Raw genomic sequence first — 56,255 nt, 5'->3', positions numbered from 1 at the left:
GGCCGGACTTCCAGGCGCGGGCCTCGACGGCGCGCGCCCGACGGCGCTGCAGAGTACGCAGCTTGCCGTGCTGGCGACGGTGGGTCACCGCGCCGCGGAAGAGGTAACAGGTGCAGCCGCGCCCGGCGAAGCGGCACTCATGGCCGGCGTGCCACCGTGTGGACTTCGCGAGCATGCGCGTCACGGGAACCTCCTTGGTTCGGGAAGCGGCGGGACGCCCGCCGGATCGGCGGGCGCCACTGCACTGTGCCCACCGGGCCGGATCGGTCTCCCGGCGAGGCCCAGGGGCGGGTCAGTCGGACAGAACGCCGGTGAGGGTGGGCAGTCCCTGCACGGTGGTGGTCGAGGCGGAGGAGGAGAGGGCCTTGAAGGCGTGCTTCCAGCCCCGGTCCACGAGCGTGAGCAGTTCGCCCGTGGGCAGCGCCAGCGACAGTCTGCTGGAGCTGGTGTAGCCGAGCCGTTCGTAGAACCGGGTCAACTCGCGCTCGTGGCGCAGCGTCAGCGCCGTGTATCCGGCGTCGTGGAAGGTCTTTTCGGCCTGCTGAAGGAGCGCTCGGCCGATTCCCCGCCCTCGGTGGTCGGGCCGCACGGCCAGCGCGTGGACGGTCGAGAGACGGTGCACGAGGCGACGCCGTACCAGGCCGGGGGCGCGACCCGGTTTGGCGATCCAGTTCGGTGGTCCGCAGACGATGGCTCCCACCGGGCGGCCCTCGCGGTCCTCGGCGATCAGGAAGTGATTCTCCCGGTGGGACAGCGGGCCGTTGTCGGTCGTGGTCAGAGCGAACCGCATCGGTGCGAGGGCGGCAGGCACCGCCTCGGAAGGCACGTGAAGATCAACCAGCGAGGCCAGCTCGACGATGGTGTCGCCGTCGGCGGACGTCGCGGTGCGGATCCGGATGTCGGTATCGGCGACGGGAGAGGACAAGACGTGCACGGTGGGTCCTTTGCGCATCATGGCCGGACGAGCGTGGGAATCCGGCCGGTGGAGAAGACGGAGGGAGAGGGAGAGAGGGGGAGCGGCGCGCGGGCTAGTCGGCGGCCCGGACGCTCCAGCCGAAGAAGAGCCAGCTCGGCTCAGGGGCGTCGGCCAGCAGCAGCGCTCCGGAGGTGCCGGGGCGGACGCACGGCGCGTCGTCCTCGATGAGGCGGTCGGCCAGCCACTCGGCGTCGTCCTCGCTCAGCGGCGCGCCGTCGGTACCGGCGGCCGGGTCGTAGGAGGCGTTGAAGTAGCCCACATCGATGGCGCGCAGCGGGGCCCGGTCGCCGACGACGGCGACGGTCGTGACCTTCGTCAGGTCGGCGCGGGGAGCGAACGGGTCGGTGGGCTGCTCGCTGTCCTTCGCGGCGTAGGCGGCGAAGGCCCTTTGAGGCGTGGGGCCGCTCGCGGTGAAGCGGAACAGCATCGGGTACGGGTGCATGGCAGTCCTCGGAAGCTGCGGCCGCCGAAGTGGCGGCCGGTGACCGGATGTTTGAGCTGTGGCCACAGCGAAAGAAGGGGGAGAAGCGCCGTACTGCCCGGCGCGATACAGCTACAATACATAGTGAAATTAAAATTTGCAACGCATGGGCTGGAGTGACCCCAGCCGTGACGGAGAAGGGAATCTGTGTCCCGACGCCGGGCTGACGCCCCCGCAGGTCACAATGGAGGCGGTCTCAACGGCGACCGGCTACTGGGGGAGTGCTCTTTGTCCATCGACCGTCTGCAGCCCGTCCTCGCCCCCGCAGCGGCCGCCCGCACGCCCGGACAAGCAGCGATCCCGCCCTCCCGCTCAGCCGAGCCCACCCACGGGACGCCGTTGGGTGCGATGAGCACCGACGCCTTCCGCCGCGTCCTGCAACGGGCTATCTCCGGCGCCTTCTCGCCCGCCGATGCAGTGGCAGCCGAGGCCGGCCGCCGACTCGCGCGCGGCCGACTGGACGTTCCCGACCTGCGGATGTTGCTGCTGGATACCTCCGACACGGACCCCTGGTCCGCACTGCGCCGGTCGGCGCTGTCGGCCGTGGCCGCCAGCCCGGCCCTGGCCCCCAGCATCATCTCCATGCACGCCCAGGTGCTGCGGCAACCCTCGGCGACGGTCCGCGAAGACCACGACACCGGGCATCCGCTCAACTTCCTCGCCCAGGCCACGCTCACCATCGACCAGAAGACCGTCACCGGCAGCGCTCAGCGCTCCCGCAACCGCAAGGCCGCGCGGCAGCAGGCCATGACAACGCTCATCGCCGCGCTCGCCGAGCTGCCCGACCCGCTCACCGAGACCGCCGCACCGTGGCCGGAAGGCCCCGGCCCCGAGGCGCTGCCCCAGGCCCCGGCGCCCGTCGTGGAGCCCGCGCAGGGCCGGAGCCCCCTCTCGGTCATCAACGAGTTCGCCCAGGCCGGGCACTGCACGAAGCCGGTGTTCCGCGTCAGGGGGGCTGACTCCTCCTTCGCCGCAACGGTCACCGCACTCCACCGCGGGCAACCGCTCGAGGCGACAGGGGAAGGAACGAGCAAGCAAGGCGCGCGGACGACCGCCGCCGAACGACTCCTTGAGCTTCTGCAGCAAGCGCTCGCCGCCGACCTCGCTCCGCCCCCCGCACCCCGCGCCCCCGAATTCCCAGCGACTCCAACCCTGTCCGAGGCGAGCATCCCGGCGACCGGACTGCCCCGAACGAAGGAGGCGCCACCCGCCCCACCCGCAACGGCGGGCGAGCTGTTCCGCGCCCAAGCGGTCCTGCGGCGCCTCCTCGCCGAGGGCGCGGCCCTGACCCTGCTCCCCTCCCGCCATCCCGCCCGCACCGCCTGGCTCTTCTACCGCCCCGACGGCGCCCCCCTCGCCGAGGCCGAGAAGCCGGTCCCGCCCCTTCAGGCCCTCACCCGCGACCTCGTCCTGGCCGAGCCCGGCGGCATCATGCCGCGCCGCGCCACAACGACCGGCCTCGCGGCCCCGCTCGGCCTCACCCTGCCGGTCCTGCTCGCCCCCCACGATGGTGAACACACCTCGGTGACCAGCTGGCGCCACGCGCTGCGCCTCGCCTTGCACTGCGTGGCGCAGCAACGCGTCCACCCCGCTCTGACCGCCGCCGGCGAGGACTGCTGGCGCGTCGGCCCCGTCACCGAAACGCTGCGCGACACCGTCACCGCGGCCGCCGCCCAGCTGGCCCCCGAAGGCCACTGCCTCCTCGCCGGCACCACACCGGTGCGCGTCGGCGCCCCTGAGACAGCCGTGTGGGATCTGCTCGATGCCGTTGCGGACACCATGCTCCGCACTCCCGGCGCCGCCACCGTTGTCGGCCCCGGCCCCTACAGCGGACCCGCCCACCCGGACTCGCGCCCGCAGCTATGGAAGTGGGCGGACGCGATCGAGGACTCCATCGACCCGCACCCCACACCCCGCCTGATCCTGCGCATCAAACAGCCCGACACCGGCACCGGCGCCCCCCACGCACCGGCCACCCTGCACCTGGCCACCGACCCCGACAACTCCGAGGGCAGCGTCTCCGCGATCAGCGTCTGGAACGGCCAGTCCCTTCACTCCGGCCTCACCCCCGCGCTCCTGCCCGGCGTACGCCGGGCGCTGCGCCGCGCCGCCCGTGTCTGTCCGTCACTCGAAGCCCTCGCCACGCAGGACCACCCCAACGGCATCAACTTGAGCGCGGAGGACCTGGCCGAACTCCACCGCGGTGCCGCGGCCCCGCTCGAAGAACTCGGCATCACCCTGTCCTGGCCGGCCCACCTCACCGGCGCACTGTCCGCCACCGCCGTCCTCGGATCCCACGATGAACTGGACGCGCCGCAGCCCGGCAGCGGTCTTCTCGCCCTTGAGCGGCTGGTGGACTGCCGCTGGCACATCAACCTCGACGGCGACCCGCTCACCGACGACGAGATGACCACCCTCGCCGAGGCCGCCTGGCCCCTTATCCAGCTCCGCGGCCGCTGGCTACTGATCGACCCCGACACCCAACGGCGCGCCCGCGCCCGGGCCCTGCCGCCTCTGCCGTCCCTCGACGCACTCACAGCCGCCCTGTCCGGCAGCCTGACCCTCAACGGCGAAGCCCTCGACGCCCGGCCCGCCGGAGCCCTCGCCGCACTCGTCGACGCACTCCGCCAGGCCCCGGAAACTCCCCAGCCAGTCGCTCCTCCTGCCAGCCTGATGGCGACGCTGCGCCACTACCAGGAACGCGCCCTGTCCTGGCTGACACACACCCTCGGCCTCGGCTTCGGCGCGCTCCTGGCCGACGACATGGGCCTCGGCAAGACATTGACGACCATCGCCTTGCACCTGCACCGCGCTGAGACCACCGCACCCGGACCGACCCTCGTCGTGTGCCCGGCGTCCCTGGTGACCAACTGGCACAGGGAGATCACCCGCTTCGCCCCCGACACGACTGTCGTGCGCTACCACGGAGCCGACCGCGCGCTCGCCACCGACCGCCTCGACCACCACACCATCGTCATCACCACCTACGGCACGGCCCGCCGCGACACCCCCACGCTGGCCGCCGTCACATGGGGCCTGGTCGTCGCCGACGAAGCCCAGCACATCAAGAACCCGGCCGCCGCCACCGCCAAGGCCCTGCGCGAACTGCCAGCCCACGCCCGGCTGGCGGTCACCGGAACACCCGCGGAGAACAACCTCACCGAACTGTGGGCGATCCTCGACTGGACCAACCCCCACCTCTTCGGTACCCGCACCGCTTTCCGCGCGCGCTACGCCGCCGTGGAGAAAGACCCCGCCTCACCGGCTGCCGCACGGCTGACCCGGCTCATCGGGCCGTTCATGCTGCGCCGGCGCAAGTCCGACCCGGGCATCGCCCCCGAGCTGCCCGGCAAGGTGCACCACCACCGCATCGTCGCCCTCACCGACGAGCAGACCGGACTGTACGAGGCAACCGTCCGCGCCACCCTGGACGAGATCTCCGTCAGCACGGGAATCGAGCGTCGCGGACTGGTCCTGAAACTTCTGCAGTCCCTGCGCCAGATCTGCAACACCCCCACCCTCTACCTCAAGGAGCCTCTCGACGGCGCCGATCCGGGCGACCTAGCCCTTCGCTCGGGCAAGCTGTCCGCCCTGGACGAGCTCCTCCCCACGCTGTCCGACCGCGGCGAGGCAGCCCTGATCTTCACCGGGTACGTACAGATGGGCCGCATCCTCGAGCACCACCTGAACGCCCGCGGGCGCTCCACCTACTTCCTCCACGGCGGCACCCCTCCCGCCCGGCGCCAGGACCTCGTCGACGCCTTCCAGAACGACCCCGACCCCGCCCCCTTGTTCATCCTGTCCGTCAAGGCCGCCGGCACCGGTCTCAACCTGACCCGAGCCGAGCACGTCGTCCACTACGATCGTCCCTGGAACCCGGCCGTCGAGGACCAGGCCACCGACCGCGCCCACCGGATCGGCCAGCGCCGCACCGTCCAGGTCCACCACCTGATCACCGAAGGCACCGTGGAAGACCACATCGCCGAACTCCTGGCCCGCAAACGCGCGTTGACCGACGCCGTCCTCACCGGCGGTGAAGGCGCCCTGGCCGACCTCGATGACACCGAGCTCGCCGCTCTCGTCACCCTGGGGACCCGATGACCTCCGCAAGTTCCCGCAGCATGGCACCCCTCGTCGCCGCCTGGAAACAGCACTTCCACCTGGCCACAGACGGATCCAGCTCCTACAACAAGGGGCTCAACCTTCACCGCCAAGGCGCGGTCGGCCAGATCTACGCCGCCCCCGGCCAACTCGCCGCCCCCGTTGCAGCGAAGAAGGCCACCCACAAGACCGCGCTGCTGCTGCCCGAACTCACCGCAACACAGTGGGACACCCTGGTCAGCAGGCTCACACAGATCCCTCAGGCCGTCGCCGATCTCCTCGCCAACCGCATCCCCGCCGCCGTCGCCGACCCCGGACTCGCCGGCGACATGGCCATCGTCCCGCGCCCCGAGGAGATCACCTTCTCCTGCTCCTGCCCCGTCGGCCACACCGGCCGGGTCTGCGACCACAGCGCCGCCCTCGGTCATGCCGTGGCCGAGCGCCTCGCGAACGCCGCGTCGCTGCTGCTCACCGCCCGCGGCATGACCGCCCGAGAACTCGCCGCTCTCGTGCGCGACAGCCTGGACGGCACCGGACCAGGCCCACTCCCCCCAAGCACGGACGGAACCGTCCGCGCCGATCAGCTCTTCGCCCTGGCAGCCCACCGCCCCCCTTTCCCACCGGCTCCCGACGCCGAGCTGGACGCCACCGCCCCGCTCACCGCCACCCTGGACGACCCACCCGCACCCTGTCCCTCAGCAGACGACCTGACACGGATGACAAAGGACGCCGCCGACCGAGCCCGCGCCCTGCTCACCGGCACCGTGGAACAGCCCCACGACGCACTGGCTGACACCGTACGCATTCTGGCCACCCCCGACGGCGTCAGGCGACTGCCCCACGTCGCGCAGACGACCGGACACACCGAGGCCACCCTGCGGACGATGATGATCGGATACCGTCACGGTGGCCCGGCCGGCGCCCACGCCGCCCTCGCCGCGGCCCCCGTCGCCGCCGATGACCTCGAGCGGGCACGCGCGACCGTCCTCGCCTCCCGCGCCGTCGGCCTGGGAACGATCGACATCGACAGCGGCACACTCACCGACACGACCGCCGGAGTCCAGATCCGGCCCGGCCCCGACGGCCGGTGGCACCCCTTCACACACTGGCGCACCGGCGAGTGGCGTCCCGCTCCCGGAGCCTGCGACGATCCCGCCGAGGCATACCGCGCAGCACGGCGCGCCCGCGCCGCACGCCCGCTCAGGCGATAGCCCGGCAGACAGCCAAATCGTTCCGATCCGAAAGACCCCCGCATGCCCCTGGACCTACAAATCGGCGTACGCGTCTACCAGTTCATCGTGGACCGTCTTGAGGAGCGGAGGCGCGAGCAGTATCCGCACGGCCGCGAGACATACGCGGACGATTGGACCGCCGCCCACGACCTGGAGAAGGACTTCGCCACAGCCGTACATGCTCACGACAACAGCACAGCCGAGCGGCTTCTCCACGAGCTGTGGGACATGGCTGCTCAGTGGCGAGACCATCCTCAGCACCCCGCCGACACCGACGACGGGCACACGGTTCCGGAGACCCGGCCATGAGGCGGCAATGGATCCTTCCCATCGGCACGATCGCCGTCATGGTGGTACTCACACCCACCGTGCTCCGCACCAGCAGCACGTCCTGGATCATCGGATGGTCTGCCATCCTCGTCGGGGCCATCGCCGTGCTGGTGCTGCTCGTCCTTGCAGAACGCCTCTCCCCGCCGGCAGATCGAGCGACCATCCCGAGCCCTACGACACCCTCAAAGCCTGAATAGCGCGTGCCGCGCGGAAGCCGACCGGCAGGCCGCCGGGAATGCGAATGGTGCGCTTGGGCGACTGCGGTTGCGGGAATCCATCGCAACACAACATCGTTGGTTCAGAGAGCTGTTGGAGTCCATGGGGGAGGGGACGACAGTTGTCCAGCGGACGCGTACGGCTCAGTGGCGGATCGTCTTGGCAGACCGATTTCCGGCGCCGTACGACAGGGCGTCCGGTGCTGTCCGCCATGGAGATCGCCACGATCCGGCGCGACTTGAACCACACCCTGACGGAGCTGGGGCGGGCGATCGACAAGCTCGCCGTGGCCCGGGCAGCCGACCTCTACGCCCTGGCCTGGCAGCAGGCCGCACAGGCGCCGCCGAGCGAGACTCGACAACAGCGCGCTCAGCTGGCGGAGTACAAGGAGATCCTCGCCTCTCGTCGCTGGCAGGAAGCAGAGCGCCGGCAGGCCGCGGATCGGCCGTCTCAGCCGGTGCCGGAGCAGGAGCCGCGTACGGTGCGCCGACCACGCCCGGCGGCCGAGCCGGCGCCGGTGCGCCCGGCGGTGGTGTGGTCTTCGGACAAGACGCCCGAGCAGTCCACGCCGTCGAGTCCCGGTCCGCGACGGCGCACAGCGCCGCGGACCGGTCCCGCGCCCGTCGTCTCCCGGCGCCCGGCATCCGGGCCGGAGCCGGCCCTGCTGGAATCCGGGGCGCTGTGGGAGATCGCCACTCAGCTGCGGTCGCATCTGGAGCAGGTCGCGCACGCCGGCGCCACGACGACCTGGCCCACGATTCGACGGCGTCTTCCGGGACTTCCCCGTCTCCATCGCGACGACGAGAGCGTCGTTCTCTGGCTGGTCGACGAAGAGCGCCGCGACAGCGAGCCGCTGCTCGCCGCCCTCGTCACCGTCGGGGACCGGCAGATGCATCCCCGATTCCCGGCGATCGCTGAGCAGCTCGGCCTGTCCACCGGGCGTACCCCGGCGCAGCAGCGGGCCGCGTGGGGCTACGAGGTCTTGAGGGCGCATCAGCACTGGCGTCACCGTCGCTGACGAGCCGCGACGCGCCGACGGAATCGCCCAGGCAGCCCGGGCCCACATGCGGCACGTCCAGCCGTGACCTGTCGCCCGACCTGCCGTTGAACACGCGAGTCGCCTGTCTCGTCATTCCGCCTGCAAGTGAAGTGGAGCTGTCCGTGCCGGTTCTCACGGTCCCGTCCGCCACCACCGTGCCGTCCGGGCCCGTGCTTTCTGGAGATCGCCGCCCTGTCGAGCTGGCCGTCGTGGACGACGCGCTCCGCGCGGAGGACCCGGAAGTCCTGGTGCGAGCCGACGTCCCCCAGCCCGACGGCTCGGTGCGCCTGTACTCGGCCTGGACCGACGGCGGCGGGCCTCTGGCCGACCACATCGACCGCGTCGCGCTCGCGCGCGGGCTGGACGCCTGGTCCTGGGTGGAGATCCTCACGCACTCGGCCCGCACCACCCACCGCGGCCGGATCGAGGTGCGTACCCACCCGCTGCGGCAGATCCTCGCCGACGTCGAACGCGGACACCGGGGCAACGAGGAGTACCGGGCCAGCCTTGCCCGGCTGCTGGCCGACGATGCCCTGCGGGCCGGCCGCCCACCGCTGTCCGCGCCCGGCATCCCCGCCTGGGTGGGCGTCGGCCCCCTACTGTGGCACCGCTATCTAGGAGGCGACCCGGTCGTCGAGCGGCACTGGCTCGGCCGCTGAAGAGAGGACCGCACAGTGCCCGCGACGTTCAGCACCATGACGCCCGGCAACCCGGCGAACGAGGCGTACGCCCGCCTCATGCACGGCGCCGCCCTTGCCGATGCCACCCGGCTCACGCGCGAGGAAGAGCAGCGCTGCCAGGAGGAGTTCTCCCGGATCTGGGAGCAGCTGTTGTGCAACGCCGAGGTGACCAAGTGGCTGGCCCCTGGGCAGGACCTGAGCTGGCGCGGCGGGACACCGCGCCGGTCGCTGCGCGCCAAGGGCGGGCGCACCACGGACCTGGTCCGGCTCATCCCCTGGGTTCTGCGGGAGAAGCTGTCCGGCGACGTGTTCTACGAGGACACCGCCCGGCGCGAGGAACAGGTCACCAGCGGGCACGGACTGGAGCCGGGCGACGCCGCCAGCATCCGCTTCAGGAGCACGAACCCGGCCACCGCCGACGGCCAGCCGCTGCCGCCCGGTCGGGAGTCCGAGGTCGAGCGGTTCCTCGACCTGCAGGCGATGCTCGCGGCCTACACCGCCACGCCGCACTTCGTCCCTGCCTCCGAAGCATTCGACGCCGCCACGGGTCTGCCGCCGGAGCCCGAAGCACAGCTGCGGCTGACGGCCGAGGCCGTCATGGTCTTCCACGACGGCGTCCCGCTCCCGACAGTCATCGCCGACGACGAGGCTCTCCACGCCCACGCCGCCGCTCGCTTCGACACCGTCCACGACACGCTCTTCGACGGCAGCCCGCTCGTGATGGGCGGAGTCGTCCTGGCCCTCCCGGATGACGGCACTGACCAGGCGCTGCTGTTCAACCCGCTCGTCGGGTGGCTGATCATCGCCAACCGTCTGCACGATGGCCGGTACGCGTGGGCGCTGCACCCGGTCCACCGGCTCGACACCAACCCGGGGCCCGCCGCCCGCGTGTTGCGCAACTACGCCGGCTTGAACGCGCTGGAGAGGTGGGACACACCGCCACGGATCCCCGGCCAGGCCCGGACCACGGGCAAGAGCAAGAAAAACCAGATGTCGGCGGCGGAGCGCCGTCGGCAGCAGCTCGAGCAGGCCGCCCGCACCCAACAGGCCCGGGCGGGCGCGCTCCTCGGCGTGAGGGTGCTCTCCTTCACCGCTCCGCCCCACGATGTCGCCGAGACCACCCCCACCCCGCCGAGCGAGTCGACCCGGGCGCCCGCTCAGTACCGCGACTGGAGGCGTGCTCACTGGACCCGCAACACCCGCGTCCACTTGCTCGACGAGCACGGCCGGCCCTCCGGACCGGTCTACGGGCCGGACGCCATCGAAGGCGTCACCTTCACCCGGCGCCGTACCCGGGTCCGCGGAACCTGGATCAACGAACACCTCCCCGACCGCCCCGGCCAGAGACCGGTGTATGCGGTCGATGCGCGCCTGACCCGTACGCCTGCTGACGGCACCTGACCACGCCGACGAGCGGAAACGCATGATGATCACCGGCACCCGGGCCCTGAAGTCGCCTATGCCGGACAAGAGTTACTCCTCGCGGTTCGCCAACCATGCGATCCACGCACCGTCAGGGGCCCGACCAAGGTGAAGTGCCGGCACGTGACCAGCGGCGCGTGCACAGATCCGGCCATAGGCACCGTGCCGGTCAGAACATAGCCGGGCCAGTTCACCGGGAGACAGCGCCGTCAAGTCGTCCGGCAACTCCTGGCCCATCGCGGTCGCGCGCGCCTGCGCCCCGCGACGTCGTTCGACGGCGTCGACGCGCTCGGCGACCAGGCGCGCCCAGCGCAGATCGGTGTCATCACCGGCGGGGGTGTACAAGCATTGCTGCTCACCGTGCTCCTCGAACTCATCGAGGAGCTTCATCCCGATCGACTCCAGCAGCCGCCTCGATGCGGCGTTCGCCGCCTGAGTGACCGCAACCAGAGGGCCATCGGCGGGCACTGCCTCCGTCCACCAACTGACGGCCGCCGCCACCGCTTCCCGCCCCAGCCCCCTGCCCCAGGCATCCGGGAGCATCTGGTACGAGACCTCGGCAGCACCGTCGCACCTGTGGTCGGGGCCGATGACGACCAGGCCGACCGCCAGGCCGTCGGTCACCCGGACAACGGTCCAGGATCCTGCTGTCGCCGGGTACGAGGCCTGCCGCGCGGCGACGCGCTCCTCCGAGGCCGGGCCGCCGAGAAATGCGCGGACCCTGGTGTCGGTCAGCAGCTCGCGTACGAGGGAGGCGTCCTCGACGGTGACCGGTCGCAGGTGGAGACGGTCGGTGCGTAGCTCGGTCGGCCACACGAGTCCCAAGGCGACGTCGACGGAAGTCATGGGGCCAGCCTGCCAGCCGCCGACCCGGCGGCGGGCCCGTGCAGCAGAACACCGTCCGACCGAGGGTTCCTGTCGTCTTCCCGATGCGCGCCCTGTCCAGGGAGGGCTGTTCGCACCCCCCCCGGGGTACATGAGTCAGGGCTTCGCGGGCGGATCGACGTACTCAATCCCGTGGGCTGCTCCGACTCTCATGGCCAGGGACCGGGGCGCTGCCTGGGGGTGTGCGGCGATCCAGGCGCACACGGCCGGCTCAAGTCCTTCGGGGTTTCCTGGGAGCGTCGAGTGGCAGACGGTCCAGCCCTCGTCGTACGTGCCATCCGGACGGAGGCCAAGCAGCTCGCGGCGGCGTTCGCTGCTCAGGCAGGTTCCGGGGCGGCCGATGCACGTGGTGCATTTCCCGCTCATCACACGGATCTTGCCCGTCTCCGGATTGAGAACAGACGGGGCTGGCGGCTCGAGCCCGGCAGCCGGCTGGTCCTGCACCGTGGCTGGTGTGGCTCGCGGTTCCCGATTCGTGGGGTCCTCGAAGTACGCACGCAGGCTGACGAAGCCGCCGTCGTGTGCGGAGCGAGCACTCAGCTCTGTGTCTGCGCGCTCGGCTGCTGCCCCGCCGGAGCCTGCTTCTGAGCCATTACGGCCCAGGACTCCAGTGATGGGGGAGAACGTCGGTGAGGAATCTGCGAATCGGTCCACCGCTTCATCTTGCCCCGAGCCCGCCGTCGTCGGGGAGGCATTTCGAGTCCCGCTGATGCTCGGGCTCACGAACGATAGAGGGAGGGGCGCCACCCCCGGCAGTCCTCGGCACGCGCGCCCTCTCCCGCCCCTTTGGGCTGACGCGGGAAGCAGGCGATTCTCCGTTTTTGCCCCACGGGGAAGCCAAACAGTGAACGATGGTGATCATGATGCACGGGGACATCGGAAACAGACCGCCGCTCGACCGCACGGACGCCTTCACGGCCTTGGAGGCTGCCCTCCAGCGGTGGGGAGCCGATGTGCCAGAGGACCCAGGAGCGGGTGAACTGGCACAGCTACTGGACGAGATCGTGGAACGTCTGCATGGGGATCGCAGCAACGAGCAGTCGCAGTCGGCCGCCGAGCTCCTGGCCCAGGCGGCCGAGGCACTGCGGGCAGTGGCCCGGCTCGGCAGCCTCCTGCCGGCAATCTCGTTGTGGCACCTGAGGACCGCGCTGCGGCAAGAAGCTGTCGCCCGCGGCCAGCTCGCCGAGCAGAGCGATCCCCGGTCGGCCGTGTCCCCGCTCTAGCCCGCGTCTCGAGTCGACGACCGCACGCATTTCGCAGCACGGCGGCAGGAGAGGCGGGCGCCGGCGAGCCTGGCGGAACTGCAGGTGCGTGGCGGCCCGTGCTCGGCTCACTTGGAGCGCGACTGCGTGTAGCCGGTGATCCGGTCGACGTCGTGGTGCATGAGACCGGACAGGCTCTGGCCCGCCCACAGGGCGAAGCTCAGCGCGACTTCGCGGGCGTCTTCCAGTTGGGAGTCCGGGCGGAGATAGGCGAGATACGGCGAGGCAAGCCGGGCTGCGTGCTCTGCGGCCGCGGTACTCGGGCTGCGCGTGGCGACGACGGACATGATCTCCACGCAGGTGGGACCAGCAGGATGCGCATGCCGCTGCGCCAGACTGACCTGATCGCCGAATTCGCGCAGCCACGCATCGAAGGCGTCTTGATTTTGCACGAGTTGCTGGAGGCGGTAGGCGCACCACTCGGTCGCCAGCCACTCGACGAGCAGCATCGAGTCCACGCGGAGGGTGCCGGCGGCGTGCCACGTTTCCAAGGCCGCGGTCAGCGCGGGGTACAGCTCGTCGGGCGGAGGGGGACTTCCGTCCGTCCGGTCGTGATGAGCGGCCTCATCGCGGGCGGTCATCTCGATCAAGGCGAAGGCGGTGTCGCGCGGATCGGGGCGCGTGATGGCGTCCGGCATAGCGGCTCCGATGGGGTGTGGGGGTGTGCTGCCGAGCGCCCGCACTGGCTTTGTGAGTAGACGAGTTGGGCCGATCGGCGGTCCGGTTCAGGACGGGATGAGGTAGTAGCCGGTCTTTCGCCGCGTGCCCTGTTGCGTCTGGACCGTCTCGTGGAAGTAGCTGACGGGTATGTCATATTGCAGGCCGGGTTGATGCGCATTGTGTACCCGCACGGACCTGCTTCCCGGCTCGTACTCGTCGACGACGACCGTCTCCGGGTAGACGGATGTCGCCCCGCCTCGGCATGTGGTGTAGGTCTGCTTGCTCTCGACGCGATGCACGACGCCCCTCTCGACGAGCGCACCCTATCGGGGCGCCGGGCTGCTGCATGGCCGGCCGTTCCGTGGTGCTGGCTGGGTGTGTGGCAGGCGGTCCCGCAGCGTCTGCAGGAGGTCACGGGCCGCCAGCGCGTCGCCGAGAGCGCGGTGCTTGCCGCCGAGCCGGAGGCGGGTGGTGGTGTTCAGCCACATCGAGCGGCGCTTCATCAGACACTGCCATGCCTGTGCCGAACGCAGACGACCTGCGTCGGCGCCGACGGACCGGGCATGGCCGACGATCATCCGCTGGTCGAAGGCGCTGTTGTACGCGAGCACGGTCCGGTCACCGACCGCGGCCAGGACCTCAGGAAGCACCGCGCTCCAGGGGCGGGCGTCGGCGACCTCCGCGTTGGTGATGCCGTGCACCCGGCTGGCCGCGAGGGGAATGGACATGCCCGGCCCTGGGTGGACGAGGGTATCGACCAGGACTGAGCCGTCGTACGCGTCGACAGCGGCGACTTCGACGACGCGGTCGTCAGCGTTCAAGCCGGTGGTCTCGACGTCCAGGACACAGGCGACGCCGGGCTGGAGCATCTGGTGGGCCCAGTGCATCGTCCGTCCCACCGGGCCGAGCAGCACCAGCCGCTGCGCGTCGACCGCGCGAACGAGCCGGCGCGGCAGCAACGTCTTGACCGACTCCAGGTCTGGGCCGCCGCCGCGCAACGGTGCCCAGTCGAGCGTCCACCGGTCCACCGTGCTGCTGTACCGGGCCCAGGCGTCCACCCCCTGGTTCCTCAGTCTCGCGGTGACCACGTCTACCAGTCGGTCCCGCTCGGCCATGGGTCCGGCGAGCTCCCGCCAGGGCGAGGGCCGGCGGGCGTCAGTACGACGCGCCGCCTCCCAGTCGAGCGGCAGGCCGAGGACGGTGTCGAGCGCCGCGGCACCGAACTGAAGCGCCCCGGCCGTGCTGCGCCCCGCGGCCGACAGGTGACCGGCCTCCACGAGATAGTCGAGCTCCCGCCGTCGTAGTCCCAGGTACCGGGCGGCTTGTTCGGGTCCGAGAGCCCGATCGTCATCGACTCCCGCAGGTGCCGGCACTGGGATGCCGACCGTGACCGGGAGGTTCGCCTGCTGCAGCATCGTCCCTCGTGCCCCTACGGGTGTGCCTGGTTGCCGTCGGCCGCGTCCGGCGCCCCGGAGACCTGGAGGACGCCCTCTGTTCCGAACACGGTGCGGAACAGCACCCGGCCGCCTGTCGGGTCCGTTCCAGGGGCTGCGAAGTCGAACCACCTGCTGCCGCGCAGGACTTGAGCGATGCAGTCGCTCATGGAGTTGCCGACCGGCGCGATCGCCGAGTCGGTCAGCTCCATGTCCATCACGTCGTCCATGTCCAGTCCGTGACGCTCCAGGTGTTGGAGGAGGAGGTGGGCCAGAACCCGTGACGGGTCGCTCGTGTGCCGCTGATCGTCCTCCGGATCGAACTTGCCTGGAAACACGACGGTCCGGGTGAAGAAGTCGGTGAGGACTCCGAAGAGCTCTGGATCCGGATGATGCTGCCGATCGTCGAGAGCCTTCGCTCCGCGGTCCAGGATCACGTTCACGTGAGTACGGCGGGCGAGTTCTTCCGTGTTCACGCCGTCGGACCGGCCGGCACGGTCCCCCGTCCTGTGCGCTGTATCCGGGCCGGGGACTCCGTGTCCGCTCGCGGATTGCGGCGTGGCCTCCGGCTGCACGCCGTCCATCTGGTCCTGCCAGCGGGAGAATCCGGCGGCCTCCTCCTCGTCGCGCTGATAGGCCGCGTCGTACTTGTCGTCCCCGTGCAGGCGTGCGGTCTCGGCCCCGCTCTCGATCAGCGCGGCGTGTTCCCAGCGGTCCTCGGACGCGGGGAGCTGGTTCCTGCGCCCGTCCATCAGCGCCGGCAGCAGCGCGGTGATCGCCTCCGGTGCTGCGAGCGCCGGCACCGGCAAGGCCAGGGCCTTCTCATCGCCGCGCCCCTGGTAGGACCAGCCTGTCGCCGAGCTCCACACCAGGTCCAATCCGGATGGCCACTCGTCACGAGTCAGTTCCGTGGCGCCGCTGTGCCATGACCAGCAGGCGCGGGCCGCGCCGCGTGTGTCCTCACGATGGACCGAGAACTCCGTGTCGCCGTAACCCGCCTGCATCAGGGCGCCTTCCATGGCGCGCGGGTACCTCTTCCAGAGCCTGAACTGGTCCACGGTGCTGGCCTTTCGTGCTGGTCCGGGGCGTTTTCTGACTGTCCGGCCAGACTGCCAGTCGGCACTGACAACGCGGCGGCCACGCTCGAACGCAAACCGAAACCCTGGTCGTGCGTGCGAGTCCGGTCAATGCCGCAGGAGGTCCGGGTCGTACGTTCAGCCCGCGGCCGACCAGCGGCTGACGGAGGAGCCGACGTCAGCATGCTGGTCATGCTCGATGCGAGCGGCCTCCAGAAGATGCCGCCAGGACGTGACCATGGGGCGGCGCCTAAGAAGCGATCGCCGTTCCCGCTCCGTCATACCACCCCAGATGCCATGCTCGATTCTGTTGTCCAGCGCGTAGGACAGGCACTCCAGCCTCACGGGGCAGCCGGTGCACAGTGCCTTTGCCCGGTTCTGGGCCGCGCCCTCGACGAACAACTCGTCCGGATCAGTGGTGCGGCAGACCGCTCGCTCGCCCCAGTCTCCATCGTTCCCGACCACGGTGGTGCCGTCCTCTCCCCGATCCGGCCTGCCCCACCCCCTGGGGCAGGCGCAGTCCGGAAACGGTACGGCACTCGTCCGTGGCATGGGACACGGTCATCGTGGAGCCCCACCTTCGGGTGACGTGTCCCTTGCGAGCTGGTCCAGGACGGCGTCTGGATCTCCGGCGTAGACCAGTACCGGCTCATCCGGTTCCGGGGGTTCGAACCGGTCGAAGAAGTCGTCCAAGGCGCTGGGAGTGACCGTGAGCGCGTTGGCGTCGTCACGGCGGTTGCGCCGCTCGAGCCTGGCCAGGAGCTCAGGCTTTCCCACGGGGAGGTAGACCAGGAGCAGCCGGCCAGCCGCACGCTCGACGGTGCGCCTCAACTCCTCGCGTTCATGGCGCAGCCACAGCCCGTGGTCGAGGACGACGTCGCGGCCGGCACCAAGGTGGTCGACGAGTTCGTCCAGCACCTCCTCGACGACGGGACGTTCTCGTTCGCCGTACTCGTGCTCCGGGTAGTCGATCCCGTAGCGGCCGTGCCGGCGGTGGACTTCCTCATCGACGGAGAGGCGCACCACGCCCCGTGCGGCGAGCGCCGTGGCCAGGGTTGTCTTGCCGGAGCCGGTGATGCCGATGAGCCCGATGGCGAGCGGCTTGGTCACGATGGTCGGCCTCTCCATGCATCACGGCTCACGATCAGGCCGGGAGCGGCGCCATCGCGGCCAGCGCCAGCCTCGCCGCAGATCCGGCTTCAGGGCCGTCACCACACCGGGCTCCGAGGGCCCGGACATGTGCAGCCCGGCCTGCGTAACGATGTCCAGGACGGTGAGCAACTGGTCGTTGGCCTTCGCGATGTCGAGGGCCTCGGGGTCCGCCCAACACCACACCTCACGCTCGGAGGGGTGCTGCTTGATCGCTCCGGACGCGAACAGAGCGAAGACCGCCCCGTCGATCATCCCGTCCGTGAGGTGAGTCCGCTCCTGCAGCCATCGACGGGACGGAGCCACCATCTCCCGTGGACCGAGGTCCTCGCGCAGCGGCATTTCCGCGGTCCACGCCCGCACGGCGTCCAGGACGGTCCGGGTGTTGGCGTAGGCCGCCATGAAGGCTTCGAACTGGCCTTCCTTCTCCGGAGGCACCCCCGCGTACATCGACATGAGGCCCAGGGTATCGAGCGGCCTTCGCGCAACCTGGGGGAACGGGCTGCGTCACTGCGTTCTCCCGGGCACCGTTGAGGAAGTGCTGTCTCCGGCACAAGGCCACATCTGAACACGGAGCGAAGGAGCAAGGACGATCATGGGCAGGCACAGCCGTCCCGGGCCATCTGACCAGCCGTCGCGAGCGGTGCCGCAGATCGACCCCGCCGACCCGCTCGCCGCCTTCCTGCGGCGCAGGCGGGCACCGATGGACGTCTACCGCCGTCACCGGCCCGCCGGCGGCGGCGCCACACACGTCAGGCCCGACGAGCCCCGGGTCCTGGAGTCCTGGGACGGCTTCGCTTACGTGCCCGAAGGGACCGCCCCGAACCTCGCCGCCGCCCAGCGGTGGGCCGACGGACAGCCGCTGCCGGACGCATGACCCCATCGCGCCACCGCCGCGGCCATGGCGCCGGTAGCGTGATCGACCAGGCGACGGCCGCCGTGGCCCGCCCCGGGGAGGGACACACGATGAGCCGGCACGCCACCGCGTACGTACGCGGCCTCGAGATTGCGGACGAGACCGCCCGCACGGTCTTCCTTCTCCTTGCCGAGCGCACCATCGCGCAAGGGGACCGCCACCGCCCGGAAGTGATCCCCGAGATCATGGGCCTCGAACTGCAGGACCACAACATCCCCGCGCTCGCCGAGCAGACCGGACTCGTACCGGAGGACTTCCGCCAGCAGCTGCGCGAGCTGAAGAAGCACGTGCGGATGGACGTCCTCGAGCACACGGACGGCGTGTGGGAGATCGTCTACGGCCCGTCGTACACCCGGCCTCCGACGCCCCGGCCGGCCCAGCCCGATCTGACGCGCGGCGGTCCGCACCCGTTCTGGCTCCCTGGCTGGGAGAAGTACAGCACCTGGGGGTACGAGCAGAGCGCGGACGGCCCGTTCCTGTACGCCCAGCTCATCCCCAACCAAGATGGGCCCGACGCCGAGCCGAGGATCTGGATCACTCCGCCCGGGCACGTCGTCCGCACGGTCGACGAGCTCGCAGAGGCGATCGCCACGGCGCTCGTTCCGTACCAGCCAGTCCTGATGCCCGCATCGCTGATCAAGACCTGGCTGACCACACCGCCTCTGTCGCACCGATACCCCAACTCACCGTGAGCGCAGTTGGGTTCGCTCAACCGGAAGACGCAGCCGCCAACGACCCGAGGCCCGTCCCGCCGACGTAGAGGACGGGAGGACGGGCCTCGCACGGTGTTCGTACGGCCCGGCGGTCACTCAAGGACAACGGGCCGGTCGGGCAACCCGCTGGTGAGAAGGCGGGCCAGCAAGCCAGAGAGTCCGACGGGATAGATCGTCTCGGACGTGGCGTGCAGTTCGTCCAGAGGCCACCAGCGGCTGGAGTGGATGTTGTCGGTCTGAGTGGCGCGGGCCGGATTGATGTCGGTGGGTGCCAGGCGGGCAAGGAAGTACTGCTCGACCTGGCGGACCAGCCGCCCACCGACAGGGTGCTCCTGGCTGCGCTCCGCGATCGGACCACTCAATTCGACGTTCGCCGAGATACCGAGTTCTTCGTGCAATTCCCTTCGGGCAGTACGGGAGGGCGCCTCGCCCACCTCACGGGCGCCCCCAGGGGTGGCCCAGAAGCCGCCATGGGCGTAGTACAGCAGCAGTACGCGCTGCTCGTCGTCGAGAATGATGACGCGGGCAGCCGCCCGCAGAGGTGTGGTCGGCACGCCGTTCAGTCTGGCAGTCCAGGCCCGTTCGCAGCTCCTCGATGGATGGAGCCCCGGCTCCGGAACTACGGCCCTACGCGCTGCGTAGGGCCGTAGTGACGGCAGCCAGGGATGCTGGTCCGGAAGCGATGATCTCCGTTGCCTGCACGGTGTCCACGTGGTCAGCGAGGAGGTAGAGGGGGCCCGTTGCCCGGTCTCCGGAGATGAGCCGGGCGACTACGGCGGAGGAGGTGTCGGTGCTGGCGACGAGGTAGGTCTTCCACTGCTGTCCGAAGTGGTCGGCGACCGTTCGCCCGCCCTCTTCGGTCTCTGACTCGAAGAGTGAGGTGCGGTCCTTCGCGAGGGCTTCCCAATCCGCATACAGGCGAGGCGGGGACGGGAAATCGCGAAGCTCGCCGTCGAGCCACGCGTCATACAGCGGGTCGGTGGCGGCATGTTCCGCACGCCAGGCGGCGAAGGCTGGCTCGCTGGCGAGCTCGTCGTACAGGGCACGGGTTCGGTCGGCCAGTTCGGCCAGTTCGGCGATGAGATAACGTTCGCCGGCCAGCCCGACATCCTCGGCTCCTCCGTTGCGGCCGTGGTCGGCGCAGGCCCTATTGACCGCTTCCAGTTCGGCCTTGGCCTGGTCGACGTCCGCGAGGGAGCCCGGCCGCTGGCTGTTGCGGGCGATCAACTCGGCGTCCTCGACCCTGATCTGGGCACGGCGCCGGAGGCGAGCCGCGTCCAGGGCGCGGCGCAGCCAGCTGATGCGCTCCCGGCAGATCCCTTCTTCGGCGCGCAGACTGCACACGATGTGTGCCCACACCAGGCGGGAGGCCCGCGGGTCGTCCGGCTCACGCCGAGCGGCGCGACGGCCAGCGGGACGGTCGGTTCCGTGGTCGATCGCCCGGGCCAGGATCCGCGCGGCCTGGGAGGCCCCCGCACCCAGGGCCAGCATCTGGTGGATCAGATCACGGTCCCGCTCGGTGTGGAACTGCTCGTACGCCCGCTGGAGCCTCTCCTCCGGCCGGCGCAGGTCGGCGGCGAGGGCCTGGAGCTCGTAGAGGTAGAGCAGTGCCTCTTCCAGGAGGGGGCCATCGCGATCCGAGGAGGGCAGGCGACCGGTCTCGGGGTTCAGCTGAGCCGGCATGCGGCGGGAGAGGTGAAGGTCGGAGACGGCGAACGGCATCGGGTCCGACACATGGAAGTGGTGGGCCCCGCTCGCGTGCCGAGGCTCGGGGCGAAGCCGTACTTCGAGTCGGTAGTCGGTGTGCGCGATGAGGCGCTGCAGGTCAGCGAAGGTCGGCTCCCTCAGCCCCTTCTCGTACTTGCTCACCGCCGCCTGCCCGAACCCCAGCCCCTCACCGAGCTCGGTCTGGCCCAGGTCGTCACTGCCCTGGCGTGCCCGGCTGATCAGCCAGGCCGCCCGGATTGCGGCAAAAGGGTTCGGATAGCGCGCCATAGCAAGCCTCCACCTGCACATATTCCAAATTGGATTTCCAATATGCCATCTATGATCGCAAGGCGGCAACGTTCTGATGGGCCCAAGCGTCCCGTCCCCTGACCACGCGACGATGTGCGTCACCCGACCGCACGCAGGTCTTGGTGCCCGGTTCGCAGACAGCGGCCGTGCAACCCGGGCGTGGTGCACGAGACCGGGCGATCAGAGAGGACGCCCGACCGATGCTTCGCTCCCGCGGGAGTCGGCTGGTGCCCGTCACGCCGACGTACAGGGCGGTCAGCGCGGAGATGGCGGTGCTGATGAGGCGGGGCGAAGGGGGTGGCCGGAGCATCGTCACGTCGACCGCGTTGCGTCCAACTCCTGGTGCCTGGAAGAGGCATGGTCCCGGGCGCCGCACGGGGGAACACGGCGCCCGGGCTGCTTGTCAACGTACATCGCGGACGGGCTGCTCATACGGCACTCCCGCGAGATTGCCCCCGCCGTGATCAGGACGCGTCAGATTCTCAGCTGGTCCAGCTCTTGAAGCGGGCAGCGATCTGGCGCACGTCGACGGCCCCCGCGAGGGTCTCGTCGATGAGGTCGCCCACCTCGTCCGCCTTCGCCGTCACGGTCAGCCCGCAGAGGTTGAGGAATCCGTACGCCACGGAGAGGGCGAAGATCTCGTTGGAGTGAGCCAGCGCCGGGATCCGCAGAAGACACTGCAGCAGAGCGGCCGCGCGGTGATGCGGCTCCGGATAGATCGCCTGGTCCAACACCGCGTCGCTGTGACGCGCCACGGCCGCGGCCGTGGCTCCCCAGTCCGTAATGTCCGGCTGGTCCCTGAGCTGATGCTCGATGATCTCCAGCAGCCAGGCCCGGTCGATCGTGAGCTGCACGAATGTCTCTCTGCTCAGGCGGCCTGCTGGCCGGGACGGGTCGGCCCGAAGCGCTCGGCGAAGGCGTCGCCGAACTGCTCGATGCACGCCTGCGCGCCGGTGAGGAACAGGTGCCGGGGCAACTGCGACTCGACCAGCGAGGCCACGTACGTGTTGGGGTCGACGCCGCTGGCAGCGGCGGCCTGGGCCACCGTGTTGCCCGACTCGTCGCTCATATCGACCTGGAACTGCGTCATAGCACTACGGTAGCGGTCGCCGACGGCCCTGGGGAAGCGAACGCCGGTTTCCGCACGGCCGCCCCTGTCCGTCCGGAATCGCGTACGTGGCCGGAGATCACGATGCGAGCCTGGTCGGTCCTGTCACGGTCATTCTGCCGGCGACCTGGCCCGAGGCAGACCGCCGCACTGTGCAGGGCGTGGTGGAGCGTCCCTCTACAGTCTTCGACGAGCCGGACGACCCGGCGCCATCTTCACCTGCCCAGGAGGTACGGTGCCCGACCCGCACCCCGCCCATCGCGATCTTCCCTCACTGTTCCGTGCTGAAGCCGGCGTCTTCCGCGGCCGGTGGACGCTGTCCGTCATCGGCCCGGACCTGGGGATCGCGGCCGGACCGAATCTCGACCTTGGCGTGGCAGACACTCTTACCACCGCTCACCCAGACGACCCTGGCCGCTTCCTGATCGCCCTCAGCGGCGACGTACCGGCCCTACCGCGCGAAGACGCCGTGAAGGTCCTGGAGGAGCACGGCTTCGTCGTGGAGGCCGCGGCCCGTGACGACGCCAGAACTGATCACGGATGGACCCAGGTCGCGCGCTCGGAATGGACCGCCCCGTGTCAGCCCACCGCGCGGTGATCCAGCTGCTGCGCCACTGCGCCCGACCCGAATGGGCACACCCCGACCGATACTGCGCCGCCGCCCACGCCGGCCTCGCCCGGACCGGACACCGCGTACGGAGCATCCGCCCATGAGCACCTCCACGCACACCTTCACCGCCTTCGGCGTCGAGCAAATCCCCACCATCGGGGTTGGCGACGACCTCGCAGAGACGATCACCCGCGCTCTCGCCGACCAGGACACTCCCCTCTGCGACGGTGACATCGTCGTCGTCGCGAGCAAGGTCATCTCCATCGCCGAAGGCCGGCACGTCGCCCTCGCCGACGTCACACCTGGCCCCCGAGCCCTCGAACTGGCCGCTGCCACAGGGAAACCGGCCACACTGGTGCAGCTCATCCTCGACACGTCCAGTGAGCACTTCCTTGCCACCGACCGAGGCCCGATCATCGCCCTGCATCACCTCGGTCTGCAGCTCACCTCCGCCGGCGTCGACCGCGCCGGCCCCGATGGCGCCTGGCTGCTGCCCACCGATCCCGATGGCTCCGCACGCGCCCTTCGCAACGCTCTGGCGAGGAGCACCGGATCCCATATCGCAGTTGTCATCGCTGACTCCGACGGCCGTGCCGACCGGCGGGGCTCCACCGTCATCTCCATCGGCGCGGCCGGCATCGCCCCCCTGCGCGTCACGGAACACACCGGCCCCGATGGGAGCACAAAACGCCAAGAGGAGACGCTTCTCGACCTGGTCACTGGCGCTGCGGGGCTCATCCTCGGTCAGCGCGGCCGCGGCGTTCCCGTCGTGATCTTGCGCGGCATCGCCTACGAGCCGAGCGACGACGGCGTGCGCAGCATCCTCCACAAACCTCCGCGCTGATACACGGGCGACCCGCCCACCGTGCCGTCCTCCAGCACGGTGGCAACGGCGTCCGGCTCGTCCACCGTGCAGCGCCCTCGAGTTGGGAGGCGTCGCCGGGACAACACCTCCGCGTATTGAGGTCACTCATATTCGGCCAAGACGGCCAAGACGCTGGATGCGGATTCCGGGCATCCCGTACCGTCCACGGCGTGGGGAGGACATTGCGGATCGCGGTCGCTCAGAGCACGGTGCCCGAAGACCCGACCGACCGAGGAGCACTCCGCGCGGCCGGGCAGGAGATCCGGGAACTGATGGCTGGGGCCGCTCAATCAGGGGTGAGGCTGCTGCAGTTCCCCGAAGGAGCGATCACCTACCCGAGCAAGCACGTGATGGCGACCGGCCCGGCTGGCTACCCGAAGCCGGCCGACTGGAGCCGAGCAGCGTGGGATGTCCTGCGAGAGGAAGCCGAGTCGACCGCGGCGCTGGCGGGGGAGCTCGGACTATGGACGGTGTTCGGATCCATCCACCCGCTCACGCCGCCGAACCGGCCGCACAACAGCCTCTACATCGTCTCCGACCAGGGCTGCCTGGTTGCCCGCTACGACAAGCGGTTCCTCTCCAACACCGAGATCTCCTACCTGTACTCCCCAGGGAGGGATCCACTCGTCTTCGAAGTGGACGGCATCCGGTTCGGCTGCGCGCTCTGTATCGAGGCCAACTTTCCTGAACTCTTTGCCGAGTACGAGCGCCTGAACGTCGACTGCGTCCTGCTGTCGGTCATGGTCGACGACGCTCCCCGTGCCCGCGTCGCCCAGGCGTACGGGACCCTCTACAACTACTGGCTCGGCTACGCCGTCCCGGCACAGTTCAGCGCCACAGCACCGTCTGGGATCGTGGCTCCTGGAGGACGCTGGCTCGCGCGCTGCCCTGCCAACGGGCAACCCGCCCTGGCGATCTCGGACATCGATCTCGACTCACAGGACCCGGACATCGACATCGCGGTGCGCCACGCCCGCCCGTGGCGCCGCATCGCCCGAACCGGCCTCTACGACGAGCACATTCCCGTAGGCGATTCCCGCAGCGACACCCGCAACGCCTTTTGATCGAGCGCCTCCACGTGCCAGGCGTAGGCAGCCGAAGCGTAGATCGGGCCACCGCGGACTCAGTGCGCCAGGGCAACGTCATGAAGCAGGCGTTCGACACTGTGGTCGGAACTCAGCGGGTCAAAGGTGGTGGACAGGTCGCGGATCTGCTGAACACAGCGGGACGCGCCGATCTGCTGGGCGAGGCTCAGAGAGTCGCGTGCAAGCTCGGCGGCCTGGGCGACGTCTCCCTGGGCGAGCAGGCTTTCCGCCTCGTACGCGAGGAACACCGCCTTGGTCTTGTCGCGGGCCTGCGGCAGAAGGGCGAGCCCTTGACTGGTCGATCAGGCATCTGCCGGTGTCCACCGCCAGGTCGGCAGGACTCATCCAGGCGCACCAACGCGGTGCCGCATCGGCTGCCGAGTTCAGGAACTTCAGCCTGAGGGCCGTTCCAGATGGGCCGAAAAGAGATGGCCAAATGTGATTGCGGGCCCTGCCCAGCAGGTCCGTTTTCACGCCAACTCTGCGACGTTTCCCAGGGCCGCTTTCACGGTGCCCCCGCAGGTGAACTGCCGTCGATCGGCAGCGAATCAGCGAGACACGGCGGTGTACATCCCACTTGACGCGGTCGTACGGCACCGAAACCTCCATGTCAGAGGCGGGATGCTCGCTCAACTCAGCGATCGACGATGCCGATTGAAGCACCCGCTGGCTGGTTTGTGATCGATGCGAGCCCACCCTCGTGATGATCCATCAGTTTTTGTCAGTGCCCGCTGATACACCCATAACCACAGGGCAGCATCATCAAGTTGCCAGGTCACAGGAGGGGGAAAGGGCATGCCGCCGGAGGGATTTCACGAGGTTCGTCGCCACATCCGCAGGAATCCTCGTCCACGCGGAAAGAAGCTGGGCGGTTGGACCATCGCGGGAATCGTCGCCTTCGTCTGGCTGTGGGGACAGGTCTTCGGGTTCGGCAGCAGCAGCGACAGCGGGGCCGAGACGAACAAGCCGGCCTCCACTCCGTCGGTGTCCGCATCGCCGAGCCGGTGATGGGTGGCATCCGGATGCGGCTGCGCGCGCCACGCGGCCGCCGCGAACAGGTAGCAGCGGCCCTCGTCGCCCTGGCCGTGGCCACCATGCTGGGCCAGGCGGCCACGGCTCTGTGGCGCGCGATCGTGCGCGGGTGGCCGCTCGCGGTCGCCGTGGCAATGGCGGCCCTGCTGGCTGCCGCCTGGTGGCAGATACGGCGGGTTCGGCTGCGGCGGGCTCAGGCCGCGCTCGTCGCGGTCCTGCGACTCCCGCTCGACCGGATCGACTCGCTCGGTGATGCGGAGTTCGAGTTCGCGCTGCGGGATCTCCTTGTTCGGGACGGCTGGTCGGCACAGCGGGTCGGGCAGGCCGGTGATCAGGCCGCCGACGTCATCGGCCAGCGTGCCCAGCATGGGCGGATCGTGCTGCAGGCCAAGCACACCACCGTGGGTGGGAAGGTCGACTCGAAGGTGATGTACCAGGTCAAGGGGACCGCCGGGCCTGTCCACAAAGCCGATGTCGCGGTCGTGGTCACCAACGGCGGCTTCACACGGGACGCCAAGGCATGGGGCGAGCAGCACCAGGTCCACTGGGTCGATCGCGAGCGGCTGCGGCAGTGGGCCGAAGACGGAGTCCCGCTGCACACCCTGTTGCGACTGCCCGCCCGCAAGGCACGCAGGACCGCGGTTCGACGAGCCGCGTAGCGCGGGCCACCGAGAGGGCAGAGAAGGGGGAACGTTGTTCGACGAGGACGGGTCGCTGGACCCGGTGTTGAAGGTCATCCTGTGGTTGATCCTCGGCTTGGCGATCGCCAAGGTCGCCTGGCAGTGGCTGACTGAGGATGCGTGGCCTTGGTTGCGCGACGATGTGGGCGGCTGGTTCACGGAGGACGTCTGGGGATGGCTCATGGGGCATCCCTGGTGGTTCGCGCTGATCATCCTGGGCACCCTGGTGCTGTTGTGCTTCGTGGTCTTCTCCGATCGAGGCGGCTACGTTGTCGCCTATAGCGACACCGAAGACGTGGAGGAGGAGCACGCCACCGCGCCGGTCGCCGATGCGCCCAAGGTCCTGACCTTCCGGATGAAACAGCTCACCGCGATGAGCGCGAACGGCTTCGAGCAGGCGTGCGCCGACCTGCTCGCCCGGGACGGGTTCGTACGGGCCCGCCGGGTCGGTGGCTCCGGAGACTTGGGGGCGGACGTCGTGGCCTGGGACGGAGAGGGCCGCAAGATCGTTGCGCAATGCAAGCAATACGCCGCGCCGGTCGGGTCCGGGGCGTTGCAGAAGTTCAACGGCACCGCGCGTCCCGAGCATGGTGCGGACGTTGCCGTCATCGTCGCTCTCAACGGATTTACCAAGCCTGCAACCGAGTTCGCCGAGCGACACGACATCGTCCTCATCGGGCGGCCGGAGCTCAAGCGCTGGGCACATGGCGAGCACCTGTACGCCGTCGTCGGCGAACAGCACTCCCCGGCATAGCTGACCAGCCCGATCTGGGCTGGCCGGCAGTCAGAAGCGGTGCAGATCAGCTGCGTCGGAGTTCGCCGCGGAGGATGCCGCCGATGAATGCGTCGTATTCGGCGTCAGTGAACAGGTGCGGGGCTTTGCCGGTGTTCTTGGAATCGCGCAGGGCCACGATTCCCTGGTCGAGGAAGGCGACCTGGACGCAGGTCTGGCCGCCGCTGCTGCTGGTCTGCCACTGGGCGTCGCGCAGCTGGGACTCGACCCAGGACGGGTCGAGCTCGTTCTTGTTCATGCAAGATCCTTGGCGATGGTGGTGAGGAGTGGTACGGACGCCTTCTGGGAGAGGGCGTCGGATTTGAGCATGTCGCTGGTGGTGCGGTACACCTCCACCGTTTCCGGCTCGTTGAGGTGGAGCAGGGCCCGGATGGACTCGATGCACACGAGGTCCCGGCCCGTCGGGAAGGACATGAGCATGAAGTGCCCGTCCATCCCGGCGTGTGCGCCGGCCCGGTAGGGCAGGACCTGGATGGTGATGTTCGGGTCCGTGCGGGCAAGCCCGATCAGGTGCTCGATCTGGGCCCGCATGACGGCCTTGCCCCCGACCTCCTGGCGCAGGAGCCCTTCGGGAAGGACCGCCCATATCTTCAGCGCAGGGTCGCGCTCCAGCATGTTCTTCTGGTGCTCCTGGCGCATGGCTACGAAGCGGTCGATGTCCTCCGGGGTCTTCCAGGCTCGGCTGCCTTCGGTGACGGCCCGGGCGTACGCGGGCGTCTGCAGCAGACCGTGGATGGCGACGGGGTTGAAGACGAACAGGCTGCTGGCGCTCTCCACCAGGGAGAGGTAGTCGCCGAGCGGGTCGTCGACAACGCCCTCGTACCGCTGCCACCAGTCGGCCTCGCCGGCGCGGCGCACAAGGTTGCGCAATTCGTCGCGCAGGGCCGGGTCGTCGATCTGGTAGACCTCGAAGAAGTGCGGCAGTTGCTGGATCTTGAGTCCCTGCACCCCCTTCTCGATCTTGCTGACGGTGGAGAGGGACTGATACCCGAGGCGGCGAGCTGCCTCCTCCTGCGTCCAGCCTAGGGCTTCGCGGATGCGCCGGAGCTCCGCGCCCAGGCGTCGGCGTCGCGGGGTCGGCTCAACCGGCATCCCCACCTCCTTGTGTTGGGCGACAGGCTAGCGTCTGCGCCAGTTCGGGAATATGCCAAATCCCTGAAGGGAAAGACTTTCCTCAAGGGCCTTCTTGCCGCAAGGGTAGTTGGCGGTCCATTATCGAGTCTCGCCTACTCGGACGGTGGCGTACCGGTTACGCGGTGCCACCGCGATCGGGTGCACGTTCGCGCCGCTTGGAGGGCCAGTGCCTGGGATGGTGATCAGCCCGGTCCGGCAGCACCACATGGTGCTGCCGGAGATCAGCCCCGATGCGATGGAGCCCGTGCGCGAGATCGTGCGGATCCTGCTGCGGATGTGGCACAAGAGCGACCTGAGCTTTGTGGCCGAGCTCGGCGTCACCGAGCTGCTGACGAATGTCTGGAAACACACTCCGGGCGACTGCGAACTCCTGATCCGTGAGATGCCCGACGGCGTCCTGGTCGGCGTCACCGACTTCGACGACGCGCTCCCCGCGGTGAAAGAGCCGTTGGACGACGCCGAGTGCGGCCGGGGCCTGTTCCTGCTGGCCGCGCTCACCGAGGAGCTGCAGACCCAGCCCTTGCTCACTGGGAAGCAGGTGTGGTTTCGCCTCGGACGCCCTCTCGTCGGCGGCGAGGAAGAAGCGGACCATGGCTGAGCGATCACGAAAGATCCGCGCGGCAACACCGGTCCCGTCCTGTCAGGAGAGCGCTCATGCAGGCTGTTCCCGCCGTCCAGGCCGATCTTCCCGCATGGCTGCGCCTGGCGGGCGAGGTCGAGGATCTGTTCGGCCCCATGGTCGACGATCCGCAGTTCCGGGAGGCCGTGGAACGCAACATCAAACGCGGGACCGCCCTGTGCGTACGCGATACGCCGGATGTGCCCGGCGGCGCGCTCGCCGGCGGGCTGCTGATGTCGGTCCATCCCCCGCTCTACGAGATCAGCTGGCTGGCGGTCGGCGGCGCCTGGCGGGGCCGGGGCATTGGTGGACTGCTGGTTCGCTCCGCTCTGCGCGACCTCGCCGTCGCTCCGGGCACGGTCGAGGTGACGACGTTCGGGCCGGACCACCCTGGCCGGGACGCCCGCGGCTTTTACGAACACCTCGGCTTCGCGCCTGTCTTGCCCCTGTCGGCGGACGGCACGCGCCAGACCTACCGACTCCGCCTGCCGGATGGGTGACGTCCTCCCGGCCGTGGTCCGCGGGCTGTCGCCTCCATCAACTCCAAGAGGACAACAGGCCGAGAGGCAGGCACCGACTGAGTTCCGGCCGCGCGAGGAGGAGAGTGTCGTGAGGAACACCAGAGCACGCACCACCATCCCGGTGGTGATCTTGGGTGGGGGACCGTGCGGACTCGCGTGTGCTCACGAACTCCAGCGCCTCGGTCACCGCGACTGGGTACTGCTGGAGGCCGCGCAGACGGTCGGGGGCTTAGGATCCTCGGTCGTCGACGAGGCCGGCTTCACCTGGGATCTCGGCGGTCACGTCGTGTTCTCCACAGTGAAGAGCTTCGACGCGTTACTGGACGAGCTGTTCGCGCCTCATGAGCTGCTGCGCCACGAGCGCTCCTCGTTCGTCCGGCACAGCGGACGGTGGGTGCCCTACCCCTTCCAGCAGCACCTGCACCACCTCCCCGTGGCACAAGCCCAGAAGTGCCTGGACGATCTGGCCATCGCCCAGGCCCGCGGCCCGGCCTCGTCGGGAACGGACTTCGGCGTGTGGCTGGAGGCCACCTACGGCCCGGCCCTGGTGGAAGAGTTCTTCGCCCCGTACAACCACAAGATATGGGCCACCGCCCTGAGCGAGATGTCCTCCTCCTGGATAGCGGAGCGGGTCGCACCCGCCGACACCAGTGCGCCGCGACGGAGGGTGACGTCGGAAACGACGTCAACGAGTCGGTGGGGCCCCAACGCACAGTTCGCCTTCCCGGCGTCGGGCGGCACCGGCGCGATCTGGAAGCGGCTGGCCTCCCGCCTGCGCGGCGATGTCCGGACGGGGCAGGCCGTCCTGCGCATCGATGAGGCGGCGAAAACCCTGCTGACCTCTGACGGCAGCACCCTCTCCTACGGGAGCCTGGTGGCCACCGGCGCGCTCGACCAGCTCGTCGCGATGACGGCCGGGGCACCCGCGCACGTACGCCAGGCCGCCACGACCCTGAAGCACACCACCGTGGCTATGGTGGGCCTCGGCTACAAGTCCCCGACCACCGACCGGCGTTCGTGGCTGTACTTTCCCGGCCGTGAGGCGCCGTTCTACCGGGCGACGAACTTCTCCCGGTACGCACCGGCCAATGTCCCTCGCTCCGACCCGAGCCGGTACTCGGCCTGGATGACCGAGACGTCGCTGCCCGCCGGAACCCTCCTCGACGAGGCCGCCCTGGTCGAGGAGTGCGACACGGCACTGCGGCGCTGCGGTCTGGTTCCCGACGGCGCCCAGCGCGTCAGCGGACACCTGGAACTGATCCCGTACGCCTACCCGGTCCCGACTACCGGCCGGGACACGGCCCTCGCACGCATCCAGCCCTGGCTGGAGAGCCACGAGATCTACTCGCGGGGACGCTTCGGCACCTGGCGCTACGAGATCGGCAACATGGACCACGCCGTCACCATGGGCCAGGACATCGCCCGGCGGCTTGTCCACGGCACCGCTGAGAGGATCTACACGGCTCCCCGCCCAGCGGCCCGGGAGGCGGTTCATGGGCGCTGAACTCCGCCTCGACGCCCATCCGGTCACGAGCTGGCTCCTGCTCGGCGCCGCGCCCGACAGCACACGCGCCGTGGCCGAGCTCCTCGACCGGGGCGTCACGCACGTCTTGGACTGCCGGACCCCGCGCCCGATGCCACCGCCTGCGGCCATCTGCCCCGGCCTGGTGTGGTGTTCGGCGCCCACCGAGGACGACGGCGCCTCGCGCGGCACCGTCTGGTACGCCGCCTGCCTGGCCTTCGCCGAACGGACGGCACGCGAGGGGAACGCCCGGCTGTACGTCCACTGCGCGGCCGGCGTGAACCGCTCCCCGGCCGCCGCCTACACGATTCTGCGCTCGCGCGGATGGACAGCCGCCGCCGCGCGGTCCCGCATCCTGGCCTGCCGTGCCCAAGCCCGCCCCCGCTACTTCGAGGACGCCGAACAGTGCCTGGTCGAACTGGGCCTCGTCGAACAGGAGAGAGCGTGATCCGCGCCAGCCGGCTGCTCGCCGCCGCCTACACCGCCAGGGCCCTCTACATGACGGCCTCCCTGGCCCTGTCCTACCGGGGCCTGCGCGACCAGGCCGACTGTGCCGAGGAGGACCTTCCAGAGGAGACGCCGGGCCTGACGGTGATCATTCCTGCTCTGCGGGAGCAGGCGGTGATGCCCCGCTCACTGGAGCACTTCGCCGCGCTCGCCGCCCGGTGGCCGACGTTGCGCGTCCTGGTCGTCACCGCGGCACGCGAGGCTGCCGAGACGCCCAGCGGCCGGCTCACCACCGACGACGTGTGCCGGAACCTGGCTGACCAGCACAACTCCAGGCTCGGCAGGGAGGTCTTCGCCGTCGTGTCCTACCCGGGGCAGGGCCGCCGGGCCTCCCAGCTCAACTACGCCGTGGCGGCGTTGGACAAGCTGTCCCCGCCCGCCGGGGACTACGTTGCGGTGTTCGACGCCGACGCGGTCCCCGATGCCCGGCTTGCCTCCCAGTTCGCCCGCGCCGCGAAGGGGCGGCCCGCGATGATCCAGCAGCCGATGCTGCCCGCCTTCCCCGGCAGTAGCAGCGGGCGGCGCTCGGCGGTGATGTCCGGCCAGGATCTTGCCGCGTTCCGCCGCACCCTGGGCATCGAGTACCGCCGTATCCGAGTGGCCCGCTGGTGTGCTCCCGGCCGGCGCCCCCGGCTGCTGGCCGCGCTCGCGCGCCCGATGGTCTACGGGGTGGGCTCCGGGCTCATCGTGCGCCGCGACAAGATCGAGGGCATCGGGTTCTTCCAGGAACCGCACGATGATCTCGCGGTCGGTCACCGCCTGAGCATGGCCGGCGAGCCGATCGCGGTGCTGCCCTCGGTCAACATCGTCGAGCCGTACCAGAGCGTGGGGGCGATGGCGCGGGCGTTCAGCAGCGTGGCCTTCGCGAACGCCGCGACCCGCCACGACTACCGCTTCGCCAAAGCGCACCCCACCCGTCTCTCGGCTGCCGGGCAGCGGCTCCTGGCGGCCCGTGCCCTGGCCGATGGTGCGGCCTGGGCGCTGGGACCGGCGGTGATGGGCGCCGCCGCCGTCCACCTGGCGGTGAGGCGGCGGTACGGGCCGCTGGTGGCCGCCGCTCTGGCAGCGGGCCTGATCGAGCCGGTGGTGGCCTACCGGCTGCGCGGACGCGTCCTCGACGACTTCCGAGCGGCCGGCCCTTCCGGCGGGACCTGGCGGCAGCCGCCCCCCGCCGCGGCCGTCGCCACCTACATGCTGCAGCCCGCGGTGAGCGCGCTGGGTCCGTGGCTGCTGGGCCTGCGCGCGAGTGCCGCCCAACTGACCGGCCGGGAACTGAGGTTCACCAAGACCGAGCACCTGGGCGAGATCGCCCCCGAAACCCGAGGAGGCACCGTTCATGGGTGACCTGGACATCGGCTGGTCCGTGCCCACCGCGTTCCCCGAAACCGGCTGGAACCGCGCGTTGATCGACGAGCACCTCGAACAGGCCCGGGGCGAGATACCGGCGTGGGACGACCCCGAGCAGACCCGGCTCGGCTTCGCGATGGCCGCCCCGCATCCGGAGGCGGTACGTGTCCTGGGCGACTGGTCCGCGCTCAACACCAACAACGTCGGCACCCACACCCGCTTCGGGGAGGGCAAGGCGGGCACCCGGCGGCTGGAGAAGGAAGCCCTGGCCCTCCTCTCCGGCCTCTATCGCGGCGGCGCCCTCGACGGACACCTCACCGGCGGCGCCAGCGAAGCAACCCTGGCCGCCCTGCGGATCGCCCGCAACCTGCTGCGCGCCGACGGCCACCAAGTCCGCGTGATCACCTCCGACCTGTGCCATGCCTCGGTCGGCAAGGCCGCCGAGATCCTCGACCTCGACCTGGTACGCCTGTCTGCCGGGCCCACCTGGACCCTGACCCGCGAGCAGGTCCGCCACGCCGCACAGGAGGCGATCACGGCCGGGATCACCGGCATCATCGTGGTGGCCACCGCCGGCTACTACAACAGCGGCTTCGCCGACCCCGTCGACGAGATCGCCGCCGACCTGCGCGACCTCGCCTTCCAGCACCCCGGACAGGCGGGATGCTTCCTGCACGTCGATGCCGCCCACGGCGGATTCGTCTTCCCCTTCACCGCCCCCGATCTTCCCTTCGACTTCCGCAGCCCTGGCGTGCACTCCATGGCCGTCGATCCCCACAAGGCCGGTCTCATGCCGTACGCGTGCGGGGCCCTGCTCGTGCGCAAGGGACTGCTCGAACACGTCACCCGCATCGACCCGCACACCCGGATCCCCGACGAGACCGTGCTGGGCTCCCGCCCCGGCGCCACCGCAGCAGCCCTGTGGGCCACGCTGCACACGCTGGGCCGTACCGGCTACACCGCCCTGACCACCCGCTGCCTCGAACACCGCGATCAGCTCGCCGCCGCCGTACGGGCCGCCGACCCCGACGCCCTGCTGGTGCCCGCCCCGCACGCGCCCGTTTTCTCCGCCGCCTTCAGCCACCCCGGCGGACGGCTGCCGACGGAATTGTGCGACCGCTACCGCCTCGTCCCCCTCAGCCTCCCGGACCCGCACGGCGGCGGGACGCGCCTCTTCTACCACTTCTACGCCTCCGCCTCCCTGACCGATGCCCAGATCACCGCGTTCGCCGGGTACCTGGCCGCTGCCTCCGCCCAAGCCCGCGCGACGGCTTCCGACGACCGCGGCAGCGGGCGGAGCATCACCTCCGAGGTGGTCGCGGACACCCGCACCCACACCGACTGCTTCCGTCACTTCGTCGTCCACCCCGAAGGACGTCGTGACCCGCAGGTGCCGGGCTACTCCTTCCACACCTTCGCCCACCGGCGCGCCACCGGCGAGCAGATGCAGGACATCCGCTGGGGCGAGGCGCGGGCCGGCGGCGACCTGTGGATCTACGCTCCCGACCTGAAGAATCCCTTCGCCAATGAGCTGATGGGGGTGCGCACCGAGGGCTATTTCCTCGAAGTCCTCGACCTCCACCAGCAGCAGTTGTCCCTGGTCGGCGCGATCCACGCGACGATGCTGCTGCCGGGCTCCCTGCGTGTCCTGCTGAACTTCGAGGCGGACGGCACCTTCCGCTCCGCCGAGTACAAGGCCCTGGGCGAGACCGGAGCCGACGAGCTGCAGATCTTCCCCGACGCCATCACCGCCAAGATCGGCAAGGACGCGGCGGGATTCCTCCGCCCGCACAGCGACGACTACTCCTTCTCCATCGACACCTCGGCCGAGATCAGGGTGCGCCGCACCGACGGCGCCGCCGCCCCCGTCGTCCAGATGGCCCGTCACAACGCCGATGTGCTGCTGCCGCGCCGCCGGCACCTTCGGCGCGAGCAGTTCCGGCGCTTCCCGAACCGGTTCTTCGACACCGAGCTGGAAATCGAGGCCGGCCGCGCCTGGACCGGCACCGCCTACCTGGCGGAACTTCTCGCCCCCACCAGCATCGGCACCGTACTGGCGGCACGCTCCGCGACCGCGGGACTGTGCACCGTGGACGGCAGGGTCAGCGACAGCGGCCTGCACCTGGCGCTCACCGCTCTGTCCGAGCCCAGGACCGATGCCGTCGAACTCGCCGCGCCCTTCGACCTCGGCCGCCGGCTGCACGGCGCACTGCCCCGCCTGGACGTTCGCGCCCCGGACCAGCTCGGCGTCGAGCAGGTCATCGACTTCGCCGAGAACGTCCACGAGGTGTTCATGCGCGACGGACTGCCCGCCGGCCTCGTCATCGCGGGAGCCGGGCGATGACCACAGCCACGCTCGACCGCACGGCCCTCGGCCGTCTCCTGCCCGGCGCCAAAACCCTCAGCGCCCGGCCCTTGCCCCAGGGCCGCTTCAACAGCTGCTGGCACCTTGCCGACTCCGACCGCGCCTATCTCCTCAAGCTCAACGACCGTGAGGGCGAAGCCCATCTGCGTCAGATGGCCGCGGCCATGAGTGAGGCGAGGGCGGGCGGCGTCGCGGTCCCGCATGTCCTGCGTGTGGGCGCCGACCCTGACCTTGGCCCCTTCCTGCTCCAGGAATGGCTGGATGGCCGCACCTTCGCCGAAGCCCGCCAGGACAACGCCATCACGGCGGACCTGTGGCCGCGGCTCGGACGCCAGATCGCCCTGCTGCACTCCATCCAGCCACCACGTCCCCTCATGGCGACACCGGCCTCTCGTGCCCGCCAGCTCGCTGACCTCCTGGACGGCCTGCGCCGACACCGGCTGATTCCCACCGCGCTCGCCGAGGCAGCCCGCCGGCGCGGTCTGCGTCTGGCCGAAACACTCGGCGACCACGAGTGCGTGAATACCCATCAGGACATCCACCCGGATAACATCCTCATCCGTCCCGGCGGCAAGATCGCCCTGCTCGACTTCGACCACGCCACCTCAGCGGAATACGCCAGCGACTTCGTCAAACCCGACCGCTGGTGCCTGCCCTCCGCCCACGACCGGCAACAGATGCTGGACGCCTACTGGCACCAACGCGGGGAAGTGGCCGACCCGTTGTTCGAGCAGCGACTCGCCTTCCACCGCCTGGTCATCACCCTGTCGTACTTCCTGTACTGGCACGGCCGTGACCCCACCCAGCTCCCCGGGTGCACCGCGGCCCTGCGAACCGAACTGGAGCGAACATGACCGCCAACGACACCGCCACCACTGCCGTTCCGGCTCCCGCACCGGTCACCGGGCCCGGTGTCCAGGTCGTCGCCGCACTGCTGCGCCGCGACGACCACATCGTCCTCGTCCAGGAACAGCGCGATGGCAAGGAGATGTGGTCCGTCCCCGGCGGCGGCGTCGAGCGTGGCGAACTCCTCACCGAGGCCCTGGTCCGCGAGGTCAAGGAAGAGACCGGCCTGAACCTGAGGGCGGTGGGCCCGCTGGCCTACCTGGTCAACACCACGACCGAGAAGTACCCCTCCACCGTGGTGTTGACCTTCGACTGCACCGAGTGGGATGGCGAGATCGCGGTGCACGACCCGGACGGCAAAGTGACCGGCGCGGTCCTGCTGCCGCTGACCGAGGCCAGGGCCGTCCTGGCGTCCTCTACCGCGACCCGGCCCGAGATCGAACCCCTGCTGGACTACCTCGACAGCCTCAGCGCCGGCCGCGTGTGGTCCTACCGGGACGACCTGCCCATCGAATGACCGCGCCCGGGACACCGGGAGCAGGGAGAGGACTTATGACGCTCACCCACGACCTCGACTCGATCACGGCCACACTCGACCCGCTCGGCGCCGACGCGGTGATGAGGGCCTTGCCCCAGGCCAACATCGCGGCCGACACCAGGTGGCTGCACACCCGAGCCGAGATCCTCTCCCGGCACGCCGCCTCGATCCGTGACGTCGCCCCCGCCCGGGCGGCGTTACGGGACCTGGGCATGATCACCGCCTCCCTCGCCCGCCACACCGGCCGCCAGATCCCGCCGCCCGCCGTCGAAGCGGCCATGCTCCACCTGGGCGCCACAGCCGACGAGGTCCCCCGGGAGACCGTGTACTCCTACGCGACCCGCAACCCCCGTGGTCCCCGAAGGCGCTCCTTCACCGACACCCCGGGCGAGCACGTCTTCATCGACGAGGTCACCGATGCCAGCCACGCCCTCGACGACGCGATCCGGCACTGCGCGGGCATGCCCGAGGCGGCCAACCAGGAAGCGGCCGACGCTCTCGCCGCGACCGTCCACGAGCGGCTGCGAGCCTTCGCCGCACATCTGCTGACGGTCAAACGCACGCTGACACCGGAGTACTTCACCGGTCTCCTGCGCCCGTACTACCCGCCCCTGGACATCGACGGGACCACCTACTACGCGCCGGGCGGCGCCCAGATGCCCCTGCTCGTCCTCGACGTGATGATCCTCAGCCAGGCCGCCACCGGCAACCTGGCTGCCTGGTACGAGCAGTACCTCACCGACAATGTCTTCTACCTGCCGCCGCACCACCGTGCCATGGTCGACGCAGCCCGCCGGACTCCGGGTCTTGCCCGCCTCGCCCGCCGCCACCCGCACTTGCGGCGGGCCGTCGCCCTGCTCATCGATGACCTGCTGCGCTTCCGACTGCCCCACCGCCAACTCGCACGGGACAACATGGCTGTCCGGGATGACGGGGCCCTCGGCAGCGGCGGCTACACCACCAGCGCCCTCGACCGCCTGCTCGACGTCACCGAAAGTGCCCGCGCCCTTCTCAGCCCCGGGAGTCCCGTATGAGCGCCTCCATCGACAGCGACTTTCCGCCCTTCCCCCTCGGCGCCCCACGCTCCCCGCTCGCGCTCGACCCCAGGCCCGACCACCCGCCACAGCCGGTTGCGGATCACGTATGCCTGGACTACCCGAGCCGCATCAACGCCATGGCCCTGGACTCCAGCAAGATCGTTCCCAGCCGGGGTGCCTACCTCGCGGGCGAACTCCTCTTCGCCTGCGACCTCATGCGCCGCGTCGAGGTCGAGATCGTCGGCGACGGACCCGCCGTCCAGACCGCCCCCGACTGCGACCACCCGGTCCTTGCCCGGCACGCCGCGCTGCTGATGCGCACGGCACTCGGCACCCGAGAGCGGCTGCGGGTACGGGTGAGCGCCCCGGACCTGCCCGCGCACCTCGGACTCGGCTCGAGCAGCGGGCAGATCGCCGCCGTGGCCGCGGCCGTAAACGAGCTCTACGGACATCCCGTCCCCGCCCGCCGGCTCGTCAAGTTCCTGGCGCTCAATCACGGTGAGGAGATCGACCACGACGACGCTCACCTTCTGCCGGTCCAGTGTCTGGGCGGATCCGCGACGGCCGGGCTCATACCGGGCGCGGTCCAGGTGATCGCCGGCGCGCACGTGCCGCTGCTGCAGGCCGCCCTGCCCGAGGACATGCGCATCGTGCTCGGCATGCCCCACAATCCGGTGATCTGGGACGCCCGCGACAGCCTCGCCGCCGAGGCCCGCCACTTCGACGCCTTCACCGCCACCGGCCGCACGTACGGCCCTGAGATCGCCTACCGGCTGCTGCACGATGCCTGGCCCGCCCTGCTCGACGGGGAGCTCGGTCCGCTCGGCAGCCTGCTGTTCGACTATCGCTTCCGGATGGGGAGCCTCGCCAACTGCGCTTTCTCGCATCCCGAGTTGCTGGCCACCGGCGAGAAGGTCGAGCACATCTTCACCGAGCGCCTCGCCGAGGTCCTCACCCTGTCCTCCGTCGGTCCCACCTTCGCTGCCCTTACCCGCACGCCCGAGCGGTGCGAGCAGGCGTTCGCCGACGCGGGATTGCGGACCGTGCGCTGCCGGCCGTGGAACAGCGGCTACACCCTCCACGGCCAGGAGGAACAGTGACCGAGACTGGACCGGCACCCACCGGCACCTACTGGAACGACCGAGTCACGGTTGCCGCTTTCGCCGAACTGCCCACGCCGCCCTACCTCGCCAATCTGCTCACCGCCCCGGTGCCCGACGCCGCCCTCGCGCTCGATGCGGGCTGCGGTGCCGGCCGGAACGTGCCCGCCCTGGCCGCTGCGGGCTACCGGGTCCTCGCGATCGACCTGCACCCCGGCATGCTGCACCAGGCCCGCCGCCACGCCGGACCCCGGACCGCCTTCGTCGAAGCCGACGTCACCCGCCTCCCTCTGGGCGACCGGCGGGCGTCCCTCGTCGTGTGCCACGGCGTCCTGCACAACCTCCACCACCGTGACGCTCTCGCCACGGCGCTGCGCGAGCTGCATCGGGTCCTTCTCCCCGGCGGAACGCTGTCGCTGAACCTCTTCACCGCCCATCACCTCGACCCGTGCCTCACTCCCCTCGGTGACGACCGGTACGCGTTGCCGAACGGCCAGTACATGACGCTCCTTTCCCCCGAGGACCTGCTCTGCTTCATCCATGCCGCAGGACTCGTCCCGAGCGGGGAAGCCGTGCAGTACCTCCGCGCGGGGGACCCGGGGCAGCGCTCGGTATGGCGCGCGATCCTCACCCGGCCGTAGTTCATCCGAAGGGACTCACTCGTGCTTCTCGTCGCGGCCACCACCGATGCGCCGACCGACCCCGGCGTCGCCTTCGCCCATCTCAGCGTCCCCGTGTCCGGCCCCGCTCTCGTCCTTGACGGGCCGACCCTGCGCCGTCAGCGGTGGCACGGGCCAGGCGGCGGCCGGCCGAAGGAGGCCGCCCCCGGGGTGGTCCGCGTCCCCTTATGGGCCTGCCATGCCGACGAATCCACCGGTGAGGCCGTCTTCTTCGTCACCGTGGAATGGCGTCCAGACGCCGTCGTCCTGGCAGCCTTCCACCGCACCACCGTGTCCGCCGACGCGTCCGGAGATCTCACGGCGTGGGCCTGCCTCATCGCAGATGAGCGTGCTGCGGTGAACTTCCCGCTGCCCCGCCCCGGGCAGCGCTCCGGACAGGGTCCGGAGGCCGAGGAGAAGATCACCCTCACCGCCCTGGCCAATCCCACCGCGGTCGCCCGTCTGCTGCGCGATCACCTGCCCGCTACCGGTGTGCCGGTCAGCGCCCCCACCATCCACCGGCGCATCCTGCGCTCGGACATCTATCTGCCGCCCGGTACCGGACGGCGCGAATACGCCGCCCTCACACCCCGTTCCGACGGAACCTGGTGGGCCAAGGCCAAAGTCCTCAAGGACGGCCAGCTCCACAAAACCATCCGCCCCGCCGCCACCCGTGACGAGGCCCTGGCCCAGGTCGCGGAAGTCCTCGGCCACCCACGCCTCATTCATGCCGGCCTGCTCCAGCGCGCCACCTGGGACCTGCCCTCGCCCGCCGACACGGACGGCCACTGGTCCACCGTCACCGTCGACACCACCACCCTCGCTCCGCACCCCGACACCCTGCAGCAGGTCGAGATCGAGTACGCGGCCTGCTTCACCGCCGCCCCCGTCACCGCGACCGCCTCCCAGATACGGCAGTCCGTGGCCCAGACCGCCGACACCGTCGCCGCCGTCCTGACGGCTCACCACATCCCGCACGCCCGCAACGGCCAGAGCAAGATCGAACACTTCCTCGCAGCCGGAGATGCCGATGCCCGCCGCTGATCAGGTCATACCCATGCTCGACGCCTTCCTCGACGGCAACGCCAATGCGGTCTCCCTCGACGCGTGGTGCACCGAGAAGATCACCGTCCAGCTCAGCGGTCTCACGATCGAGGTACTCGCATCTACCAGCACCGCAACGACCTACGTACAGCGCCTGTTCACGCCGCCCAGCAACCTGTGGAACGTCGTACGCCCCAACGCCGCAGCCACCGGCGTCACCGCGACGATGCGCTGTCTCGCCCTACCCCGTGCTCACGTCTCGGCCCTTGCCGAGCATGTCCGTTCACGGGGCACTGGAGCACCACGCCCTGCACTGATGCACGTCGGTGCCCCGGCAACATGGCACCAGATGCCCGGCGGCCCGGTACTCCTGACCGATCCCGATGCCGGGATCGCGCCGCAGCTCATCGTCCGCCACCCCGGCAGCTTCACCGTTATCACCTGCGACGACACCGACGCCACGATGAACGCCGCCCGGCATCTGCGGGAGATCGGCTACCGGCGGGCCGAGGACGACGGCTGGGTGTGCCTTCACGCCTCGGCCGCCACTATGGACGGCCGCGGCATCCTGGTCGTCGGCGACTCCGGCGCCGGCAAGTCCACGCTCGCACTCGCGCTGGCCGCGACCGCGAAGGGCGCCTTCCTTTCCAACGACCGCACCATGATTGCCGCTTGCTCAGGCGTGGCTCCGCAGGCTGTCGCCATGCCCGGCCCGATCCGGCTCAACGGCGGCACCCTGCAAGCACTCGGATACGCGAGCGCCGAGCAGTGGGACCTCACGCGCCCCCAGTCCACGATGAACTCCGACTGGCAGAACTTCCGCGGCTCCAACAAACTGCACATCCTCCCCTCCGAATGGCATGAGCGCACCGGCACTTCATTGGCCACGACCGCAACCGTGGATCTCGTCGTCTTCCCGGAGGTCATCCAGGGCTCCCAGGAGCTACATCTGCAGGCCATGCGCCCCGAGTCGGCCCGGGAGCTGCTGGGCGCTCAGTGCATGTCGCCGGGCGACAACATCTACGTCAGGGACTGGCTCGGCATCCGGACGAGCAGCCCCGACGACCTTGCGCGCAACGGAGCCCGCGTCATCGGCGCCCTCGCCGGCCGGCCGGCTGTCAGCCTGCGCTTTGGCACCCGTACCCCGTACGCCGCCGTCACCGAGACCGTGCGCGCGGCCTTCAGCAGCCCCGCTTCACGCCGATGAGCGCCACAGTGATTCCCCCGAGCAACCGGCTTCTCCGCCTGCCCGGCGCCGTGGCCAAGGTCTACCGCGAACCCTGGCGCGCGCACACCGAAAGGGCAGCTCTGCACAGGCTTTCCGAGGCCGGCATACGAGCCCCGTCCGTACTCGCTGGCGGTTCCGTCCGGGGCCGCCGACTGCTGATCCTGCGACGTCTGCATGGCACGGCGCCAGGCAGTGGCGAGGAGGCGCTGCGGCGGGTCATCCCCTACCTGCATCATGTCCACCAGATCACTGGTCCCGGCTTCGGTCGTCTCTGCGACCCGGTGGCCGCAAGCTGGGGAGACTACCTCCGCGCGCGGCTCGTCTCCTATCAGGCCGCGCTCGGCCGCCACGGATTCCACGAAGCCGCCGCCACAGCCGAGGCACTTGCGAGTGCACTCCCGCCCGAGCCGGACGCGCCTCGCCTCCTGCACAACGATCCGGAACCCGGGAACTTCCTGTTCGGGCCAGCCGGTACCGCGGGCCTCGACTGGGAGCTGGCGATCTACGGGCATCCGAGCCTCGACTACGCCCGGGCCGCTCATGTCTTCGCCGTCCACCTGGTCCAGCTGAGCCGACTCCTTGCCGACCACGGCATCCCGCACTCGGAGGAGACCTTGGCCGCCTACCGCTCCGTCCACCTGCTGGGACGTCTCATGTCAGCGGTCACCGCCACCCCGCCCGACCCCGTGGCTGCCCAGCGCCACGCGCGAGACCTGATCACGAAAGCCACCTGACGACGACAGCGAGGCCCCCATGCAGGCACGTCATCCCCACATCGGCCCCCCGGCCGACCAGCACTCGTCCACCTCACCACACGAACGGGACCCGCTCGGCGTCGCTTCACCACCCGACTCCAGCTGCCAGGCACCCGGCACCTGCGACCACGGGAATCCTCCGGACCCGGACCGCTACGACGCGGTGCTCTTCGACTGGGACGGAACGCTCGTCAATAGCCATCCCCTCAACTTCCGCAGCCTCTCCCGCGCCTGCGCCAGCTGGGGTCTCACCATGGACGAGTCGTTCTACACGTCCAGGATCGGGACCTCCGGTGCAGAGCTGATCAGCGAACTGGCCGCCGCCACAGGGACCCACGTGCCGATCGACGAGGTTGTCGCCCGGTGTCTCGACCTGATCCTCGACGAGATCGCCGAACTGCAGACCTATCGGCCGGTGGTCCAGCTTGCCGAGACTCTGCACGGCCGCCTGCCCCTGGCCATCGCATCGGGCGGTGCACGCCGGGCCGTCCACGCCGGCCTCGACGCCACCGGCCTACGCCCTCTGTTCACCGACGTCATCACCGGTGAAGACGCCCCTCGGGGCAAACCGGACCCCGGGTTGTTCCTCCTCACCGCGGCCCGCCTCGCCGTCGCACCCGGCCGCTGCCTGGTCTACGAAGACTCGGCCGAAGGCGTACAGGCAGCCAAGACCGCAGGTATGGACGTCGTGGACGTTCGTTGTTTCCGAACATGATCCAGCCGAGCCCGAAGGAGTGCACCGGCGGCACTCGAACCCGCAGAACCGGCACGGGCCGCTTCGCATACGGAAGGATCCGTGCCTGTAGTGGCGTCGCCGGCATCCGCAGACATCGCTGCTCGCGTAGCGTGACGCGGGTGATGGTGGGCACCGAAGAGACACGGCTGGTGATCGTGCGAGGCAATAGCGGCTCGGGAAAATCGAGCGTCGCGGCCGGCATGCGTGAGAGGTTCGGGCACGGACTGGCCTTGGTCAGCCAGGACAACCTCCGCTGTGTGGTTCTGTGCGAGAACGACCGGCCCGGGGCGGCGAACATCGGCCTGATCGACGTCGTCGCCCGCTACGCCCTCACCGCGGGCTATCACGCGGTGATTGAGGGCGTCCTCTACGCCGAACACTACAGCGACATACTGGCCCAACTACGCGCCGACCACCGTGGCGTGAGCCACGGCTACTACCTGGACATGCCTTTCGCGGAAACCCTGGCCCGCCACGCCACCAAGCCCGGTCTCGCCCACATCAGCGAGGCGCAGCTACGTTCCTGGTACCGGGAACATGACCTGCTGCCCCGCGCTATGGAGACGGTCATTGGCGCCGACAGCACTCTGGCCGAGACCATCGACCGCATCATGCGTGATACCGGACTGGCAGACCTTACGGCTCCGGAGTAGGTGGCGTAGGAAGGTGTCAGGCCCGCATCGCGGCCATCGGTCAACGGACGACGTCTCCGAGGTAGCCGGTCGCAGGCTCAGCGGAAGCGAGCGTAGCAATGGGGTTCCGCAGCGACCGCGGCAGCAGGTTGATCTCCGGGACACGCTGCAGTTCCACCCACTCCGGGATCCCCGCCGCGTAATCGATGGGGTCGTCAAGGAGGCCGACGGGGGGTGCGTCAACCGAGCACCTAAAGATCATTTCGATGCTGTGGGTACCCGACTCGATGACGGGCCCAGCCTCCTCCGGGCCTATGTACTCGCGCAGCCACAGGAATCGCCTGGCGAAGATGCCCAGGCCGGTCTGAAAGTAGACGTGGCGGCTGAGGGCGCGGCTCGTATCCTCGCCGTGGCGCTGCGCACCGCCGGGAAGGACGTAGCAGTCCTCGCCCTTGAAAGAGGTCTGCAGAAGCAGCACGTGGGAGTCGTGGAGAACGACGGCCTTAACGGAGCTGGGGATGGACCGGGTGGGCGGCTTGGCCACGGAACGGCGCTCCTAGTCGTACGCGCTGACGGCGATTCGGGATCGGTGAGGATCATCCGAATCCAGTGTGGGGCGCGGGCTGCAGGAGCCGCAGTGACCACCATCACCTGGCCCCGCCAGCCGGGTCGCCGTCGGCGAACCGGACTTCTTGCTCACGAAGACCTTGCGGCATCTGGCGGCCTTGAGGGTGGCCCGCTTGCCGGCAGCCCCCCTGTGATCCCTATGCGTCACGAGCGCAACCCGTCTCCTCAAGATGGTTACGTACATAACGCGACTTCGGTAGTGTGTGATGTCACTAACCACCTTTCCTGGAGGGGTGAATGGCAAACCGTGAGCTGACGGCATCGGCGCTGGATGAGACCGAGGAACTCTGGAACGCGAACCAGGTTGCCAAGGTGCTTGACGTCTCAGCGACGGAGATCGGGCGGCGACTGCGCGGCGGTGAGCCGCCGCGCCCTCGCTTTCATGCGGGTTCCGCGAAGGCGGCGCTCTGGGTGCCAGCGGAAGTGCGGCTGTTCGCCGCGCAGCGGGGCGAGGCGCTTGCCGATGGTCCGCGGCGGCGGCTGCCGGTGCCGATGTGGATCGATCTGCCCTCGCTCGATGCGCCGCTGGCGCGGGTGGCGGATCAGGTGATGGAGGTCTTCGTCCCATGGGCGGAGGACCAGTATTCGGTGCATGTGCGGATCTGGCGCGGTCCGGTGGACGGGGCGGAACGCATCGTGTGTCTGATCTCAGCGATGGACGTACGCACCTTGTACCCCACGGTGGCGTCCCATGGGCAGCACATCGCCGAAGAGATCGTGGCGGCCGGACTGCTCACGCCTGAGGATGCGCGCCGGTGCTTCTACTTCGGCCTGGGTGTACGCGCCGAGCCGTACCAGGCCAAGCAAGAGGACCCGCAGTCGCTGGTGTATCTGACGTTCGCCATGCCGGAGCCCCAGTCCGGGCTGCTGGGGCGCTGGCGTCGACCGGAAACGCGGCTTTTCGCCCCGGGCGGCGCGAGCGTGATCCGGGCACGGCTCACTCAGCTCGCGCACTTGGTGGGCGAGGACATTGAGTTGTACCCGGTCGGCACCCACACACACGAGGTCGTCGAGCGGTACGTGGGCGGTGAACGGCCCGTCGCCCTCGATTGGGACCCTGACGAACTGGTTGCCCATGTCGAGCGTACGAAGGTGCTGCGCGAGTGGGCCGTGCAGCTGCAGGCAGCCGGTGAGCTGCGCGACGCGGCCACGGCCGTCGACGCGGCGACCACCACTGCGAACGCCGCGCTCATGGCCAATACGCGGTACCACCATTCCTACGGGAAGGAGCAGCGAACCACGGTAGACCGGCGCTGCCCCGAGCTCAGCCGGGAGCAGCGGGATGAACTCGCCGCTTTCGCCGCTGACTTCGGCGGCAACGACATCGCGCACTGGCTTCGGCTGCACCGTGCCGCGGCCGCCTTGTGTCATCGCGCCGACCTCGACGAGCAGGTACGGGAGTCGTTGGTGGCCGCGTGCGCGGAGAACGACGCAACGCTGCCGATCGTCGTGCGGGCCACGGCCCTGAAGCATGGCGGCTGGCCGCTGCGGCTGACTGATGACGAGCATCCTCAGCTGGGTGACTATGTGCAGACCCTGGCCTGGTACGGGCCCAAGGACAACGACCAGGAGCTCGCCGAGCTCCTGGTCAGCGCGCTGTGGGAGGAGGAACGCGATAACGCGCGTGCTGCGTATGACCCGTTCGGCAGGCTCGTGCTCGTCACCGCCGAGCGTGACGTCGTTGCGGTTGCCTGCCCCGCCACGCAAGGGGCCATCCATCGCCTCGATCAACCACACCGGGGCTTCACTGCACTGCCCGACGGCCGGATCGACCTGTTGCAGATGGAAGAGAGCGGCCCGAACCGCATCAGGCTCGTCTGATCTCCTGGCCAGCCGGCCCGGTCCGTGATGCCATAATCTGCGCGACTCAACCACTGGTGCGAAGAGGGCTGGACTGGGCGCGGCCGGAGGCCCGTAGAGGCGAGTGCGGCCACCAGGCAGTGCCGGCCCGCGGCACTGCCTTCGCCCTGCACGGTGGGCCCGAATTGGCTGATCTTGAGCACCTGTGCTCCCTCACACGCCGGACTTAAGAATGCGCGGACCTGCCCCGGCAGGCGATGTCCTACCGTGCCTTGCCGAGGTGCACGGCCGGGATCGATTCCAGGTCGGTGGCCTCGACTTCGACCAGGAGGTGGTCCGCCAGGCCCGGGGGGAGCTGAGCGCCCACCCACTGGTGCACCCATCCGGCCAGCCACCGTTCGTCCGTTCCGGTCTCAACGCCTCCGTCGAGCTGGTCCAAATCCTCGCTGCGCAGCGGTCCTTCCGCGTGTTCCAGGGCGGCGGCCGCCGTGCGCAGCCGCGCCGAGGCGTCCTCGGTGAGGAGGTCCACCGGGGTGAGGACCTCGATCCGCACGCGGTAGTCGTGCGAGTGCCGGCCCTGCCCGCACGGCTGGTTCCTGAGCTGTACCGGCAGAGCGTGGTACGCGGAGACCTCGATCAGGTGGACGGATGTCACGTGCCCGGCGAGCGCCGGGGTCTGCCGCCCGGCCTCGATGCCGGACAGGTAGGCGGTGTACTCCTGGCGGACGTACCGCTGCGGGAGGTCGTCCCACCGGCTGTCCGTGGGCGGGAGTTCTCCACGCCACAGGCCGGAATTCGCATCCTGCTCCCGCAAGGCCGTCGCTGTGATGCGGGCGTTCTCCTGCTGCTCGGGGGAGGCGTAGTCGGCGAACGCGAGGACCGTCCGGTCTTGCAACGCGGCGCGCATCAGCAGCAGTTCACGGCCAAGGGCCGGATGCGCCTCCCCGATGATCTGCTGGATCCGGTGGTGGGCCTTGAGCGACTCGGTAACCCGGCGGTGCGCTTCGGGCGACAGCCCGCGCGCCGATTGCGCCGCGGCCGCTGCTTCGCTCTCGTCCACCGGATACGGGAGGGAAGCGAGGCGCTCGATCGCCCGGTGCAGATCGGGGGTGGTGCGCAGCCGGTCACCGACCGTCTCGCCCTGCTCGGCGTGAGCCCGGATCACGCGGCTCGTCAGCCCCGTCACCCCATCCTGCACGGCCAGCCCGTCCGGGTCCTCGGGAGTGAGGAGAAGTTCCAGGAGTTCCCGGGCCTGGGGCCAGATGATGTCCCCCTCGGGAACGGCCCGTTGCAGGATGTCCCGGTCCGGGGAGGCGACGAGTTCGACCACCGGCTGGAGCGGAACCTGGAGCAGCCGGGCACCATCCGGGGCATCCAGGCCCTGTTCGATCGCCGTCGCATGCAGCGCAGCCGCCAGCACGGCGGTCACAGCCGACGTCAGCTCCTCCAAGTCGGCGCCGAGGTTTTCCTCCGTCTCGCCCCAGGTATTGGGGAAGAGCATGAAATGCCAGTGGATCAGGGCCTGCGCCCATGCGATGCTTCCGGCCCACGGCGAGGGGAACCGGGCCTTCTCTATCTGCTGCAGGAGGTCGTCGTCCACCGGCTCACGCTATCGGCACCCCGGACCGCAGATCATGAGAACGGCCGGATCAAGTCATTCAGGGGTACATCACTTGCTTGAGGAAGCGGCGGCCGCGGTCGGGCGACGGTCTCCAGCAGGGCCCGGGTGCTGCGGCGAGTGTGTGGAAGCGGGCGGCTACGGCCGGCGGACCGAGCGCCGCCACCGCCCACAGTGCGGTGACCCGGCGGCCGGTGGAGATCCCGGTCGCTGGCCGCTGGAACGGCGCGACGGCGATGTCCTGTGCATCGAACGGAGCGGGGTCGAGGTAGGTCATGCCGCCGGTCCCGCACAGGTACGTGCGGGCACCGGTCGCGGCGGCCAGGTCGGCGAGCCGCTGGGAGCGGCCCGGCCGGGCGGGCAGATCGCTGCTGGGTCAGGATCTGTCCGCGCCAGCTGGCCCGCTGGGCAGGCGGGTGGGGATGGTCAGCCACCGCTGGCGGGCCGGGTCGTCGAGGTCGACGAGACGGGCCCGGTGCTGGTAGTCGCGGCGGGTGAACTGGACGTCCAGGACGATCCAGTAGTCCGCCGCGAACAGCTTGGCCAGCGTGCTCAGCCGGGGAAAGACATCGGCTGGTGGATCGCACACAGCCCGTCGGCCGGCCGGTCAGGGGATGAGGCGGCTGGTGAAGCCGTCGCAAATGAGGGACACGTACGCGTCATGCACGTCCTCCGGGACCTCCTGGGCGATGGCGAAGCCGAGCTTCGGATACTCGATGACCCGCTGGAGGTCGCCGACGAGCATGTCCAGCACGAGCTTCTCGTCGCCGATGGACTTTAGGTAGTCGTCGAACTCCAGTGGCTCCGACGCACAGAGGACGTCGACGTCAGGCCACAGCTTGCGGGCGGTCGCGAACGACCGCCGTTCCATGTAGGGCTTGGAGATCAGCAGCACCGTCGTGGGGTGGATGCCGGCAGCGGCGAGGACCTCGCGGGCGAGGGTGATGTTCTGCCCGGTGTTCGCCGCGTTCGGCTCGAGCAGGATCGCCTCGGCGGGGACGTCGAGCTCGATGGCATGCTCGCGGAAGCGGACGGCCTCACCCCGGGGGAAGACCTTGGCGGTGGTGGGGCTGTTGCTGCCGGTGAACACCAGGCTCGGGAAGAGCCCGGCGCGGTACAGCTCGGCGGAGTGCGTGGCGATGCCGAGGTCGTGGCTGCCCAGTCCGATCGCCGCGTCGGCGGGCCGCAGCTCGTGGTGCATCTGGTGGTAGTCCCAGATCATCTGGGCCTGGCGCCACTGGTCCTCGGTGATGGCCTGCTGGTTGTCGCTCACGCGTGTGTTCTCCCTGGTCACGTTGCCGGGGGCCGGTCGGCCCTTCGCTCATGGCCTTGATGCGAGGTCGGCATACCGTTCATGCCCGGCCCGGGCTGTCACTGGGGCGGATCATGCTCCGTGGCCGTGAGGAAGCCTTCCAGCGCCGCGACATCCAGGAAGTCGATCCACGCCATGCCGTCGGGCAAGGGGCCCATGTCGGCGGCCAGCAGGTCGGCTGCTTCACCGCCGACGGCGAACACCGCGCGCATTGCTGCCTCGTGTCGCTGGCGTAGCGGTCGTTCGCCGGGCCCGACCTGGGAGAGCCCGGTCAGGTAGGCGCGGGCGGGTGGTGTGAGGATGACGGCGTGGGAGCGAAGGAAGTCCTCGAACGTGGCATCGGCCGGTTCGGCGTCGTTGGCTGGGTCGCCGAGCTCGGGGTAGGGAACGTAGCAGTTGTCGAGGAGGATCGCGACGAGGCTGCATTCCTTGTTCTCGTCCTGGTGCGGCAGGATGCGCCACCCGGTCGCGGACTCGGGGTAGTTCGTCTCGGACCGGTACTCGGCGCATACCGCTTCCAGCAGCGACCGCAGCTCGAGCACCACGATGGCCGGGTCGCTCATCACCAGCTTGTCGGGTTGCCGCGGAACCAGGAGCCGGTAGCGCGCCCGTTGCCGCACGGTCTGTGCCCGCGCGGCGTATTCGACGAGGGTCTGCTCCGCGCCGAACTGCGCTGCGGCCCGGCTCGCCTCGGTACTTCCGGCGTCGGTGTGGAACGTGCCATCGGCGGAACGCCAGCCCACGCGCCACCGCCAGCACTCGCGGGAGACGGCCGTCCCGGTTGCCCCCCACACGGGATCGTTCCACGAGATGAGAGGGGGCCGATCGACGGTTTCCGCAACGACCTGGGCCTCCAGGGGCTGGGGCGCGCCGGACACGGGCAGGCGTGCGGTGAGCCGTTCGCCGTCTGCCTGCCAGTCCAGAGGAGCCGGCGGGAGCGCGGAGACGCGCAGCAGGCCGTCGCCGAGGCCGGCGAGGCGGATCAGCAGGGCCTTGCGGACGGCATCGGTCTGCCCGGCGTCCCAGTCGTGCGGATCCACGTGGGCGAACAGCCCGAGCAGCTCGGCCTCCCGGTCACGGCGAGCCTGGGGCAGCGTCGCGGCATCGGGCAGCGGCCCCTCCTTGCGCCAGATGCGGGCAAGGACGGGTTTGTCGGAGGCCAGAGCGACCTCGCCGCGGGTGAGGGCCATGCCCTCGGCGGCCTCCCGTAGTTCGGCCGCAGGCAGGGCAGTGACCAGCGCGGCCAGGTCGTCGACGAGGGTGGCGGCCTGCCACGGCGTCGGCGGCAGCGTGATCGGCAGCGCCGGCCACTTCTCGGCCGTGTCCTGAAGGCCATGGACGTAGAGGCGGACCTTCAGCGGCACCTGATCCAGAGCCGTGAACGCCTCGGCCACCAGCCGTGCCGCGAGGCCGTCGCCGGGCGCGGGATAGCTGCGGAACGCGCACACCGCGCTGACCAACTCCCGCCCCGTGGAGGCAACTCCGAGTGCCGTGGCGGCCAACCCGGTCCGGGACGTGGATGCGTGCTGGGACATCGCCCGGAGACTCCTGTCGGTCAGAACCTGCTGAGATCCGGCGCGGCGGCCACATACCGGCCGTGCACGCCCGGGCATCGAGCATAGAGCCGCAGAGAAGCGGCACTCGGCCAACTTGGCCTAACACCACACGTACCGGGACGATGCGGGGTGGCGTCAGCTACCCCCAGCGGCCGCGGGGAGCCTCCGGCACCGGATGCTCCGTACGCCGCCGCAGCGCGTCCCGATCCAGCCGGGCCGCCTCCTGATCGGCCTGGGCGCGAAGTTCGGCCCAGCCCGCGGGCGGCGCGGGCTCGAGCACCCGCTCGCCGTCCCAGACCGGCCCCGGCATGTACAGCGCACCGAGCCGCCCGGCCAGGTCCCGCTCCAGCTCACTGGTCGCTCGCACGAGCTCCCGGGCCTCCTCACCCCCGTCGCGGACTGCGGCGATGAGACGGTGATCGAACAGGTGGCCCAGCCGCACCTCCCACCAACGGGAACCCTGGTGGTCCTGACTGAAGGGGGCCCGGCACAGGTCGACGGCCGACAACGCCCCGTGCTCGGCCACCCGGGCTAGCACGTCCCGGTGCAGCGCGGTCAGCCGTGGCACCTTGCGGGCCTTCTGGACACCGGGGACCTCCTCGACTCCGGCGCGGCGGCGCAGGAGGGCGTGCATGCCGGCCAGGCACGCGTTCTGGTGCCGGGCGCACCACCAGCCCTCACGGCCGGAGGCGTCGACTAGTTCCAGCAGCCCTGGGCACACGTCACACAACCGCAGGACGATCGGTTCGTGTCCGTCACTTCCGGAGCCGTCGCGGTCGTCGCCCGGCCACCACGGCCGCTCCACCGCATCGGTGCGCCCGCACAGTGCGCACCCGGATGAGTGGAACGCCTCCTCGGGCAGAGTCCTGCGCAGCTCGCGGACCGCCCGCCACGGCCACACCTCAGCAGTTCCCTGGTATTGGAGATCATCGGTCCAGCCCAGCGACAGGCACTGCTCGCACAGACCGATGGGGGACGAGGCCAGCGGGGCACCGCGCTGGGCGACGCGCGCCGCCTGAACGTGCCGCCCGCACCATGAGCAGCTCTTCAGCGGTACGGCCGCCGGCCGCTGATAGGGCACGGTCGCCTTCGCGGACACGGTCAAGTCCCGTTCCTCAGTAAACAGCAGCCGGCCCTCAACTTCCCGCTCTGGGCGGAACAGCCGGACGACCTTGCTGCGCCCGGCGAGCGCGAGCCGGGTACGCCAGTGGCCGTATCCGACCATGTCCCACACCCGCTCACGCTCCCCGCGGTCGCGGGCGGTATCGCGCAGACGCTGTTCGGCCTTGCGCTGCTCGGCCGGGTCGTCCAGGCGCGGCCGCAGGTCCACGGCGAGGTCGACGTGCAGCAGCGGGTCCTGGCTGGGCTCGGCGTACGGGCCCACCGCACGAATCTCCTTGACCCACCACAGCGTTGCGTCAGGGTCGGCGTTGAGCGCCTGGGCGGCCTTGACCACCTTGGCGGCCAGCGCGTCGGCGTTCTTGCGGGTGGACGGCTTGCGGCCGGAGGCGTGGGCCAGGGTCCGCCCGGCGGGGGTCAGCGTCCAGGTCCGGTGGTCGTGGTACTCGCAGTCGTCGGTCCTGCAGTTGTAGCAGTGCTGGACCTCGTTGAGGTCCTCGGGCGCGGTCAAATACCCGGCGTCGACGGTCGCGGCCAACAGCGCCAGGCACCCGCCTCGGTCGAGGTGCACGGCGCGCTGGACATCGCGGATGTGCAGTCCGAAGGGATCGCCGCGCTTGAGCAGGTCGCGGATCTCGCGGGTGGCATGGCCCAGAAGCGGAGCGTCCAGGTCCACGACCCGTTCTCCCTCCTGCCGCCCGACGCCGCCGAGCGGCATCAGCGCGGGACCGCGGTCGCCGTCCTCACGGGCATACTGGCCCGCCATCTCCGCGACGAGGTCCGCCATGTCCCGCACCAGTTCCTCCACGCTCTCCACGGCACCTCTCCTCTGCGTCCGCGCAGTTGCGCGAGGAACTCTCCGAAAGGGGCCGGCACACCGCTTGCTCCTTCCGGTACACACCAACACCGAGCCTATCGGCGCAGGGCGACGGTTCATGCCGTCCTGGCGGAACGGAGGGCCCTGCAGACCCTCGGGCGCTTGCCATGGCCACCCAGCCAGATCACCGAAGCCCGGCGAGGCGGCCCAGGATGGCCTCGACTATCCCGACCGATCCCTCGCCGGCTTGCCAGCTCGGCAACCCCATCCTGCCCCAAGGCCGCGATGCCGACCCGGGCGCAGAACACCCTCACCTCCGCCCTGCACCAGGCACCCACCCTGCGCAGCGCCGTTCGCCTGCACGCGGGATAACGAGAATGTCCGCTGGGTTGCCCGAGTCGGCCGCCACCGTCCTCTCCCGGGCGCCGCTCCCGGTCGTCTCTCCTGCCTCAGCAGCCACAACTCCCCATTCCTGTGGACTCCTTGACCGTGTTCTTCTCCCGCCGGAGTACAGGGCGGGCCGACAAGGCCGACGACCGACACGAAGGAGTGACGATGGCCGAGACCAGTACCCGCCAAGCGGCGGGCACGCAGGCGATCACGGTGGGGATGGCGCGGCGGCCGGGTACCGAGCCCCCGTGCGCCGACGGGTACGACCTCCAGCGGCGCGGGCAGCGGGTGTGCGCCGCCGTCGTCGACGGCGCAGGCCACGACGTGGCAGTCGTCCGCTACGCCCAGGCGGTGCCGCCGGTGATCACCCACATCGGCATGACCATGGGCGGACTGGCCGCACTGACCACCGCCGGACAGATGGCCCACGCCTACGACACCCCGCCCCATGCCTCCGCCGTCTACGCCCGCATGGAGCCGGGCCAGCCCACCACGATCCACTGGATCGGCGACTGCCGCGCCTACGCCTGGGACAGCGCCGCGCTCACCCAGTGGAGCACCGACCAGACCATGGGCCAGTACCTACGCCGCAACGGCGTGGCCGTGGACCTCGCCGCCGCCCACGACAACTGGTCCAGGACCGGACTCGCTCAAGCCGGCGCGGCCATGTGCCGCGAGACGCAGATCCCCGAACACGTCCGCCTGGTCCTGCTCGTGACCGACGGCGTCTCGGACCAGGTGGGCCCGGAGGAGATGGAGCGGCTGTGCCGCGCGCACGAGACGGATCCCCAGGCCCTGGCCGACGCCCTGACCGCCGCCGCACAAGCTGACGCGGACGGCTACCGCGACGACGCCACCGTCATCGCCCTGCTGCGCCCGACCGCCTGACAGGCGGGAGTGAGGGATCAGGCGAGATCGTCGACCGCCCAGGCCGTACGAGGGCGGAGGTCCCTCGACCCGGAGCCTGCAACACATCCCGCCACCCCTGTCCCTGAAGACGCCCGGCCTCCCGCGTGGTGGAACGCCTTGCCGGATGGCCTTCGCCCCGAGACCCACTCGCCGGGACGCCGTCCCCGCTCGCGCTCCCCAGAACTCGTCGAAAAGCGCCAGCACCGACCAGCCTCACCACGTCGGCCCTCCAAGACGAACTGGACTGCAGCAGCGCACTGTTGTCGAGACGCCCGCGCCCGATACAGCGACCACTACGCTGGGTGACGCGCCACGCACCACGCCAGGCCGACAGGAGAGACGATGACCACCCCCACGGTGACTGCCCCTACAGCACCCGACCTCACGACCTGAGGACCGAGCTCCGTCACCACCACGGCCTGGCCGACCTCGATCGAGGCCTTCAGGATTGGCACATCCGCATCCTGGACGGCGACCGCGAGGTGGGAAGCCTGCGCGCAGCTCGCTGCCGGTACTACAACACGGACAACCTGGCCGAGCGGATGGCCGACCACGGCACGCTCTGCGCGATCATGGCCAGTCGGCTCCTCACCCCGGACGGAGGCTTCTCCGCCGAACTGGAAGAGGCCGTCGAACAGCCCGGCAACTTCCTGGTCATCGACGCCCTGAACGTGCACGCCCCCTTTAACGACCAGATGGTCGTCACCACCGTCGTCGCCGATGTCATCGACCGGCTGACCGACAACTTCTACGCCGTCGTCCTGCCACGCGCGACGTCGGCCGCCGACGCGGACACGAAACTCCTCGCCCAGGCCGGCATCGACCTCGCCGCCGAAGCCGTCTGCGACGAACTGCAGCTCATCGATACCTGCCTCGCGGCACCCGAGCGTGCCGCGGCCCACGCCCGCGAACGCTTTGCCACCCGCGTCCAGCACCCGCACTGGCACCTCGACGACGAGGAAGAAGGATGGCCTGAAGAGGAAGACGAAGGCGTGCTGACGGCCCGCACGGTTGCGGTGCTGGGTCTGGCGGGCGAGGAACTGTCCGCTCTGGCCTGGCAGGAAGTGACCGCGCTGGGCGACGAGCCCTTGTCACCGGGCGCCGGAGGCCTCTTCGGCCAGCTCCCGACCATCACCCTGCGCCGGGACGGCCAGTGGCGCAGGCAGATGGCCAGAGCCTTCGACGACCTGACCGGCGACCTGCGTGATGCGGACCGAAACGGCCTCGAGCCACGATGCACGGGCGAGGAGATGGCCCTCCACCTGATGATCGACCGCGCCCGGTCGATCACGACGAACCGGCCGAACGCCGTGCGTGACCTCGTCGCCGATCTGCCCCGAAGCCACGCCGACTACGACTGGGAAGGTTGCTCGGACAACCTCTTCGAGGACCACGACGTGCTGATGCTCTTCGACGCCAGGCTCGATGGGATGGAGGACAAGGACAGCGAGGTTCACCAGGCCATGGGCATGGTGAACCTCGCAGCCGACGAGTGGTTCGAGCCGTTCCGGGCAGACGATGCCCGCGACCCTGACCGCGGATTCCGCAACTGACGCTCCGGCCGCCGGAACGCCGGACAATCTCGATTCGCAGGACACTCGCCTTGGCTGAACAGGCGAAGCCTCGTGCCAGCCCCGGGCGCCGTCTTTGGCTGATGCTGCGTCAAGCACGGGTGACCTGATCCCGCCGTCGTGATCAGAGACACCTGTACGGTCAGCGAGTGGTTTCCAAGGGACGGCACCAGAATTCGGATGTCGCGAATGCGCTCGACCGCGCCAAGCGGGCAGGCTGCACCGTCACGCCGGACAAGAATGGTCACCGATGGGGCTGGGTGGTCTGCTGCTCCTGCGGAGCGCGCCTCCCCGTCTCCGGCACGCCCAAGAACCCCGGCAACGAAGCGAAGAAGATCGACCGCTTCGTCCGCGACCACCAGCACTAGGGAGAGACGAAGTGGAGTGGAATTTCGGCCTCCTGCTCAGGCAGCCGCTCACCCGCGAGCAGGCCGACGCATTCGACCACTGCGATGCCCTTGCGGACGGGGCGATCTCGTACACGCTCGCCCCCGAAGACCCTGGTGCTCACCCTCACCCCGCAGATCCAGACGCGCTGCGCCAGCTGAGCTGCGACATCGAGGCCCCGACCCTCCTGGACGCCGTAGCCGAAGCAGTACAGCGCATCCGGCTCATCGACGGGCTCCAGGCCGTCGGTGTAACCCTGCCAGCTACCGTGACGCTCGACGAAGCTGCTCAACGCAGCGGGCACAGCGAGCACGCGCTGGCTGACCTATCCCAGGACCCCCGGTTCCCCGAGCCCGAATCCGACGAGGGAACGCTGCTCTACTCCTGGGAAGGCGTCGCCGCCTTCCTACGGGACATCGGCGAACCGGCTCCCGACGTGCCGCAGGACCTGGTGATCGCGGAACACGCACTTCGCCTCGTCGACGCCCTCGACGGCGCGGACATCGCTCCGGGGACACTCAGGGCATTGGGGCTGCCGATCGCCTGAGCACGCCGCTCGTAGCCCCACACGGTCCGCTCCGATGCCGGGTACGCCGGGCGGCTCGTCCGCGACCCCGTAGTAGTCGCCGAGAGCGGTGACGCCTTGCTCACCCTCCAACTGCGCCAACAGGCTGGCCGCAGCGACACCATTGGCCAGGTCGCCGGCGGTGCGTGCCACCCGGACCTGCGCCCGACCAGTACGAGGCTTACCGTCGGCGAATTGCAGGACATCGCCCGAAGTACCCACGCTCACGCCGGC

At 70.0% G+C, this 56,255-nt stretch carries 60 protein-coding genes; 35 read left to right on the top strand and 25 right to left on the bottom strand.

The features are described from left to right. Positions 1–292: 292 nt before the first annotated feature. On the bottom strand, positions 293–934 hold the full coding sequence (locus C1N81_RS02760) for a GNAT family N-acetyltransferase (protein WP_394426355.1): 642 nt from the start codon (positions 932–934) through the stop codon (positions 293–295). 94 nt (positions 935–1,028) lie between these two features. Then, complete coding sequence (locus C1N81_RS02755; RefSeq protein ID WP_394426353.1) at positions 1,029–1,418, bottom strand: hypothetical protein; 390 nt, start codon at positions 1,416–1,418, stop codon at positions 1,029–1,031. Positions 1,419–1,685: 267 nt separating this feature from the next. Between C1N81_RS02755 and C1N81_RS02750 the strand changes: the two genes are divergently transcribed. The 6 genes from C1N81_RS02750 to C1N81_RS02725 all read left to right on the top strand — a co-directional run bounded on the left by C1N81_RS02750 (position 1,686) and on the right by C1N81_RS02725 (position 10,456). Continuing rightward, complete coding sequence (locus C1N81_RS02750; protein WP_394426350.1) at positions 1,686–5,558, top strand: DEAD/DEAH box helicase; 3,873 nt, start codon at positions 1,686–1,688, stop codon at positions 5,556–5,558. Beyond that, the gene (locus C1N81_RS02745) at positions 5,555–6,769 is read left to right on the top strand and encodes a hypothetical protein (RefSeq protein WP_394426349.1); all 1,215 of its coding nucleotides are present in this window, start codon (positions 5,555–5,557) and stop codon (positions 6,767–6,769) included. Before C1N81_RS02750 ends, C1N81_RS02745 begins: the two co-directional genes overlap by 4 nt. Positions 6,770–6,811: 42 nt before the next feature. Continuing rightward, positions 6,812–7,099 carry a hypothetical protein gene (locus tag C1N81_RS02740; RefSeq protein WP_394426347.1) on the top strand — a complete coding sequence of 96 codons (288 nt, stop codon included), beginning with the start codon at positions 6,812–6,814 and terminating at the stop codon, positions 7,097–7,099. A gap of 448 nt (positions 7,100–7,547) precedes the next feature. Further along, positions 7,548–8,354: a hypothetical protein gene (locus C1N81_RS02735; RefSeq protein ID WP_394426346.1), complete on the top strand. Its 807-nt coding sequence runs from the start codon at positions 7,548–7,550 to the stop codon at positions 8,352–8,354. Between the two features lie 143 nt (positions 8,355–8,497). Next, the gene (locus C1N81_RS02730; protein ID WP_394426344.1) at positions 8,498–9,034 is read left to right on the top strand and encodes a hypothetical protein; all 537 of its coding nucleotides are present in this window, start codon (positions 8,498–8,500) and stop codon (positions 9,032–9,034) included. A 15-nt stretch (positions 9,035–9,049) separates the two neighbouring features. Next, positions 9,050–10,456 carry a hypothetical protein gene (locus C1N81_RS02725; RefSeq protein WP_394426343.1) on the top strand — a complete coding sequence of 469 codons (1,407 nt, stop codon included), beginning with the start codon at positions 9,050–9,052 and terminating at the stop codon, positions 10,454–10,456. A 72-nt stretch (positions 10,457–10,528) separates the two neighbouring features. Here C1N81_RS02725 and C1N81_RS02720 read toward each other — a convergent pair whose 3' ends face one another. Continuing rightward, on the bottom strand, positions 10,529–11,323 hold the full coding sequence (locus tag C1N81_RS02720; protein ID WP_394426342.1) for a GNAT family N-acetyltransferase: 795 nt from the start codon (positions 11,321–11,323) through the stop codon (positions 10,529–10,531). 890 nt (positions 11,324–12,213) lie between these two features. On the opposite strand from C1N81_RS02720, the gene C1N81_RS02715 reads away from it, so the two are divergent. Continuing rightward, the gene (locus C1N81_RS02715; protein WP_394426340.1) at positions 12,214–12,585 is read left to right on the top strand and encodes a hypothetical protein; all 372 of its coding nucleotides are present in this window, start codon (positions 12,214–12,216) and stop codon (positions 12,583–12,585) included. 107 nt (positions 12,586–12,692) lie between these two features. On the opposite strand, the gene C1N81_RS02710 is transcribed toward C1N81_RS02715, so the two are convergent. From C1N81_RS02710 to C1N81_RS02680, 7 genes are all read right to left on the bottom strand, one after another. Further along, the gene (locus C1N81_RS02710) at positions 12,693–13,262 is read right to left on the bottom strand and encodes a hypothetical protein (protein WP_394426338.1); all 570 of its coding nucleotides are present in this window, start codon (positions 13,260–13,262) and stop codon (positions 12,693–12,695) included. Between the two features lie 87 nt (positions 13,263–13,349). After that, positions 13,350–13,583, bottom strand: a complete 234-nt coding sequence (locus C1N81_RS02705; RefSeq protein ID WP_394426336.1) for a hypothetical protein — start codon at positions 13,581–13,583, stop codon at positions 13,350–13,352. A 24-nt stretch (positions 13,584–13,607) separates the two neighbouring features. Then, positions 13,608–14,561 (bottom strand): 3'-5' exonuclease, encoded by a 954-nt coding sequence (locus C1N81_RS02700; protein WP_394426334.1) that lies wholly within the window; start codon positions 14,559–14,561, stop codon positions 13,608–13,610. A 152-nt stretch (positions 14,562–14,713) separates the two neighbouring features. Next, the gene (locus C1N81_RS02695; protein WP_394426332.1) at positions 14,714–15,736 is read right to left on the bottom strand and encodes a hypothetical protein; all 1,023 of its coding nucleotides are present in this window, start codon (positions 15,734–15,736) and stop codon (positions 14,714–14,716) included. A 195-nt stretch (positions 15,737–15,931) separates the two neighbouring features. Continuing rightward, positions 15,932–16,345: a WhiB family transcriptional regulator gene (locus C1N81_RS02690; protein ID WP_394426330.1), complete on the bottom strand. Its 414-nt coding sequence runs from the start codon at positions 16,343–16,345 to the stop codon at positions 15,932–15,934. A gap of 9 nt (positions 16,346–16,354) precedes the next feature. Beyond that, positions 16,355–16,921, bottom strand: coding sequence for an AAA family ATPase (locus tag C1N81_RS02685; protein ID WP_394426328.1), 567 nt, complete (start codon positions 16,919–16,921; stop codon positions 16,355–16,357). Between the two features lie 3 nt (positions 16,922–16,924). Continuing rightward, positions 16,925–17,398 (bottom strand): hypothetical protein, encoded by a 474-nt coding sequence (locus tag C1N81_RS02680; protein ID WP_394426327.1) that lies wholly within the window; start codon positions 17,396–17,398, stop codon positions 16,925–16,927. A gap of 139 nt (positions 17,399–17,537) precedes the next feature. Here C1N81_RS02680 and C1N81_RS02675 point away from each other — a divergent pair, with 139 nt between their 5' ends. Both C1N81_RS02675 and C1N81_RS02670 read left to right on the top strand, forming a co-directional pair. Further along, the gene (locus tag C1N81_RS02675; RefSeq protein WP_394426325.1) at positions 17,538–17,819 is read left to right on the top strand and encodes a DUF6087 family protein; all 282 of its coding nucleotides are present in this window, start codon (positions 17,538–17,540) and stop codon (positions 17,817–17,819) included. A 38-nt stretch (positions 17,820–17,857) separates the two neighbouring features. Next, positions 17,858–18,550, top strand: coding sequence for a hypothetical protein (locus C1N81_RS02670; RefSeq protein ID WP_394426323.1), 693 nt, complete (start codon positions 17,858–17,860; stop codon positions 18,548–18,550). 113 nt (positions 18,551–18,663) lie between these two features. Here C1N81_RS02670 and C1N81_RS02665 read toward each other — a convergent pair whose 3' ends face one another. From C1N81_RS02665 to C1N81_RS02650, 4 genes are all read right to left on the bottom strand, one after another. After that, a complete protein-coding gene (locus tag C1N81_RS02665; protein WP_394426321.1) occupies positions 18,664–19,125 on the bottom strand; it encodes an NUDIX hydrolase in 462 nt (153 codons plus the stop codon). Between the two features lie 73 nt (positions 19,126–19,198). Continuing rightward, a complete protein-coding gene (locus C1N81_RS02660; RefSeq protein WP_394426319.1) occupies positions 19,199–20,566 on the bottom strand; it encodes a helix-turn-helix domain-containing protein in 1,368 nt (455 codons plus the stop codon). A gap of 503 nt (positions 20,567–21,069) precedes the next feature. Beyond that, entirely contained in the window at positions 21,070–21,441 is a 372-nt protein-coding gene (locus C1N81_RS02655; protein ID WP_394426317.1) for a fic family toxin-antitoxin system, toxin component, read from the bottom strand. Between the two features lie 14 nt (positions 21,442–21,455). Further along, entirely contained in the window at positions 21,456–21,677 is a 222-nt protein-coding gene (locus tag C1N81_RS02650) for a hypothetical protein (protein WP_394426314.1), read from the bottom strand. A 253-nt stretch (positions 21,678–21,930) separates the two neighbouring features. Here C1N81_RS02650 and C1N81_RS02645 point away from each other — a divergent pair, with 253 nt between their 5' ends. The 3 genes from C1N81_RS02645 (at position 21,931) to C1N81_RS02635 (ending at position 24,234) form a co-directional block, all read left to right on the top strand. Continuing rightward, positions 21,931–22,293 carry a hypothetical protein gene (locus C1N81_RS02645; protein ID WP_364995063.1) on the top strand — a complete coding sequence of 121 codons (363 nt, stop codon included), beginning with the start codon at positions 21,931–21,933 and terminating at the stop codon, positions 22,291–22,293. A 112-nt stretch (positions 22,294–22,405) separates the two neighbouring features. After that, the gene (locus C1N81_RS02640; RefSeq protein ID WP_394426312.1) at positions 22,406–23,149 is read left to right on the top strand and encodes a coenzyme F420-0:L-glutamate ligase; all 744 of its coding nucleotides are present in this window, start codon (positions 22,406–22,408) and stop codon (positions 23,147–23,149) included. Positions 23,150–23,340: 191 nt separating this feature from the next. Further along, entirely contained in the window at positions 23,341–24,234 is an 894-nt protein-coding gene (locus C1N81_RS02635; RefSeq protein ID WP_394426310.1) for a carbon-nitrogen hydrolase family protein, read from the top strand. A 59-nt stretch (positions 24,235–24,293) separates the two neighbouring features. On the opposite strand, the gene C1N81_RS02630 is transcribed toward C1N81_RS02635, so the two are convergent. Together C1N81_RS02630 and C1N81_RS02625 are read right to left on the bottom strand one after the other, a co-directional pair. Continuing rightward, complete coding sequence (locus tag C1N81_RS02630) at positions 24,294–24,503, bottom strand: hypothetical protein (protein ID WP_394426307.1); 210 nt, start codon at positions 24,501–24,503, stop codon at positions 24,294–24,296. A gap of 564 nt (positions 24,504–25,067) precedes the next feature. Then, positions 25,068–25,655: a hypothetical protein gene (locus C1N81_RS02625; protein ID WP_394426865.1), complete on the bottom strand. Its 588-nt coding sequence runs from the start codon at positions 25,653–25,655 to the stop codon at positions 25,068–25,070. Between C1N81_RS02625 and C1N81_RS02620 the strand changes: the two genes are divergently transcribed. Then, positions 25,560–25,946, top strand: coding sequence for a restriction endonuclease (locus C1N81_RS02620; protein WP_394426854.1), 387 nt, complete (start codon positions 25,560–25,562; stop codon positions 25,944–25,946). The genes C1N81_RS02625 and C1N81_RS02620 overlap by 96 nt on opposite strands. A 34-nt stretch (positions 25,947–25,980) precedes the next feature. After that, positions 25,981–26,721 (top strand): restriction endonuclease, encoded by a 741-nt coding sequence (locus tag C1N81_RS02615; protein WP_394426305.1) that lies wholly within the window; start codon positions 25,981–25,983, stop codon positions 26,719–26,721. Positions 26,722–26,767: 46 nt separating this feature from the next. On the opposite strand, the gene C1N81_RS02610 is transcribed toward C1N81_RS02615, so the two are convergent. Further along, positions 26,768–26,998, bottom strand: a complete 231-nt coding sequence (locus C1N81_RS02610) for a DUF397 domain-containing protein (RefSeq protein ID WP_394426304.1) — start codon at positions 26,996–26,998, stop codon at positions 26,768–26,770. Beyond that, positions 26,995–27,852 carry a helix-turn-helix domain-containing protein gene (locus C1N81_RS02605; protein ID WP_394426301.1) on the bottom strand — a complete coding sequence of 286 codons (858 nt, stop codon included), beginning with the start codon at positions 27,850–27,852 and terminating at the stop codon, positions 26,995–26,997. The genes C1N81_RS02610 and C1N81_RS02605 overlap by 4 nt, the downstream gene beginning before the upstream one ends. Positions 27,853–28,069: 217 nt before the next feature. Between C1N81_RS02605 and C1N81_RS02600 the strand changes: the two genes are divergently transcribed. The 16 genes from C1N81_RS02600 to C1N81_RS02525 all read left to right on the top strand — a co-directional run bounded on the left by C1N81_RS02600 (position 28,070) and on the right by C1N81_RS02525 (position 43,371). Further along, the gene (locus tag C1N81_RS02600) at positions 28,070–28,492 is read left to right on the top strand and encodes an ATP-binding protein (protein WP_394426299.1); all 423 of its coding nucleotides are present in this window, start codon (positions 28,070–28,072) and stop codon (positions 28,490–28,492) included. Between the two features lie 56 nt (positions 28,493–28,548). Further along, positions 28,549–29,013: a GNAT family N-acetyltransferase gene (locus tag C1N81_RS02595; RefSeq protein ID WP_364986177.1), complete on the top strand. Its 465-nt coding sequence runs from the start codon at positions 28,549–28,551 to the stop codon at positions 29,011–29,013. A gap of 109 nt (positions 29,014–29,122) precedes the next feature. Continuing rightward, the gene (locus C1N81_RS02590; RefSeq protein ID WP_394426297.1) at positions 29,123–30,538 is read left to right on the top strand and encodes a protoporphyrinogen/coproporphyrinogen oxidase; all 1,416 of its coding nucleotides are present in this window, start codon (positions 29,123–29,125) and stop codon (positions 30,536–30,538) included. Then, positions 30,528–31,004 carry a protein-tyrosine phosphatase family protein gene (locus C1N81_RS02585; protein WP_394426295.1) on the top strand — a complete coding sequence of 159 codons (477 nt, stop codon included), beginning with the start codon at positions 30,528–30,530 and terminating at the stop codon, positions 31,002–31,004. The genes C1N81_RS02590 and C1N81_RS02585 overlap by 11 nt, the downstream gene beginning before the upstream one ends. Beyond that, positions 31,001–32,407 (top strand): glycosyltransferase, encoded by a 1,407-nt coding sequence (locus C1N81_RS02580; RefSeq protein ID WP_394426294.1) that lies wholly within the window; start codon positions 31,001–31,003, stop codon positions 32,405–32,407. The genes C1N81_RS02585 and C1N81_RS02580 overlap by 4 nt, the downstream gene beginning before the upstream one ends. Further along, entirely contained in the window at positions 32,400–34,754 is a 2,355-nt protein-coding gene (locus tag C1N81_RS02575) for a pyridoxal phosphate-dependent decarboxylase family protein (protein ID WP_394426293.1), read from the top strand. The genes C1N81_RS02580 and C1N81_RS02575 overlap by 8 nt, the downstream gene beginning before the upstream one ends. Next, the gene (locus C1N81_RS02570; protein ID WP_394426291.1) at positions 34,751–35,629 is read left to right on the top strand and encodes a phosphotransferase family protein; all 879 of its coding nucleotides are present in this window, start codon (positions 34,751–34,753) and stop codon (positions 35,627–35,629) included. The genes C1N81_RS02575 and C1N81_RS02570 overlap by 4 nt, the downstream gene beginning before the upstream one ends. Beyond that, on the top strand, positions 35,626–36,138 hold the full coding sequence (locus C1N81_RS02565; protein ID WP_394426289.1) for an NUDIX domain-containing protein: 513 nt from the start codon (positions 35,626–35,628) through the stop codon (positions 36,136–36,138). The genes C1N81_RS02570 and C1N81_RS02565 overlap by 4 nt, the downstream gene beginning before the upstream one ends. Before the next feature lie 35 nt (positions 36,139–36,173). Beyond that, positions 36,174–37,193: a monodechloroaminopyrrolnitrin synthase PrnB family protein gene (locus tag C1N81_RS02560; RefSeq protein WP_394426287.1), complete on the top strand. Its 1,020-nt coding sequence runs from the start codon at positions 36,174–36,176 to the stop codon at positions 37,191–37,193. Continuing rightward, positions 37,190–38,296, top strand: a complete 1,107-nt coding sequence (locus C1N81_RS02555; protein ID WP_394426286.1) for a GHMP family kinase ATP-binding protein — start codon at positions 37,190–37,192, stop codon at positions 38,294–38,296. Before C1N81_RS02560 ends, C1N81_RS02555 begins: the two co-directional genes overlap by 4 nt. Further along, positions 38,293–38,937 carry a class I SAM-dependent methyltransferase gene (locus C1N81_RS02550; RefSeq protein WP_394426284.1) on the top strand — a complete coding sequence of 215 codons (645 nt, stop codon included), beginning with the start codon at positions 38,293–38,295 and terminating at the stop codon, positions 38,935–38,937. Before C1N81_RS02555 ends, C1N81_RS02550 begins: the two co-directional genes overlap by 4 nt. Positions 38,938–38,958: 21 nt before the next feature. Beyond that, entirely contained in the window at positions 38,959–39,999 is a 1,041-nt protein-coding gene (locus tag C1N81_RS02545; RefSeq protein WP_394426283.1) for a hypothetical protein, read from the top strand. Further along, on the top strand, positions 39,986–41,206 hold the full coding sequence (locus C1N81_RS02540) for a hypothetical protein (RefSeq protein ID WP_394426281.1): 1,221 nt from the start codon (positions 39,986–39,988) through the stop codon (positions 41,204–41,206). The genes C1N81_RS02545 and C1N81_RS02540 overlap by 14 nt, the downstream gene beginning before the upstream one ends. Next, positions 41,203–41,961 (top strand): phosphotransferase, encoded by a 759-nt coding sequence (locus tag C1N81_RS02535; RefSeq protein WP_394426278.1) that lies wholly within the window; start codon positions 41,203–41,205, stop codon positions 41,959–41,961. Before C1N81_RS02540 ends, C1N81_RS02535 begins: the two co-directional genes overlap by 4 nt. A gap of 19 nt (positions 41,962–41,980) precedes the next feature. After that, positions 41,981–42,697: an HAD family hydrolase gene (locus C1N81_RS02530; RefSeq protein WP_394426276.1), complete on the top strand. Its 717-nt coding sequence runs from the start codon at positions 41,981–41,983 to the stop codon at positions 42,695–42,697. Between the two features lie 143 nt (positions 42,698–42,840). Continuing rightward, positions 42,841–43,371 carry a P-loop NTPase family protein gene (locus C1N81_RS02525; RefSeq protein WP_394426852.1) on the top strand — a complete coding sequence of 177 codons (531 nt, stop codon included), beginning with the start codon at positions 42,841–42,843 and terminating at the stop codon, positions 43,369–43,371. Between the two features lie 40 nt (positions 43,372–43,411). Here the strand turns inward: C1N81_RS02525 and C1N81_RS02520 are convergent, their stop codons facing one another. Then, the gene (locus C1N81_RS02520; RefSeq protein WP_394426274.1) at positions 43,412–43,894 is read right to left on the bottom strand and encodes an NUDIX domain-containing protein; all 483 of its coding nucleotides are present in this window, start codon (positions 43,892–43,894) and stop codon (positions 43,412–43,414) included. Positions 43,895–44,214: 320 nt separating this feature from the next. Between C1N81_RS02520 and C1N81_RS02515 the strand changes: the two genes are divergently transcribed. Next, positions 44,215–45,798, top strand: coding sequence for a hypothetical protein (locus tag C1N81_RS02515; RefSeq protein WP_394426271.1), 1,584 nt, complete (start codon positions 44,215–44,217; stop codon positions 45,796–45,798). 241 nt (positions 45,799–46,039) lie between these two features. On the opposite strand, the gene C1N81_RS02510 is transcribed toward C1N81_RS02515, so the two are convergent. The 6 genes from C1N81_RS02510 to C1N81_RS02485 form a co-directional block, all read right to left on the bottom strand. Continuing rightward, the gene (locus C1N81_RS02510; protein WP_394426270.1) at positions 46,040–47,377 is read right to left on the bottom strand and encodes a hypothetical protein; all 1,338 of its coding nucleotides are present in this window, start codon (positions 47,375–47,377) and stop codon (positions 46,040–46,042) included. Between the two features lie 58 nt (positions 47,378–47,435). Then, positions 47,436–47,672 carry a hypothetical protein gene (locus tag C1N81_RS02505; RefSeq protein ID WP_394426268.1) on the bottom strand — a complete coding sequence of 79 codons (237 nt, stop codon included), beginning with the start codon at positions 47,670–47,672 and terminating at the stop codon, positions 47,436–47,438. Positions 47,673–47,771: 99 nt separating this feature from the next. Continuing rightward, positions 47,772–47,984 (bottom strand): WbqC family protein, encoded by a 213-nt coding sequence (locus C1N81_RS02500; protein WP_394426267.1) that lies wholly within the window; start codon positions 47,982–47,984, stop codon positions 47,772–47,774. An 18-nt stretch (positions 47,985–48,002) separates the two neighbouring features. Further along, positions 48,003–48,668, bottom strand: coding sequence for a YdcF family protein (locus tag C1N81_RS02495; protein ID WP_394426264.1), 666 nt, complete (start codon positions 48,666–48,668; stop codon positions 48,003–48,005). A 98-nt stretch (positions 48,669–48,766) separates the two neighbouring features. Then, positions 48,767–50,242 (bottom strand): hypothetical protein, encoded by a 1,476-nt coding sequence (locus C1N81_RS02490; protein WP_394426263.1) that lies wholly within the window; start codon positions 50,240–50,242, stop codon positions 48,767–48,769. Between the two features lie 160 nt (positions 50,243–50,402). Next, positions 50,403–52,199 (bottom strand): hypothetical protein, encoded by a 1,797-nt coding sequence (locus C1N81_RS02485; RefSeq protein WP_394426261.1) that lies wholly within the window; start codon positions 52,197–52,199, stop codon positions 50,403–50,405. 555 nt (positions 52,200–52,754) lie between these two features. Here C1N81_RS02485 and C1N81_RS02480 point away from each other — a divergent pair. The 4 genes from C1N81_RS02480 to C1N81_RS02465 all read left to right on the top strand — a co-directional run bounded on the left by C1N81_RS02480 (position 52,755) and on the right by C1N81_RS02465 (position 56,003). Further along, positions 52,755–53,477 (top strand): hypothetical protein, encoded by a 723-nt coding sequence (locus C1N81_RS02480; RefSeq protein ID WP_394426259.1) that lies wholly within the window; start codon positions 52,755–52,757, stop codon positions 53,475–53,477. 323 nt (positions 53,478–53,800) lie between these two features. Continuing rightward, positions 53,801–55,051 (top strand): hypothetical protein, encoded by a 1,251-nt coding sequence (locus C1N81_RS02475; RefSeq protein WP_394426257.1) that lies wholly within the window; start codon positions 53,801–53,803, stop codon positions 55,049–55,051. Between the two features lie 167 nt (positions 55,052–55,218). After that, positions 55,219–55,437 carry a hypothetical protein gene (locus C1N81_RS02470; protein WP_327378955.1) on the top strand — a complete coding sequence of 73 codons (219 nt, stop codon included), beginning with the start codon at positions 55,219–55,221 and terminating at the stop codon, positions 55,435–55,437. An 11-nt stretch (positions 55,438–55,448) separates the two neighbouring features. After that, positions 55,449–56,003, top strand: coding sequence for a hypothetical protein (locus tag C1N81_RS02465; RefSeq protein ID WP_394426254.1), 555 nt, complete (start codon positions 55,449–55,451; stop codon positions 56,001–56,003). Positions 56,004–56,255: the final 252 nt, after the last annotated feature.

This window comes from Streptomyces sp. SGAir0957 (assembly GCF_043523415.1).
The sequence above is the reverse complement of the archived record's forward strand: the minus strand, read 5'-3'. Positions and strand labels throughout refer to the sequence as shown.

What these genes read in the sequence shown, in the direction of transcription:
- C1N81_RS02755 (WP_394426353.1), bottom strand. Translation starts at nt 1,418, where the DNA reads ATGCACCCGTACCCGATGCTGTTCCGCTTCACCGCGAGCGGCCCCACG.
- C1N81_RS02745 (WP_394426349.1), top strand. Translation starts at nt 5,555, where the DNA reads ATGACCTCCGCAAGTTCCCGCAGCATGGCACCCCTCGTCGCCGCCTGG.
- C1N81_RS02740 (WP_394426347.1), top strand. Translation starts at nt 6,812, where the DNA reads ATGCCCCTGGACCTACAAATCGGCGTACGCGTCTACCAGTTCATCGTG.
- C1N81_RS02735 (WP_394426346.1), top strand. Translation starts at nt 7,548, where the DNA reads ATGGAGATCGCCACGATCCGGCGCGACTTGAACCACACCCTGACGGAG.
- C1N81_RS02720 (WP_394426342.1), bottom strand. Translation starts at nt 11,323, where the DNA reads ATGACTTCCGTCGACGTCGCCTTGGGACTCGTGTGGCCGACCGAGCTA.
- C1N81_RS02715 (WP_394426340.1), top strand. Translation starts at nt 12,214, where the DNA reads ATGGTGATCATGATGCACGGGGACATCGGAAACAGACCGCCGCTCGAC.
- C1N81_RS02710 (WP_394426338.1), bottom strand. Translation starts at nt 13,262, where the DNA reads ATGCCGGACGCCATCACGCGCCCCGATCCGCGCGACACCGCCTTCGCC.
- C1N81_RS02695 (WP_394426332.1), bottom strand. Translation starts at nt 15,736, where the DNA reads ATGGAAGGCGCCCTGATGCAGGCGGGTTACGGCGACACGGAGTTCTCG.
- C1N81_RS02690 (WP_394426330.1), bottom strand. Translation starts at nt 16,345, where the DNA reads ATGCCACGGACGAGTGCCGTACCGTTTCCGGACTGCGCCTGCCCCAGG.
- C1N81_RS02685 (WP_394426328.1), bottom strand. Translation starts at nt 16,921, where the DNA reads ATGGAGAGGCCGACCATCGTGACCAAGCCGCTCGCCATCGGGCTCATC.
- C1N81_RS02680 (WP_394426327.1), bottom strand. Translation starts at nt 17,398, where the DNA reads ATGTCGATGTACGCGGGGGTGCCTCCGGAGAAGGAAGGCCAGTTCGAA.
- C1N81_RS02675 (WP_394426325.1), top strand. Translation starts at nt 17,538, where the DNA reads ATGGGCAGGCACAGCCGTCCCGGGCCATCTGACCAGCCGTCGCGAGCG.
- C1N81_RS02660 (WP_394426319.1), bottom strand. Translation starts at nt 20,566, where the DNA reads ATGGCGCGCTATCCGAACCCTTTTGCCGCAATCCGGGCGGCCTGGCTG.
- C1N81_RS02650 (WP_394426314.1), bottom strand. Translation starts at nt 21,677, where the DNA reads ATGACGCAGTTCCAGGTCGATATGAGCGACGAGTCGGGCAACACGGTG.
- C1N81_RS02640 (WP_394426312.1), top strand. Translation starts at nt 22,406, where the DNA reads ATGAGCACCTCCACGCACACCTTCACCGCCTTCGGCGTCGAGCAAATC.
- C1N81_RS02625 (WP_394426865.1), bottom strand. Translation starts at nt 25,655, where the DNA reads ATGCTGGGCACGCTGGCCGATGACGTCGGCGGCCTGATCACCGGCCTG.
- C1N81_RS02610 (WP_394426304.1), bottom strand. Translation starts at nt 26,998, where the DNA reads ATGAACAAGAACGAGCTCGACCCGTCCTGGGTCGAGTCCCAGCTGCGC.
- C1N81_RS02605 (WP_394426301.1), bottom strand. Translation starts at nt 27,852, where the DNA reads ATGCCGGTTGAGCCGACCCCGCGACGCCGACGCCTGGGCGCGGAGCTC.
- C1N81_RS02600 (WP_394426299.1), top strand. Translation starts at nt 28,070, where the DNA reads ATGGTGATCAGCCCGGTCCGGCAGCACCACATGGTGCTGCCGGAGATC.
- C1N81_RS02595 (WP_364986177.1), top strand. Translation starts at nt 28,549, where the DNA reads ATGCAGGCTGTTCCCGCCGTCCAGGCCGATCTTCCCGCATGGCTGCGC.
- C1N81_RS02585 (WP_394426295.1), top strand. Translation starts at nt 30,528, where the DNA reads ATGGGCGCTGAACTCCGCCTCGACGCCCATCCGGTCACGAGCTGGCTC.
- C1N81_RS02575 (WP_394426293.1), top strand. Translation starts at nt 32,400, where the DNA reads ATGGGTGACCTGGACATCGGCTGGTCCGTGCCCACCGCGTTCCCCGAA.
- C1N81_RS02570 (WP_394426291.1), top strand. Translation starts at nt 34,751, where the DNA reads ATGACCACAGCCACGCTCGACCGCACGGCCCTCGGCCGTCTCCTGCCC.
- C1N81_RS02565 (WP_394426289.1), top strand. Translation starts at nt 35,626, where the DNA reads ATGACCGCCAACGACACCGCCACCACTGCCGTTCCGGCTCCCGCACCG.
- C1N81_RS02560 (WP_394426287.1), top strand. Translation starts at nt 36,174, where the DNA reads ATGACGCTCACCCACGACCTCGACTCGATCACGGCCACACTCGACCCG.
- C1N81_RS02555 (WP_394426286.1), top strand. Translation starts at nt 37,190, where the DNA reads ATGAGCGCCTCCATCGACAGCGACTTTCCGCCCTTCCCCCTCGGCGCC.
- C1N81_RS02540 (WP_394426281.1), top strand. Translation starts at nt 39,986, where the DNA reads ATGCCCGCCGCTGATCAGGTCATACCCATGCTCGACGCCTTCCTCGAC.
- C1N81_RS02535 (WP_394426278.1), top strand. Translation starts at nt 41,203, where the DNA reads ATGAGCGCCACAGTGATTCCCCCGAGCAACCGGCTTCTCCGCCTGCCC.
- C1N81_RS02530 (WP_394426276.1), top strand. Translation starts at nt 41,981, where the DNA reads ATGCAGGCACGTCATCCCCACATCGGCCCCCCGGCCGACCAGCACTCG.
- C1N81_RS02525 (WP_394426852.1), top strand. Translation starts at nt 42,841, where the DNA reads ATGGTGGGCACCGAAGAGACACGGCTGGTGATCGTGCGAGGCAATAGC.
- C1N81_RS02515 (WP_394426271.1), top strand. Translation starts at nt 44,215, where the DNA reads ATGGCAAACCGTGAGCTGACGGCATCGGCGCTGGATGAGACCGAGGAA.
- C1N81_RS02505 (WP_394426268.1), bottom strand. Translation starts at nt 47,672, where the DNA reads ATGACCTACCTCGACCCCGCTCCGTTCGATGCACAGGACATCGCCGTC.
- C1N81_RS02490 (WP_394426263.1), bottom strand. Translation starts at nt 50,242, where the DNA reads ATGTCCCAGCACGCATCCACGTCCCGGACCGGGTTGGCCGCCACGGCA.
- C1N81_RS02480 (WP_394426259.1), top strand. Translation starts at nt 52,755, where the DNA reads ATGGCCGAGACCAGTACCCGCCAAGCGGCGGGCACGCAGGCGATCACG.